At 73.5% G+C, this 57,671-nt stretch carries 49 protein-coding genes and 1 riboswitch (1 of these 50 running past the window's edge); of the genes, 42 read left to right on the top strand and 7 right to left on the bottom strand.

Translation table 11 applies throughout. From position 1 onward, the window contains the following. The 13 genes from SCWH03_RS23090 to SCWH03_RS23030 all read left to right on the top strand — a co-directional run. Nucleotides 1–486: the end of an aspartate carbamoyltransferase catalytic subunit gene (locus SCWH03_RS23090; RefSeq protein WP_173266279.1), read on the top strand. It extends 495 nt beyond the left edge of the window; only the last 486 of its 981 coding nucleotides appear in the window; the start codon falls outside the window, past its left edge; its stop codon occupies nt 484–486. 2 nt (nt 487–488) lie between these two features. Then, the gene (locus SCWH03_RS23085) at nt 489–1,784 is read left to right on the top strand and encodes a dihydroorotase (protein WP_173266219.1); all 1,296 of its coding nucleotides are present in this window, start codon (nt 489–491) and stop codon (nt 1,782–1,784) included. Next, nucleotides 1,781–2,407, top strand: a complete 627-nt coding sequence (locus SCWH03_RS23080; protein WP_173266218.1) for a PH-like domain-containing protein — start codon at nt 1,781–1,783, stop codon at nt 2,405–2,407. Before SCWH03_RS23085 ends, SCWH03_RS23080 begins: the two co-directional genes overlap by 4 nt. Continuing rightward, a complete protein-coding gene (carA, locus tag SCWH03_RS23075) occupies nt 2,404–3,570 on the top strand; it encodes a glutamine-hydrolyzing carbamoyl-phosphate synthase small subunit (RefSeq protein ID WP_173266217.1) in 1,167 nt (388 codons plus the stop codon). The genes SCWH03_RS23080 and carA overlap by 4 nt, the downstream gene beginning before the upstream one ends. Next, complete coding sequence (carB, locus tag SCWH03_RS23070; RefSeq protein ID WP_173266216.1) at nt 3,563–6,880, top strand: carbamoyl-phosphate synthase large subunit; 3,318 nt, start codon at nt 3,563–3,565, stop codon at nt 6,878–6,880. The genes carA and carB overlap by 8 nt, the downstream gene beginning before the upstream one ends. Nucleotides 6,881–7,168: 288 nt before the next feature. Further along, entirely contained in the window at nt 7,169–8,281 is a 1,113-nt protein-coding gene (locus SCWH03_RS23065) for a quinone-dependent dihydroorotate dehydrogenase (RefSeq protein WP_173266215.1), read from the top strand. Then, nucleotides 8,278–9,120: an orotidine-5'-phosphate decarboxylase gene (gene pyrF, locus SCWH03_RS23060; RefSeq protein WP_173266214.1), complete on the top strand. Its 843-nt coding sequence runs from the start codon at nt 8,278–8,280 to the stop codon at nt 9,118–9,120. The genes SCWH03_RS23065 and pyrF overlap by 4 nt, the downstream gene beginning before the upstream one ends. 436 nt (nt 9,121–9,556) lie before the next feature. Continuing rightward, nucleotides 9,557–9,880 (top strand): integration host factor, encoded by a 324-nt coding sequence (locus tag SCWH03_RS23055; RefSeq protein WP_017945586.1) that lies wholly within the window; start codon nt 9,557–9,559, stop codon nt 9,878–9,880. Between the two features lie 38 nt (nt 9,881–9,918). Further along, complete coding sequence (gmk, locus tag SCWH03_RS23050) at nt 9,919–10,482, top strand: guanylate kinase (protein ID WP_173266213.1); 564 nt, start codon at nt 9,919–9,921, stop codon at nt 10,480–10,482. A gap of 40 nt (nt 10,483–10,522) precedes the next feature. Next, nucleotides 10,523–10,795, top strand: a complete 273-nt coding sequence (rpoZ, locus tag SCWH03_RS23045) for a DNA-directed RNA polymerase subunit omega (protein WP_003982715.1) — start codon at nt 10,523–10,525, stop codon at nt 10,793–10,795. A 140-nt stretch (nt 10,796–10,935) separates the two neighbouring features. After that, on the top strand, nt 10,936–12,138 hold the full coding sequence (coaBC, locus tag SCWH03_RS23040; protein ID WP_173266277.1) for a bifunctional phosphopantothenoylcysteine decarboxylase/phosphopantothenate--cysteine ligase CoaBC: 1,203 nt from the start codon (nt 10,936–10,938) through the stop codon (nt 12,136–12,138). 453 nt (nt 12,139–12,591) lie between these two features. After that, nucleotides 12,592–13,800, top strand: coding sequence for a methionine adenosyltransferase (gene metK / locus SCWH03_RS23035; protein WP_173266212.1), 1,209 nt, complete (start codon nt 12,592–12,594; stop codon nt 13,798–13,800). Nucleotides 13,801–14,074: 274 nt separating this feature from the next. Further along, entirely contained in the window at nt 14,075–16,240 is a 2,166-nt protein-coding gene (locus tag SCWH03_RS23030; protein ID WP_173266211.1) for a primosomal protein N', read from the top strand. Between the two features lie 194 nt (nt 16,241–16,434). On the opposite strand, the gene SCWH03_RS23025 is transcribed toward SCWH03_RS23030, so the two are convergent. Beyond that, a complete protein-coding gene (locus tag SCWH03_RS23025) occupies nt 16,435–16,974 on the bottom strand; it encodes a hypothetical protein (RefSeq protein WP_173266210.1) in 540 nt (179 codons plus the stop codon). Between the two features lie 223 nt (nt 16,975–17,197). Here SCWH03_RS23025 and fmt point away from each other — a divergent pair, with 223 nt between their 5' ends. The 7 genes from fmt to SCWH03_RS22990 all read left to right on the top strand — a co-directional run bounded on the left by fmt (nt 17,198) and on the right by SCWH03_RS22990 (nt 24,566). Further along, a complete protein-coding gene (gene fmt / locus SCWH03_RS23020) occupies nt 17,198–18,130 on the top strand; it encodes a methionyl-tRNA formyltransferase (RefSeq protein ID WP_173266209.1) in 933 nt (310 codons plus the stop codon). 194 nt (nt 18,131–18,324) lie between these two features. Beyond that, the gene (locus tag SCWH03_RS23015; protein ID WP_173266208.1) at nt 18,325–19,770 is read left to right on the top strand and encodes an RsmB/NOP family class I SAM-dependent RNA methyltransferase; all 1,446 of its coding nucleotides are present in this window, start codon (nt 18,325–18,327) and stop codon (nt 19,768–19,770) included. Nucleotides 19,771–20,063: 293 nt separating this feature from the next. Next, entirely contained in the window at nt 20,064–20,762 is a 699-nt protein-coding gene (gene rpe, locus SCWH03_RS23010; RefSeq protein WP_173266207.1) for a ribulose-phosphate 3-epimerase, read from the top strand. Nucleotides 20,763–20,822: 60 nt separating this feature from the next. After that, a complete protein-coding gene (locus SCWH03_RS23005) occupies nt 20,823–21,869 on the top strand; it encodes a sugar-binding transcriptional regulator (RefSeq protein ID WP_173266206.1) in 1,047 nt (348 codons plus the stop codon). Between the two features lie 391 nt (nt 21,870–22,260). After that, on the top strand, nt 22,261–22,659 hold the full coding sequence (locus tag SCWH03_RS23000) for a guanyl-specific ribonuclease (RefSeq protein WP_173266205.1): 399 nt from the start codon (nt 22,261–22,263) through the stop codon (nt 22,657–22,659). Then, nucleotides 22,656–23,018 carry a barstar family protein gene (locus SCWH03_RS22995; protein ID WP_173266204.1) on the top strand — a complete coding sequence of 121 codons (363 nt, stop codon included), beginning with the start codon at nt 22,656–22,658 and terminating at the stop codon, nt 23,016–23,018. The genes SCWH03_RS23000 and SCWH03_RS22995 overlap by 4 nt, the downstream gene beginning before the upstream one ends. Nucleotides 23,019–23,054: 36 nt before the next feature. Then, the gene (locus tag SCWH03_RS22990) at nt 23,055–24,566 is read left to right on the top strand and encodes a GuaB1 family IMP dehydrogenase-related protein (protein WP_173266203.1); all 1,512 of its coding nucleotides are present in this window, start codon (nt 23,055–23,057) and stop codon (nt 24,564–24,566) included. A 337-nt stretch (nt 24,567–24,903) separates the two neighbouring features. Here SCWH03_RS22990 and SCWH03_RS22985 read toward each other — a convergent pair whose 3' ends face one another. Next, complete coding sequence (locus SCWH03_RS22985) at nt 24,904–25,968, bottom strand: GDSL-type esterase/lipase family protein (protein WP_173266202.1); 1,065 nt, start codon at nt 25,966–25,968, stop codon at nt 24,904–24,906. 485 nt (nt 25,969–26,453) lie between these two features. On the opposite strand from SCWH03_RS22985, the gene SCWH03_RS22980 reads away from it, so the two are divergent. The 7 genes from SCWH03_RS22980 (at nt 26,454) to SCWH03_RS22950 (ending at nt 35,203) form a co-directional block, all read left to right on the top strand. Beyond that, nucleotides 26,454–29,126, top strand: a complete 2,673-nt coding sequence (locus SCWH03_RS22980) for a sensor histidine kinase (RefSeq protein WP_254076966.1) — start codon at nt 26,454–26,456, stop codon at nt 29,124–29,126. Continuing rightward, nucleotides 29,119–29,556 (top strand): roadblock/LC7 domain-containing protein, encoded by a 438-nt coding sequence (locus tag SCWH03_RS22975; protein ID WP_173266201.1) that lies wholly within the window; start codon nt 29,119–29,121, stop codon nt 29,554–29,556. The genes SCWH03_RS22980 and SCWH03_RS22975 overlap by 8 nt, the downstream gene beginning before the upstream one ends. 4 nt (nt 29,557–29,560) lie before the next feature. Then, nucleotides 29,561–29,929, top strand: a complete 369-nt coding sequence (locus tag SCWH03_RS22970; protein WP_173266200.1) for a DUF742 domain-containing protein — start codon at nt 29,561–29,563, stop codon at nt 29,927–29,929. A gap of 356 nt (nt 29,930–30,285) precedes the next feature. Further along, nucleotides 30,286–31,758 carry an amino acid permease gene (locus tag SCWH03_RS22965; RefSeq protein WP_173266199.1) on the top strand — a complete coding sequence of 491 codons (1,473 nt, stop codon included), beginning with the start codon at nt 30,286–30,288 and terminating at the stop codon, nt 31,756–31,758. Between the two features lie 10 nt (nt 31,759–31,768). Further along, nucleotides 31,769–32,224: an Lrp/AsnC family transcriptional regulator gene (locus SCWH03_RS22960; RefSeq protein ID WP_173266198.1), complete on the top strand. Its 456-nt coding sequence runs from the start codon at nt 31,769–31,771 to the stop codon at nt 32,222–32,224. 434 nt (nt 32,225–32,658) lie between these two features. Further along, complete coding sequence (locus SCWH03_RS22955; RefSeq protein WP_173266197.1) at nt 32,659–33,471, top strand: carbon-nitrogen hydrolase family protein; 813 nt, start codon at nt 32,659–32,661, stop codon at nt 33,469–33,471. Nucleotides 33,472–33,508: 37 nt separating this feature from the next. Further along, complete coding sequence (locus tag SCWH03_RS22950; RefSeq protein WP_173266196.1) at nt 33,509–35,203, top strand: flavin monoamine oxidase family protein; 1,695 nt, start codon at nt 33,509–33,511, stop codon at nt 35,201–35,203. 267 nt (nt 35,204–35,470) lie between these two features. Here SCWH03_RS22950 and SCWH03_RS22945 read toward each other — a convergent pair whose 3' ends face one another. After that, the gene (locus tag SCWH03_RS22945; RefSeq protein ID WP_173266195.1) at nt 35,471–36,175 is read right to left on the bottom strand and encodes a DUF5995 family protein; all 705 of its coding nucleotides are present in this window, start codon (nt 36,173–36,175) and stop codon (nt 35,471–35,473) included. 109 nt (nt 36,176–36,284) lie between these two features. Between SCWH03_RS22945 and SCWH03_RS22940 the strand changes: the two genes are divergently transcribed. Next, nucleotides 36,285–37,499: a glycoside hydrolase family 6 protein gene (locus SCWH03_RS22940; protein ID WP_173266194.1), complete on the top strand. Its 1,215-nt coding sequence runs from the start codon at nt 36,285–36,287 to the stop codon at nt 37,497–37,499. Nucleotides 37,500–37,665: 166 nt separating this feature from the next. Here the strand turns inward: SCWH03_RS22940 and SCWH03_RS22935 are convergent, their stop codons facing one another. Beyond that, nucleotides 37,666–38,910 carry an MFS transporter gene (locus tag SCWH03_RS22935; protein ID WP_254076965.1) on the bottom strand — a complete coding sequence of 415 codons (1,245 nt, stop codon included), beginning with the start codon at nt 38,908–38,910 and terminating at the stop codon, nt 37,666–37,668. Nucleotides 38,911–39,118: 208 nt separating this feature from the next. Beyond that, a riboswitch (FMN riboswitch) is annotated at nt 39,119–39,249 on the top strand. A 161-nt stretch (nt 39,250–39,410) separates the two neighbouring features. Here SCWH03_RS22935 and ribD point away from each other — a divergent pair. The 10 genes from ribD to SCWH03_RS22885 all read left to right on the top strand — a co-directional run bounded on the left by ribD (nt 39,411) and on the right by SCWH03_RS22885 (nt 48,067). Next, on the top strand, nt 39,411–40,487 hold the full coding sequence (gene ribD / locus SCWH03_RS22930) for a bifunctional diaminohydroxyphosphoribosylaminopyrimidine deaminase/5-amino-6-(5-phosphoribosylamino)uracil reductase RibD (RefSeq protein ID WP_173266193.1): 1,077 nt from the start codon (nt 39,411–39,413) through the stop codon (nt 40,485–40,487). A 2-nt stretch (nt 40,488–40,489) separates the two neighbouring features. Next, the gene (locus SCWH03_RS22925) at nt 40,490–41,107 is read left to right on the top strand and encodes a riboflavin synthase (protein WP_173266192.1); all 618 of its coding nucleotides are present in this window, start codon (nt 40,490–40,492) and stop codon (nt 41,105–41,107) included. Then, nucleotides 41,104–41,748: a nicotinamide mononucleotide transporter family protein gene (locus SCWH03_RS22920; protein ID WP_173266191.1), complete on the top strand. Its 645-nt coding sequence runs from the start codon at nt 41,104–41,106 to the stop codon at nt 41,746–41,748. The genes SCWH03_RS22925 and SCWH03_RS22920 overlap by 4 nt, the downstream gene beginning before the upstream one ends. Continuing rightward, nucleotides 41,745–43,085 (top strand): bifunctional 3,4-dihydroxy-2-butanone-4-phosphate synthase/GTP cyclohydrolase II, encoded by a 1,341-nt coding sequence (locus SCWH03_RS22915; protein ID WP_254076964.1) that lies wholly within the window; start codon nt 41,745–41,747, stop codon nt 43,083–43,085. Before SCWH03_RS22920 ends, SCWH03_RS22915 begins: the two co-directional genes overlap by 4 nt. 80 nt (nt 43,086–43,165) lie before the next feature. Beyond that, nucleotides 43,166–43,651, top strand: a complete 486-nt coding sequence (ribH, locus tag SCWH03_RS22910) for a 6,7-dimethyl-8-ribityllumazine synthase (protein WP_173266190.1) — start codon at nt 43,166–43,168, stop codon at nt 43,649–43,651. 33 nt (nt 43,652–43,684) lie between these two features. Then, a complete protein-coding gene (locus tag SCWH03_RS22905; protein ID WP_173266189.1) occupies nt 43,685–43,957 on the top strand; it encodes a phosphoribosyl-ATP diphosphatase in 273 nt (90 codons plus the stop codon). A 98-nt stretch (nt 43,958–44,055) separates the two neighbouring features. Continuing rightward, nucleotides 44,056–44,904, top strand: coding sequence for an ATP phosphoribosyltransferase (gene hisG / locus SCWH03_RS22900; protein WP_173266188.1), 849 nt, complete (start codon nt 44,056–44,058; stop codon nt 44,902–44,904). A gap of 25 nt (nt 44,905–44,929) precedes the next feature. Further along, nucleotides 44,930–45,382, top strand: coding sequence for a PH domain-containing protein (locus tag SCWH03_RS22895; protein WP_173266187.1), 453 nt, complete (start codon nt 44,930–44,932; stop codon nt 45,380–45,382). Nucleotides 45,383–45,569: 187 nt separating this feature from the next. Next, nucleotides 45,570–46,913 carry a hemolysin family protein gene (locus SCWH03_RS22890; RefSeq protein ID WP_173266186.1) on the top strand — a complete coding sequence of 448 codons (1,344 nt, stop codon included), beginning with the start codon at nt 45,570–45,572 and terminating at the stop codon, nt 46,911–46,913. Beyond that, a complete protein-coding gene (locus tag SCWH03_RS22885) occupies nt 46,910–48,067 on the top strand; it encodes a hemolysin family protein (protein ID WP_173266185.1) in 1,158 nt (385 codons plus the stop codon). Before SCWH03_RS22890 ends, SCWH03_RS22885 begins: the two co-directional genes overlap by 4 nt. A 198-nt stretch (nt 48,068–48,265) precedes the next feature. On the opposite strand, the gene SCWH03_RS22880 is transcribed toward SCWH03_RS22885, so the two are convergent. Beyond that, the gene (locus SCWH03_RS22880) at nt 48,266–50,197 is read right to left on the bottom strand and encodes an AAA family ATPase (RefSeq protein WP_173266184.1); all 1,932 of its coding nucleotides are present in this window, start codon (nt 50,195–50,197) and stop codon (nt 48,266–48,268) included. A gap of 379 nt (nt 50,198–50,576) precedes the next feature. Continuing rightward, complete coding sequence (locus tag SCWH03_RS22875; RefSeq protein WP_173266183.1) at nt 50,577–51,203, bottom strand: nucleoside/nucleotide kinase family protein; 627 nt, start codon at nt 51,201–51,203, stop codon at nt 50,577–50,579. 391 nt (nt 51,204–51,594) lie between these two features. On the opposite strand from SCWH03_RS22875, the gene SCWH03_RS22870 reads away from it, so the two are divergent. Beyond that, the gene (locus SCWH03_RS22870) at nt 51,595–52,767 is read left to right on the top strand and encodes an acyl-CoA dehydrogenase family protein (RefSeq protein WP_173266182.1); all 1,173 of its coding nucleotides are present in this window, start codon (nt 51,595–51,597) and stop codon (nt 52,765–52,767) included. A 482-nt stretch (nt 52,768–53,249) separates the two neighbouring features. Here the strand turns inward: SCWH03_RS22870 and SCWH03_RS22865 are convergent, their stop codons facing one another. Continuing rightward, entirely contained in the window at nt 53,250–53,654 is a 405-nt protein-coding gene (locus SCWH03_RS22865) for a hypothetical protein (protein WP_173266181.1), read from the bottom strand. Between the two features lie 204 nt (nt 53,655–53,858). On the opposite strand from SCWH03_RS22865, the gene SCWH03_RS22860 reads away from it, so the two are divergent. From SCWH03_RS22860 to SCWH03_RS22850, 3 genes are all read left to right on the top strand, one after another. Beyond that, a complete protein-coding gene (locus SCWH03_RS22860; protein WP_173266180.1) occupies nt 53,859–54,299 on the top strand; it encodes an Lrp/AsnC family transcriptional regulator in 441 nt (146 codons plus the stop codon). 9 nt (nt 54,300–54,308) lie between these two features. Continuing rightward, nucleotides 54,309–55,931 (top strand): amidohydrolase, encoded by a 1,623-nt coding sequence (locus SCWH03_RS22855; RefSeq protein ID WP_173266179.1) that lies wholly within the window; start codon nt 54,309–54,311, stop codon nt 55,929–55,931. Between the two features lie 509 nt (nt 55,932–56,440). Next, nucleotides 56,441–57,223, top strand: coding sequence for a polyprenol monophosphomannose synthase (locus SCWH03_RS22850; protein WP_173266178.1), 783 nt, complete (start codon nt 56,441–56,443; stop codon nt 57,221–57,223). The last annotated feature ends 448 nt before the right edge of the window (nt 57,224–57,671 follow it).

The following is a 57,671-nucleotide window of genomic DNA, read 5'->3' as shown; positions in this document are numbered from 1 at the left end:
GTCACGATCGTCGGGGACATCCTGCACAGCCGCGTGGCCCGCTCGAACGTGGACCTGCTGCACACCCTCGGCGCCGAAGTGACCCTGGTCGCGCCGCCCACGCTGCTGCCGGTCGGGGTGGGGAACTGGCCCTGCGAGGTCTCCTACGACCTCGACGCCGCGCTGCCCAAGAGCGATGCGGTGATGATGCTGCGGGTGCAGCGCGAGCGGATGAACGCGGCCTTCTTCCCGACCGAGCGCGAGTACGCACGGCGCTACGGCCTCGACGGCGACCGCATGGCGAAGATGCCCGAGCACGCCATCGTGATGCACCCCGGCCCCATGGTCCGCGGCATGGAGATCACCGCAGAGGTCGCCGACTCCGCCCGCTGCACCGCCGTCGAACAGGTCGCAGGCGGTGTGCACACCCGCATGGCGGTCCTCTATCTGCTTCTCGGCGGCAACGAGCCCGCCGTCAGCCACGCTCGTACCGAGGAGACGAAGTGACCATGAGCGAGACCGGCAAGACACTGATCCGCGGCGCGAAGGTGCTGGGCGGCGAGGTGCGGGACGTACTGATCGACGGCGAGACCGTCGTCGAGGTCGGTACCGGAATCGAGGCCGGCGGCGCCACCGTCGTCGAGGCCGCGGGCCGGATCCTGCTGCCCGGCCTGGTCGACCTGCACACCCACCTGCGGGAGCCCGGCCGCGAGGACTCCGAGACCGTCCTCACCGGCACCCGCGCGGCCGCGAGCGGCGGCTACACCGCCGTGTTCGCCATGGCCAACACCTTCCCCGTGGCCGACACCGCCGGCGTCGTCGAGCAGGTGTGGCGGCTCGGCAGGGAGCACGGCTACTGCGACGTCCGGCCGATCGGCGCCGTCACCGTCGGCCTGGAGGGCAGGAAGCTCGCCGAACTCGGCGCCATGCACGACTCCGCCGCGGCCGTCACCGTCTTCTCCGACGACGGCAAGTGCGTCGACGACGCCGTGATCATGCGCCGGGCGCTGGAGTATGTGAAGGCGTTCGGCGGCGTCGTCGCGCAGCATGCGCAGGAGCCCCGGCTCACCGAGGGCGCCCAGATGAACGAGGGCGTCGTCTCCGCAGAACTGGGTCTCGGCGGCTGGCCCGCCGTCGCCGAGGAGTCGATCATCGCCCGCGACGTGCTGCTTGCCGAGCACGTCGGCTCACGCGTCCACATCTGCCATCTGTCGACCGCCGGCTCCGTCGAGATCGTCCGATGGGCCAAGTCCCGCGGCATCGACGTCACCGCCGAGGTCACGCCGCACCATCTGCTGCTCACCGACGAACTGGTCCGCACATACGACCCGGTCTACAAGGTCAACCCGCCGCTGCGCACCGAGCGCGACGTGACGGCGCTCCGCGAGGCCCTGGCCGACGGCACGATCGACATCGTCGCCACCGACCACGCCCCGCACCCGCACGAGGACAAGGACTGCGAGTGGGCCGCTGCCGCGATGGGCATGGTCGGCCTGGAGACCGCGCTGTCCGTCGTCCAGCACACGATGGTCGACACCGGGCTGCTGACCTGGGAGGGCGTCGCCGACCGGATGTCCTTCGCACCGGCCCGGATCGGCCGCGCAGAGGGCCATGGGCGGCCCGTCTCGTCAGGTGAGCCCGCCAACCTCACCCTGCTCGATCCGGCATACCGTGGAACCGTGGACCCCGCGGGCTTCGCCTCCCGCAGCCGCAACACCCCCTACGGGGGCCGCGAGCTGCCGGGGCGCGTCACCCACACGTTCCTGCGGGGCCGCGCGACGCTCATGGACGGGAAGCTGGCGTGACGACACCACTGATCATTCAGGCGGCCGAAGAGGCCGAGCGGCAGTCGGCGGAGGTGACCGACTGGGCCGCCCGGCTCGGCTGGGTCGCCGGACTCCTGCTCTTCATCGCCCTCGTCTACTGGCTGATGCGCCAGGGCTGGAAGTGGCGGGGCGCACTCCAGTCCGGGCTGCCCGAACTCCCCACCCGCCCCGACGCAGGAGGCGACCCGCGACCCGCCGGTACGCACGGCGGCGGCAGCGGCGGCGCCGCGGCGGGGCTCCGGCTCAGCGGCCGCTACCACGGCTCCACGACCGCCGGGCAGTGGCTCGACCGGATCGTCGCCCGTGGCCTGGGCAGCCGCAGCCGTGCCGAGCTGACGCTCACCGATGCCGGGATCGACGTCGTACGCCCCGGGGCAGCCGACTTCTTCATCCCGGCCGGGGCCCTGCGCGGGGCCCGCCTCGACAAGGGCATCGCCGGGAAGGTCCTCGCCGAGGGCGGTCTGCTGATCGTCACCTGGGAGCACGGCGACCGGATGATCGACTCCGGTTTCCGCTCCGACCGGGCGGCCGAGCACACCGCCTGGGTCGAGGCGGTCGACTCCATCACCAAGAACGACATGACGGAAGGCGCCGCACGATGACGACCTCCACCAGGGGAACCCGCGTTCCCGCCGTACTCGTCCTGGAGGACGGCCGGACCTTCCGCGGCTGTGCCTACGGGGCCGTGGGGCAGACCTTCGGCGAGGCCGTGTTCTCCACCGGGATGACCGGCTACCAGGAGACCCTCACCGACCCCTCGTACCACCGCCAGGTCGTGGTGATGACCGCCCCGCACGTCGGCAACACCGGTGTCAACGACGAGGATTCCGAGTCCCGGCGCATCTGGGTGTCCGGCTACGTCGTGCGCGACCCCGCCCGGGTCCCCTCCAACTGGCGCTCCCGCCGCTCCCTCGACGAGGAGCTCGCGGCCCAGGGGGTCGTCGGCATCAGCGGTGTCGACACCCGCGCCCTCACCCGCCATCTGCGCGAGCGCGGCGCGATGCGCGTCGGGATCTTCTCCGGCAACGCGCTGCCCGACGAGGGCACGATGCTCGCCGAGGTCCGCCAGGCGCCCGAGATGAAGGGCGCCGACCTGGCGGCGGAGGTGGCCACGGAGGAGGCGTACGTCGTCCCCGCGATCGGGCCCGGCGGTGCGGCGGTACCCGTCGGCGAGGCGAGGTTCACCGTCGCCGCGGTCGACCTCGGCATCAAGGGCATGACCCCGCACCGGATGGCCGAACGCGGCATCGAGGTGCACGTCCTGCCCGCCACCGCGACGGTCGACGAGGTGTACGCGGTCGGTCCCGACGGGGTGTTCTTCTCCAACGGCCCCGGTGACCCGGCGACCGCCGACCACGCAGTCTCGGTGATGCGCGGCGTGCTGGAGCGCGGGACGCCGCTGTTCGGGATCTGTTTCGGCAACCAGATCCTGGGCCGGGCGCTGGGCTTCGGCACCTACAAGCTCACGTACGGCCACCGGGGCATCAACCAGCCCGTGCAGGACCGTACGACCGGCAAGGTCGAGGTCACCGCGCACAACCACGGCTTCGCCGTGGACGCCCCGCTCGACCGGGTCTGCGACACCCCCTACGGCCGCGCCGAGGTCTCCCACGTCTGCCTCAACGACGACGTGGTGGAGGGCCTCCGGCTGCTCGACCGGCCGGCCTTCAGCGTCCAGTACCACCCCGAGGCGGCCGCGGGCCCGCATGACGCCGCGTACCTGTTCGACCGTTTCGTCTCCCTGATGGAGGGGCAGCGTGCCTAAGCGCACCGATATCCAGTCCGTCCTGGTCATCGGCTCCGGCCCGATCGTCATCGGTCAGGCGGCCGAGTTCGACTACTCCGGCACCCAGGCCTGCCGGGTCCTCAAGTCCGAGGGCCTGCGGGTCGTCCTGGTGAACTCCAACCCGGCGACGATCATGACCGATCCCGAGATCGCCGACGCCACCTACGTGGAGCCGATCACCCCCGAGTACGTCGAGAAGATCATCGCCAAGGAGCGCCCCGATGCGCTCCTGCCCACCCTCGGCGGCCAGACCGCGCTCAACACCGCGATCTCCCTCCACGAGGCCGGGACGCTGGAGAAGTACGGCGTCGAGCTGATCGGCGCCAACGTCGAGGCGATCAACAAGGGCGAGGACCGCGACCTGTTCAAGGAGGTCGTCGCGGCCGTCAACCGCAAGATCGGCCACGGTGAGTCGGCCCGCTCGGTGATCTGCCACTCCATGGACGACGTCCTCCAGGGCGTCGGGACCCTCGGCGGCTACCCCGTGGTCGTCCGCCCCTCCTTCACCATGGGCGGCGCCGGCTCCGGCTTCGCCCACGACGAGGAGGAGCTGCGGCGCATCGCGGGCCAGGGCCTGACCCTGTCGCCCACCACCGAGGTGCTCCTGGAGGAGTCCATCCTCGGCTGGAAGGAGTACGAGCTGGAGCTGATGCGCGACAAGAACGACAACGTCGTGGTCGTCTGCTCCATCGAGAACGTCGACCCCATGGGCGTGCACACCGGCGACTCGATCACGGTCGCACCCGCGATGACGCTGACCGACCGCGAGTACCAGGTCCTGCGCGACATCGGTATCGCCGTCATCCGCGAGGTGGGCGTCGACACCGGCGGCTGCAACATCCAGTTCGCCGTCGACCCCGAGGACGGCCGGGTCATCGTCATCGAGATGAACCCGAGGGTGTCCCGCTCCTCCGCCCTGGCGTCCAAGGCCACCGGATTCCCGATCGCGAAGATCGCGGCACGGCTCGCCGTGGGCTACACCCTCGACGAGATCCCCAACGACATCACGGAGCAGACGCCGGCCTCCTTCGAGCCGACGCTCGACTATGTGGTCGTCAAGGCCCCGCGCTTCGCCTTCGAGAAGTTCCCCTCCGCGGACAGTACGCTCACCACGACCATGAAGTCCGTGGGCGAGGCCATGGCCATCGGCCGCAACTTCACCGAGGCCCTGCAGAAGGCGCTGCGCTCGCTGGAGAAGAAGGGCAGCCAGTTCGACTTCACCGGCGAGCCCGGCGAGCCCGGCGACAAGGACGGGCTGCTGCGCGAGGCGGGCCGGCCGACCGACGGACGGATCAACACCGTGATGGCGGCCATCCGCGCCGGAGCCACCCGGCGGGAGGTCTTCGAGGCGTCGAGGATCGACCCGTGGTTCGTGGACCAGCTCTTCCTGATCAAGGAGATCGCCGACGACCTGGCCGGCGCGGAGAAGCTCGACCCCGATCTGCTGGCCGAGGCCAAGCGCCACGGCTTCTCGGACGCCCAGATCGCCGGAATCCGCGGTCTGCGCGAGGAGGTCGTCCGCGAGGTGCGCCACAGCCTGGGCATCCGACCGGTCTACAAGACGGTCGACACCTGCGCCGCCGAGTTCGCCGCGAGGACCCCGTACTTCTACTCGTCCTACGACGAGGAGTCCGAGGTCGCCCCTCGGGAGAAGCCCGCGGTGATCATCCTGGGCTCCGGCCCGAACCGCATCGGCCAGGGGATCGAGTTCGACTACTCCTGCGTCCACGCGTCCTTCGCGCTGAGCGACGCCGGCTACGAGACCGTCATGGTCAACTGCAACCCCGAGACGGTCTCCACCGACTACGACACCTCCGACCGGCTGTACTTCGAGCCGCTCACCCTCGAGGACGTCCTGGAGATCGTGCACGCCGAGCAGCAGGCCGGCCCGGTGGCCGGTGTCGTCGTCCAACTCGGTGGCCAGACCCCGCTGGGCCTCTCCCAGGCGCTGAAGGACAACGGCGTCCCGATCGTCGGCACGCCCCCCGAGGCCATCCACGCCGCCGAGGACCGGGGTGCCTTCGGCCGGGTGCTCGCCGACGCCGGGCTCCCGGCGCCCAAGCACGGCACCGCGACCACCTTCGCCGAGGCCAAGGCCATCGCCGACGAGATCGGCTACCCCGTGCTGGTGCGCCCCTCGTATGTGCTCGGCGGCCGCGGCATGGAGATCGTCTACGACGAGGCCAGGCTCCAGGCGTACATCTGCGAGTCCACCGAGATCGGCCCCGACCGGCCGGTCCTGGTCGACCGCTTCCTCGACGACGCCATCGAGATCGACGTGGACGCCCTCTACGACGGCTCCGAGCTCTACCTCGGCGGAGTGATGGAGCACATCGAGGAGGCCGGCATCCACTCCGGCGACTCCGCCTGCGCCCTGCCCCCGATCACCCTCGGCGGCTTCGACGTCAAACGGCTGCGGGCGTCGACCGAGGCCATCGCCGACGGTGTCGGGGTGCGCGGACTGATCAACATCCAGTTCGCGATGGCCGGCGACATCCTCTACGTGCTCGAGGCCAACCCGCGCGCCTCCCGCACCGTGCCGTTCACCTCCAAGGCGACCGCCGTGCCGCTGGCCAAGGCCGCCGCGCGGATCTCGCTGGGCGCCACCATCGCGGAACTGCGCGAGGAGGGCCTGCTGCCCGCCCGGGGCGACGGGGGCACCCTCCCGCTGGACGCCCCGATCTCCGTCAAGGAGGCCGTGATGCCGTGGAGCCGCTTCCGCGACATCCACGGGCGCGGCGTCGACACGGTCCTCGGCCCGGAGATGCGCTCCACCGGCGAGGTCATGGGCATCGACAGCGCCTTCGGCACGGCGTACGCCAAGTCGCAGGCCGGGGCGTACGGTCCGCTGCCCACCAAGGGACGTGCCTTCATCTCCGTCGCCAACCGCGACAAGCGCTCGATGATCTTCCCGGCCCGGGAGCTGGTCGCGCACGGCTTCGAACTGCTCGCCACCTCCGGCACCGCCGAGGTGCTCAGGCGCAACGGCATCCACGCCACCGTCGTCCGCAAGCAGTCCGAGGGCGAGGGCCCCGGCGGTGAGAAGACCATCGTCCAGCTCATCCACGACGGCCAGGTCGACCTCATCGTCAACACCCCGTACGGTACCGGCGGACGTCTCGACGGCTACGAGATCCGCACCGCGGCCGTCGCCCGCGGCGTGCCCTGCCTGACCACCGTCCAGGCGCTCGCCGCCGCCGTCCAGGGCATCGACGCGCTGAACCTCGGCGGGGTCGGCGTCCGCTCCCTCCAGGAGCACGCGCAACAGCTGATCGCGGCCCGCGACTAGGGCGTGCTGCGAAGGCAGCTCCGCCCGCAGGGCGGGGCCCCGGCGTCCGCTGCGTGCGCTCGCACGGCGGAGGAGCGTCCTCGCAGGGGACGTACCCGGACGACTCCGGCAGCGCGGCACGGGGCACCTGCCGTGCCCGAAGGGCGACGGGGGAGCGCGTGCCGGGCGTCGCGCGCCGGGAGGGGCTTTCGCCACACGCCCCGGCAGCCCACGAGGGGGGCACCGAACCGGTGTCCCCCTCTTCCTGAGGACACCCGTCCTCGTGAGGACACACAGGACACCGCTGAGATGTACAAACTCTTCTTCAACCTGGTCTTCCGGCGCATGGACCCGGAGGAGGCCCACCACCTCGCCCTCCGGTGGATCCGGCTCGCCGTCCGCGTCCCGGTGCTGCGGACGCTCGCCGCCGCCGTGCTCGCGCCCCGCCACGCGGAACTGCGCACCGAGGCCCTCGGCCTGCGGATGCACGGCCCCTTCGGCCTCGCGGCCGGCTTCGACAAGAACGCCGTCGCCATCGACGGCATGTCCATGCTCGGCTTCGACCATGTCGAGATCGGCACCGTCACGGCGCAGCCCCAGCCGGGCAATCCCCGCAAGCGGCTCTTCCGCCTGGTGCCGGACCGGGCACTGATCAACCGCATGGGCTTCAACAACGACGGCTCCGCCGCCGTCGCCGCCCGGCTCGCCGCCCGCCGGGAGGTCTTCCGCACGGTCGTCGGCGTCAACATCGGCAAGACCAAGACCGCCCCCGAGGAGGAGGCCGTCGCCGACTATGTGACCTCCACCGAGCGGCTTGCCGCGCATGCGGACTACCTCGTGGTCAACGTCAGCTCGCCGAACACCCCCGGCCTGCGGAACCTCCAGGCCACCCGGGCGCTGCGCCCCCTGCTCCGCGCGGTGCGCGAGGCCGCCGACCGCACGGTCACCGGGCGCCGCGTCCCGCTCCTGGTCAAGATCGCCCCGGACCTCGCCGACGAGGACGTGGACGCCGTCGCCGACCTCGCCGTCGAACTGGGCCTGGACGGCATCATCGCCACCAACACCACCCTCGCCCGCGACGGCCTCGGCCTGAGGTCCGACCCGGCGCTGGCCGCGGAGACCGGAGGACTGTCCGGCGCACCCGTCAAGGAGCGCGCCCTGGAAGTGCTGCGCCGACTCTACGCGCGCGTCGGCGACCGGGTCACGCTCGTGGGCGTCGGCGGCATCGAGGACGCCGAGGACGCCTGGCGGCGCATCCTGGCCGGCGCCACCCTCGTCCAGGGCTACAGCGCCTTCGTCTACGAGGGCCCGTTCTACGCCAGGGCCGTCCACAAGGGCCTGGCCGCACGCCTCGCCGCCAGCCCCTACGCCACCCTCGCCGAGGCCGTCGGCGCCGAGACCCGAAAGGCGGCCACCGCATGAGTTCCCCGGAACCGTTCGGAGCCCGACTGCGCCAGGCCATGGACACCCGCGGCCCGCTCTGCGTCGGTATCGACCCGCACGCCTCGCTGCTGACCGCCTGGGGGCTCGACGACGACGTCAACGGCCTGGAGCGGTTCACCCGTACCGTGGTCGAGGCGCTCGCCGACCGGGTCGCCGTCCTCAAGCCGCAGTCCGCGTTCTTCGAGCGCTTCGGCTCGCGGGGCGTCGCAGTGCTGGAGCGGGCCGTGGCGGAGGCCCGGGCCGCCGGGGCGCTGGTCCTGATGGACGCCAAACGCGGCGACATCGGCTCCACCATGGGCGCCTACGCGGAGGCGTTCCTGGACAGGGGCTCGCCGCTGTTCTCCGACGCCGTGACGGTTTCGCCGTACCTCGGCTTCGGTTCGCTGCGTCCTGCGCTCGACCAGGCCGTCCTCAGCGGCTGCGGGGTCTTCGTCCTGGCCCTCACCTCCAATCCGGAGGGCGCCGAGGTCCAGCGTGCCACGGCGTCCGGCGGGAGCTCGCTCGCCCAGCTCATGCTGGACCACATGGCCGGCGAGAACGCGGGGGCCGACCCGATGGGCCCGGTCGGCGCGGTGGTCGGCGCCACGCTCGGCGCCGCGGGAGTGGACCTGGACATCAACGGCCCGCTCCTCGCGCCGGGTATCGGCGCCCAGGGTGCGACGCCCGCCGACCTGCCGGGTGTTTTCGGCGGCGCCGTGCGCAACGTCGTGCCGAGCGTGAGCCGCGGAGTTCTGCGGTACGGCCCGGACGCGGTGGCCCTGCGCACGGCCGCGGAGCGCTTCGCCGAGGAGATCCGGGTGGCGGTCGGCGAGGCGTAGCCGCGGCGCTGTCCGGGCGCATCACAGGCCGGGGCGAGCCGTCGCGGGCCCGCCCCGGGGCCCCGACAGGCCCCGTCGCCGGTCGCCGCGGGCCGCCGGCCTCGCCGCCGGGGCCGTCTCGGCGCTGCGGGGGCCGCCGGGGCGGAGCCCGGTCCTCCGGGGGTGCCGCCGGGTCGCTCGGCAGGGCGCTCATCTGCGCCTTCGACCGACGCTTTCTTGACAGATGGAGGGTTGGTATGTCTGGAATATCCAAGTCGGCCGATGCTGACCAGGACTTTTCCGCTGTTCTCGCTGACTGGAGCGGTCCAGACCGCTAGTCTCCGTCGAGAGTCAGCGATGCAACGGCCACTGCGTTGTTCGTTGCTCGCCTGGTGTGGGCCGACTAGGTTCCTCACCGGTCCGTATCCGACAGTTCGACATCCGAGGTGACGTAGGCGTGGCTCTTCCGCCCCTTACCCCTGAACAGCGCGCAGCCGCGCTCGAAAAGGCCGCCGCGGCTCGCCGGGAGCGGGCCGAGGTCAAGAATCGACTCAAGCACTCCGGCGCCTCCCTCCACGAGGTCATCAAGCAGGGCCAGGAGAACAACGTCATCGGCAAGATGAAGGTCTCCGCCCTGCTCGAGTCGCTCCCCGGCGTCGGCAAGGTCCGTGCCAAGCAGATCATGGAGCGACTGGGCATCTCCGAGAGCCGCCGTGTGCGGGGTCTCGGGTCGAACCAGATCGCGTCGCTCGAGCGCGAGTTCGGCGGCGGCCCCGCCTGACGTTCCCGGGCACCGCCGGGAAGCTGGATAATCGCTGCATGGCAGCAGAGGTACGTCCGCGGCTGACCGTGCTCTCCGGCCCCTCCGGGGTCGGCAAGAGCACGGTCGTCGCCCATATGCGCAAGGTCCATCCCGAGGTCTGGCTCTCGGTGTCGGCCACCACCCGCAAGCCGCGCCCCGGAGAGCGCCACGGTGTCCAGTACTTCTTCGTCGGCGACGAGGAGTTCGACAAGCTGGTCGCCAACGGCGAACTCCTGGAATGGGCCGAGTTCGCGGGCAACCGCTACGGCACTCCGCGCCGGGCGGTCCAGGAGCGCCTGGAGGCCGGGGAACCGGTCCTCCTGGAGATCGACCTCCAGGGGGCGCGCCAGGTCAAGGAGTCCATGCCGGACTCCCAGCTGGTCTTCCTGGCCCCGCCGAGCTGGGACGAACTGGTCCGCCGCCTCACCGGCCGCGGCACCGAGGCCCCCGACGTCATCGAGCGGCGCCTGGCGGCCGCCAAGGTCGAGCTGGCCGCGGAGCGGGAGTTCGACACCACCCTGGTGAACACCTCCGTCGAGGACGTCGCGCGTGAGCTGCTAGCCTTGATGGAAGTTGTCTGAATTTCTGTGATCTCCCCGTAGTTTCTTCGGAAGGCTAAGCGTGTCCTCCTCCATCACCGCGCCCGAGGGCATCATCAACCCGCCGATCGACGAGCTGCTCGAGGCGACCGACTCGAAGTACAGCCTGGTGATCTACGCGGCCAAGCGCGCGCGCCAGATCAACGCGTACTACTCGCAGCTCGGTGAGGGGCTCCTCGAGTACGTCGGTCCGCTGGTGGACACCCACGTGCACGAGAAGCCCCTGTCGATCGCCCTGCGCGAGATCAACGCGGGCCTGCTGACCTCCGAGGCCGTCGAGGGCCCGGCCCAGTAGCACCCGTCCCCCGGGCGCTGCGCGAGCGGCCCCGGGCAGCACGCGGCACTGTCACCACAGGCCCGGCGGAGCACCCGCCGGGCCTGTGGTGTGTCATGGAGGCGAAGGACGTCGTGATCGTTGGGGTGGCGGGAGACGCAGTGGACAAGCCGAGGGTCGTTCTGGGTGTCAGCGGCGGTATCGCCGCCTACAAGGCGTGCGAGCTGCTGCGCCGGCTGGCCGAGTCCGGACACGACGTCCGGGTCGTGCCCACCGCGTCCGCGCTGAGGTTCGTCGGAGCCGCGACCTGGTCCGCCCTGTCCGGCAACCCGGTCTCCCCCGAGGTCTGGACGGACGTCCACGAGGTCCCGCACGTGCGGATCGGGCAGGGCGCCGACCTCGTCGTCGTCGCCCCGGCCACCGCCGACACGCTCGCCAGGGCCGCCCACGGCCTCGCCGACGACCTGCTGACCAACACCCTGCTCACCGCGCGCTGCCCGGTCGTCTTCGCGCCCGCCATGCACACCGAGATGTGGGAGCACCCCGCGACCCGGGAGAACGTGGCGACGCTGCGCCGCCGCGGTGCCGTGGTCATCGACCCGGCCGTCGGCCGGCTCACCGGCGCCGACACCGGCAAGGGCCGGCTGCCCGACCCCGGCGAGATCTTCGAGGTCTGCCGCCGGGTGCTGGCCCGCGGTGCGGCGGTGCCCGACCTCGCCGGCCGCCATGTCGTGATCAGTGCCGGCGGCACCCGGGAGCCCCTCGACCCCGTCCGGTATCTGGGGAACCGCTCCTCCGGCAAACAGGGCTATGCGCTGGCCCGTACCGCAGCGGCCCGCGGGGCCCGGGTGACGCTGATCGAGGCCAACACCGGCATGGCCGACCCGGCCGGCGCCGACGTCGTCCACGTGGGCAGCGCGCGGCAACTGCGCGAGGCCGTGCTGAAGGCCGCTCCCGGCGCCGACGTGGTCGTGATGGCCGCCGCGGTGGCGGACTTCCGTCCTGCGGTATACGCCGAGGGGAAGATCAAGAAAAAGGACGGGCAGGAGCAGGCGCCGATCGCCCTGGTCCGCAACCCCGACATCCTCGCCGAGATCTCCGCGGCGCGGCCCCGCCCCGGGCAGCTGGTGGTGGGTTTCGCGGCCGAGACCGACGAGGTGCTCGCCAACGGCCGCCAGAAGCTCCGCCGCAAGGGCTGCGATCTGCTCGTGGTCAACGAGGTGGGTGAGCACAGGACGTTCGGTTCCGAGGAGAACGAGGCCGTGGTCCTGTCCGCGGACGGGGGAGAGACACCGGTTCCCCGGGGCCCCAAGGAAGGGCTCGCGGACACGGTCTGGGACCTCGTCGTCGCCCGGCTGGGGTGAGGCCCTCGGCGGGGTCGGGCCCTGCCCGGCCGGGGTGAGGTTTCCTGCGGGGTCGCGCCCTGCCCGGCCCGGGTGCCGCCTCCGGTGAGGTCGCCCGCCGTCAGAGGGCGGCATCCCGGAACGGAGTGTGACGCGACGCACGCCGTACGGCTCGGCGGGTGGACACGCCGGGCCAGGGGGGATCCGGGAGGAATTTCCCCACCGTGCGAAACCCGCGCCGAATCCGGCGAAAGCCGGCCTTAGGGCCGTTTTCCGGCCGCTTCCGGCCGTGCCCGGCCGCCGTCGGCGGCCAGGTGGCGGGTGATTCGGCCCACGGTTGGCCGACCGGGGGGCGAGACGCTGGTCCGGTCGGGGGGACTGCCCGATAAACTGTGCCCCGGAACGACGTGGGGCGGGGCCCCCGGCCGCTCCACCAATGATCAGCCAGCAGCCGCTGCAACCACAGGGAGCGTTGTGTCCCGTCGCCTGTTCACCTCGGAGTCCGTGACCGAGGGTCACCCCGACAAGATCGCTGACCAGATCAGCGACACCATCCTCGACGCACTGCTGCGGGAGGACCCGTCCTCCCGGGTCGCGGTCGAGACGCTGATCACCACCGGCCTGGTGCACGTCGCAGGCGAGGTGACGACGAAGGCCTACGCGGACATCCCCAACCTGGTACGCAACACGGTCCTCGGGATCGGCTACGACTCCTCGAAGAAGGGCTTCGACGGCGCTTCGTGCGGTGTGTCGGTGTCCATCGGCGCGCAGTCGCCGGACATCGCGCAGGGCGTGGACACCGCGTATGAGAACCGGGTCGAGGGTGACGACGACGAACTCGATCGGCAGGGCGCGGGGGATCAGGGCCTGATGTTCGGGTACGCGTGCGACGAGACGCCGGAGCTGATGCCGCTGCCGATCCACCTGGCGCACCGGTTGTCCCACCGGCTGTCCGAGGTGCGCAAGAACGGGACCATCCCGTATCTGCGTCCCGACGGCAAGACCCAGGTCACGATCGAGTACGACGGTGACAAGGCCGTCCGGCTCGACACGGTGGTGGTGTCCTCGCAGCATGCCTCGGACATCGACCTGGACTCGCTGCTGGCGCCGGACATCCGTGAGTTCGTCGTGGAGCATGTGCTCGGGCAGTTGGTGGAGGACGGGATCAAGCTGGACACCGAGGGCTACCGCCTGCTGGTCAACCCGACGGGGCGGTTCGAGATCGGCGGCCCGATGGGGGACGCCGGCCTCACCGGCCGGAAGATCATCATCGATACCTACGGTGGTATGGCGCGCCATGGCGGCGGGGCGTTCTCGGGGAAGGACCCGTCCAAGGTGGACCGCTCGGCCGCCTACGCGATGCGCTGGGTCGCGAAGAACGTCGTGGCGGCGGGCCTGGCCTCGCGCTGCGAGGTCCAGGTGGCCTACGCGATCGGCAAGGCCGAGCCGGTGGGCCTGTTCGTCGAGACCTTCGGCACCGCGGCGGTCGACGTGGACAAGATCGAGAACGCCATCGGCGAGGTCTTCGACCTCCGCCCCGCCGCGATCATCCGCGACCTCCATCTGCTGCGCCCGATCTACGCCCAGACCGCCGCCTACGGCCACTTCGGCCGCCGGCTCCCCGACTTCACCTGGGAGCGCACCGACCGCGTCGACGCCCTGCGTGCTGCGGCGGGCCTCTGACGGCCACCGCTCGGCGCGAGGGCCCCGGCCGCCCGGGAGCGGTGCCCGGGAGGCACCGCGAGACGCGGTCGTGCCGATCGGCCCGTGAGCGGTTGACGCGGAACGCCCGGCCGGATTTCCCGGCCGGGCGTTCCGCGTGGTCGGCCGCCGGACGGAAGCCGGCCCCGCGCCCCGCGCCCCGTGCGCCGCGGACCGCCCGTCGCCGGCCGCCAGGGATCGGGACGCCGTTCGGCGGGCCCGGGCGCTGTCGGTGGCGTCTGGTAGGAATGCTGCTGTGAGCAGCGCCGACGAAGCCTCCGAGCGGCCCGGGGACGGTCCGCCGGAGCAGCTTGCGCTCATCCGGGAGACCGTACGCAAGTCCGCGAAGCCGCGGGCCAGGCCGCGCACCTGGCGGGGGGCAGCCCTCGCCGGGGAGCGGCCGGTCGCCCGCGTCGTGGTCAACAAGGGCGTTCTCCACCTCGACCAGTACTTCGACTACGCGGTGCCCGAGGAGCTGGACGAGGAAGCACAGCCCGGGGTGCGGGTCCGCGTGCGTTTCGGCGCCGGGTCCCACCAGGTCCGGGAGGGCCGCCGGGAAGGCGGCCGGCTGATCGACGGCTTCATCGTCGAGCGGCGGGCCGACTCCGACTACTCGGGCCCGCTCGCCGCCCTCGCCGCAGTGGTCTCGCCCGAGCCCGTACTCAGCCCCGGACTGCTCGGCCTGGCCAGAGCGGTCGCGGACCGGTATGCGGGCAGCCTCGCCGACGTGCTCCAGCTCGCCGTGCCGCCCAGGAGCGCACGTGCCGAGTCCCGGCCGTCGCCCGCACCGCTGCCTCCCCCGGCGCCCCCGGAGCCGCGTACCTGGACCCGGTACGAGCAGGGTCCGGCTTTTCTGAACGCCCTGGCGGGCGGCGGAGTGCCGAGAGCCGTGTGGACGGCGCTGCCGGGACCGCACTGGGCAGGCGAACTCGCGGGGGCCGTCGCCGCGACCCTCGCGTCCGGCAGGGGGGCCCTGGTGGTCGTCCCTGACGGGCGTGCCGTGGCCCGGGTGGACGCCGCCCTGACCGAACTCATCGGCGCCGGACACCATGCCGTCCTCACCGCGGAAGCCGGACCCGAGAAGCGGTACGGGCAGTGGCTGTCCGTACGGCGCGGCTCGGTGCGTGCGGCGGTCGGGACGCGCGCGGCGATGTTCGCACCCGTTCGGGACCTGGGGCTGGTCGCGATATGGGACGACGGGGACTCCAGCCACAGCGAGCAGCACGCGCCGCTGCCGCACGCGCGGGAAGTGCTACTGCTGCGCGCCGCGCACGAGCACTGCGGATTCCTGCTGGGCGGTGTGAGTTGCACGGTGGAGGCCGCCCAGCTCGTCGAGACCGGCTGGGCGCGGCCACTGGCCGCTGACCGGGAGCAGGTGCGCCGCGCCGCGCCGCTGGTCCGCACGGTCGGCGACGGCGATCTCGCCCGCGACGAGGCGGCCCGCGCCGCCCGGCTGCCGACGCTCGCCTGGGGGGCCGTGCGGACGGGGCTGCGGACGGGGCCGGTGCTGGTCCAGGTGCCCCGTCGCGGCTACGTACCGAGGCTGGCCTGCGAGCGCTGCCGGGCGCCCGCGCGCTGCGGCCACTGCTCGGGTCCGCTGGAGGCCCCGCGGCAGCAGGATCTCGGGTGCGGCTGGTGCGGACGGGACGCGGCCGGCTGGCACTGCACCGAGTGCGGCGGATCGCGTCTGCGCGCCCGGATCGTGGGGGCCCGGCGCACGGCGGAGGAGCTGGGGCGGGCGTTTCCCACGGTGCCCGTGCGGACATCGGGGCGGGACCACGTACTGGACTCCGTACCCGGCCGTCCCGCGCTGGTGGTCAGCACACCGGGCGCCGAGCCGGTTGCCGAGGGCGGCTACGCGGCGGCGCTGCTGCTCGACGGCTGGGCGATGCTCGGGCGTCCCGACCTGCGGGCGGGGGAGGAGGCGCTGCGGCGGTGGACGGGTGCCGCCTCGCTGGTGCGCGGCCAGGCGGAGGGCGGCACGGTCGTCGTGGTCGCCGAACCCACGCTCCGTCCGGTCCAGGCCCTGGTGCGGTGGGATCCGGTCGGCCATGCCCGGCGCGAGCTGGCGGAGCGCGCCGAGCTGGGGTTCCCGCCGGTGTCGCGGATGGCCTCGGTGACCGGGCGCGCGGAGTCGGTGGCGGAGTTCCTCGCCGCGGTGTCCCTGCCCGACGACGCCGAGGTGCTCGGGCCGGTGCCCCTTCCGCCACCCCCTCCGGGGCGACCGCGCCGGCCGGGTGACCCTCCGCAGGTTCCCCGCGGCGGAGGCGGGCAGGGGGAACCGTGGGAGCGCGTGCTGCTGCGCGTACCGCCCGGCAGCGGCGCCGCACTCGCCGCCGCGTTGAAGTCGGCCCAGGCCGCGAGGCTCGCACGGGGCGGCGATGCGGTGCGGATCCGGGTGGATCCGCCGGACATCGGGTGATGTGCGGCCGGGTGACCTGGTGAGGCGCCGCAGCCGGGCCCGGCCGACCACGCAGCGCGGCATCGCACCGCCGGAGAAGCGGGGGACGGCACCGCCGGGGATGCCGGCTCCCCACACCACCGCCGGGGCCCCCGCGCCGCACGGCACCGCCCCGGCACACCGCGAGGAGGTGCCGGGGCGGCCGGGGGGAGGGGTCAGCCGTTGCGCGGGCCGGGGAAGGCGCTGTGGCGGACCTCGTCACGCAGCGGGTGGCCGCCGTGCCCCGGCTGCGGCGGCATGGAGCGTGCGGCCGGCACCGCGGGGGCGGCCGGCATCGCGGGGGCGGCCGGCATCGCACGGGTCGCAGCCGGCTCCGGTTCAGGAGGCAGGGCGGGGGGCTGCGGCGCCGCCCGCCGTGATCCGTAACGGCGGTGCACCGCCTGCTTGGTGACGCCCAGTGCCGAACCCACCGCGTCCCACGAGAAGCCCAGCGAGCGGTCGAAGTCGACGGCGGCGGTCACCAAGGTCTCGACGCTGTCCCGTAGTTCCTGGGCCAGGCGGACGGTCGGGGCGGGCGCGCGGCCGTAGACGACGAAGCCCGTGGACGGGCCCGAGCGGCGCGGACGGTAGACGTTCCCCAGCTGGGCCGTGAGCGTGCGCAGAGCGTCCACCTGCCGGCGGACCCGCTCGATGTCCCGCACCAACAGATGCAGACTTGCCCGGGCTTGGGCGTCGTGTGTGGCGTGGTCGGCCATGAACAAGCCTCTCGAACCGGCGGCGTGGAAAGGGGTCGGGCCGCATCGGCGGCCCGCTTCGGTCAATCTCCCTTGACAACGCGCCACCAGGCGGTCTGGTCACGCTCCGCAGGTGCGTGCGCACATGCGCAGGGCGCGCGACAGCCCGCGCGCCCCCCGGCAACCCGCCCCATAGACTGGTGCGTCGCGCGATCACCCCGGTACACAGAGCGAGGTATTACCAGTGAAACTTGTCTTCGCGGGCACCCCCGAGGTCGCCGTACCCGCCCTGGACGCCCTGATCGCCTCCGGCCGGCACGAGGTGGCCGCGGTCGTCACCCGCCCCGACGCCCCCGCGGGCCGCGGCCGCCGCCTGGTGGCCAGCCCGGTCGCCCAGCGGGCGCACGAGGCGGGGATCGAGGTACTGAAGCCCCCGCGGCCGCGGGATGCGGAGTTCCTCGCCCGGCTGCGCGAGATCGCACCGGACTGCTGCCCCGTGGTCGCCTACGGCGCGCTGCTCCCCGGGGAGGCGCTGGACATCCCGGCCCGCGGCTGGGTCAATCTGCACTTCTCGCTGCTGCCCGCCTGGCGGGGTGCCGCGCCGGTGCAGCACGCGATCCTCTCGGGCGACGAGATGACCGGAGCCTCCACCTTCCGGATCGAGGAGGGGCTGGACTCCGGCCCGGTGTACGGCGTGATCACCGAGCGGGTGCGGCCGACGGACACCAGCGGCGACCTGCTCACCCGGCTCGCCTTCGCGGGAGCCGGGCTGCTGTCCGCGACCATGGACGGCATCGAGGACGGCTCCCTTCAGGCCGTGCCGCAGCCCTCCGGCGGGGTCACCCTGGCGCCGAAGATCACCGTCGAGGACGCCCGCGTGGACTGGCGTACCCCGGCCCTGCGCATCGACCGCCTGGTCCGCGGTTGCACTCCCGCTCCCGGCGCGTGGACGCTGTTCCGCGGCGAGCGCCTGAAGCTGATCAACGTCCAGCCGCTGCCGGACCGCGCCGAACTGGCGCCGGGGGAGCTCTCGGCGGGCAAGAGCCACGTGCACGCCGGGACCGGCTCGCACGCCGTCGAACTGCACTGGGTCCAGCCGCAGGGCAAGAAGCCGATGCGAGCCGCCGACTGGGCCCGCGGTGTGCGGATCGGCCCCGGGGAGACGCTCGGGTCCTGAGCTGGGCGGCGGCCGCACCGCCGGGGGCCCCGGTGCCGTGCCGCGGGCGCGCTCGGGAGGCCGGGCTCGTGCCCGCACCGCCGTCGGGGCCGTGGGCCGCGCCCTCGGGCCGTGGTGGCGGGGACGGGTCGGGGGACGCCCGGCCGGCCGTCGTAGGCTGAGGGGGTGAGACCTTTTCGGAACGCGGAGCACCTTTGAGCCAGCAGAGCCGTCGCCGTCCCTCCCAGTCCTACCGTCCCCCGAAGAAGGATCCCGTGCGGATCCTCGCCTTCGACGCGCTGCGGGCCGTGGACGAGCGCGACGCCTACGCCAACCTCGTCCTGCCCCCGCTGCTGCGCAGGGCCCGTGAGCAGGGCGACTTCGACAGCCGCGACGCGGCGCTCGCCACGGAGCTGGTGTACGGCACGCTGCGCCGGCAGGGCACCTACGACGCGATCATCGCCGAGTGCGTCGACCGGCCGCTGCGCGAGGTCGACCCGCCGGTCCTCGACGTGCTGTCACTCGGCACGCACCAGCTGCTGGGCACGCGGATCCCGACCCACGCCGCGGTGTCCGCGACCGTCGAGTTGGCCCGCGTGGTCCTCGGCGACGGCCGGGCCAAGTTCGTGAACGCCGTGCTGCGCCGGATCTCGCGGAACGGCCTCGACGGCTGGCTGGAGCGAGTCGCGCCGCCCTACGACGAGGACCCCGAGGAACACCTCGCCGTCGTCCACTCGCACCCCCGCTGGGTCGTCTCGGCCCTGTGGGACGCACTGGGCGGCGGTCGGGCCGGGATCGAGGACCTGCTGGAGGCCGACAACGAACGGCCCGAGGTGACGCTGGTCGCCAGGCCGGGCCGGTCGACCACGGGTGAGCTGCTCGCCGTGCTCGGTGCGGACGGCGGGCTGCCCGGACGCTGGTCTCCGTACGCCGTACGGCTTGCCGAGGGCGGTGAGCCGGGCGCCCTCGCCCCTGTGCGGGAAGGCCGCGCCGGAGTGCAGGACGAGGGCAGCCAGCTCGTGGCGCTCGCCCTCGCGGCAGCGCCGCTCGACGGCCCGGACGAGCGCTGGCTGGACGGGTGCGCGGGGCCCGGCGGAAAGGCGGCCCTGCTGGGCGCGCTGGCCGCCGAGCGCGGTGCCGCCCTGGTCGCGGCCGAGAAGCAGCCGCACCGGGCCCGTCTCGTCGAGCGGGCGCTGGCGGGCAATCCCGGTCCGTACCAGGTGGTGACCGCGGACGGCACCCGCCCGGCCTGGCGGCAGGGCGCCTTCGACCGGGCCCTCGTCGACGTGCCGTGCACGGGCCTCGGCGCGCTCCGCCGCCGGCCCGAGGCGCGCTGGCGCCGCCGCCCCGAGGACCTCGACGGATTCGTGCCGCTCCAGCGGGCCCTGCTCCGGGAGGCGCTGCAGTCGGTCCGGGTCGGCGGAGTGGTCGGCTACGCCACGTGCTCGCCGCATCCCGCCGAGACCCGCGCGGTTGTCGACGACGTGCTCGGCAAGGGCGGTGCGCTCGGGGAACAGGGGCCGATCCGGGCCGAGTGGATCGACGCCCGCCCCCTGATGCCGGGGGTACCGGCCCTGGGCGACGGCCCGGACGTCCAGCTGTGGCCGCACCTCCACGGCACGGACGCCATGTATCTGGCACTGCTGCGCCGCACGGCCTGACGGTGCGGCCCCGCCGGGGTTCCGGCCGGGGAATCTCGTGCCTGCCGAGCGCGCGGGCAGACCGTGCGGCCTGCGCCGGCCAGCGGAGGCCGCACGGTCCGCCGGCCGGGGCCGGGAACCACCGGGCGGCCGGTCGGGAACCCCGGCCTCGGGCCGGGCCGGGGCCCCTCGGGCGACGGAATGCCGGATTCGTGGTGACCGGGGTGCCCGGAGGGGCGGGCCGGGCCGCAGAAAGGGCGGCTTCCTCCGGTTCCGGGGCCGAGAAGTGCGCGGGAGCATGGCAGTCTTGGCACATGGCCCAGATCAACCCCAGCATCCTGTCCGCCGACTTCGCCCGGCTCGCCGAGGAGGCGAGGGCCGTCGAAGGCGCCGACTGGCTCCATGTCGATGTCATGGACAACCACTTCGTGCCCAATCTGACGCTGGGCGTTCCGGTCGTCGAGTCGCTGAGCAGGGCGACGGACACCCCGCTGGACTGCCATCTCATGATGGAGGACCCGGACCGCTGGGCCCCGCAGTACGTCGAAGCAGGTGCCGGCTCCGTCACCTTCCACGCCGAGGCCGCCGGGGCCCCGGTGCGGCTGGCGCGGGAGATCCGGGCCAAGGGTGCGCGCGCCGCCATGGCGCTCAAGCCCGCCACCCCGGTCGAGCCGTACGAGGACCTGCTCCCCGAACTCGACATGCTGCTGGTCATGACGGTGGAGCCGGGCTTCGGCGGCCAGGCGTTCCTGGACATCATGCTCCCCAAGATCCGCCGTACCAGGGAGCTCATCAACAAGCACGGACTGGAGCTGTGGCTCCAGGTCGACGGCGGTGTCTCGGAGTCCACGATCGAGCGATGCGCCGAGGCGGGCGCCGACGTCTTCGTGGCCGGATCCGCGGTCTACGGAGCCGAGGACCCGGCGCAGGCCGTGCGGACCCTGCGCGAGCGGGCCGACCGGACGATCGCGTCGGCGCCCTGGGCGTGCGACCACGGAGCCACGGCCCGGTGAACGGGGCCCTACCGGGCTGATCGACGGCACCCGGATCTGTCAGGATGGCGGTTCCGGAGTGTGAACAGCAGTGAGGAGAACGCGGTGTCTGCTATGTCGGCGGGACGGTCGGCCCTGCGGATGGGACCCGCGGAGCTGGTGCAGGCGGCGGCGATGGCCCGGCGCTTCTATCTCGAGGGCAAGTCCAAGATCCAGATCGCGGAGGAGTTCGGCGTCAGCCGCTTCAAGGTGGCCCGGGTCCTGGAGACCGCGCTCGAGCGCGACCTGGTGCGGATCGAGATCCGCGTGCCCGCCGAGCTGGACGCGGAGCGCTCCGACGCGCTCCGCGCCCGATACGGACTGCGGCACGCGGTGGTCGTGGAGTCCCCGTCCGAGGGTGCGGACGAGTCGCCCGACCCGGAGAACCTCGGAGAGGTCGCGGCGGACCTCCTCGGTGAGCTGGTCACCGAGGGGGATGTGCTGGGGCTGGCCTGGGGCCGCTCCACGATCCACATGGCGGCCGCGCTCGACCGGCTGCCGCCCTGCACGGTCGTCCAGCTCACGGGGGTGTACGACGCCGGGACCGCGGAACGCGGCTCGGTGGAGGCGGTGCGGCGCGCCGCCCAGGTGTCCGGCGGCGAGGCGCACCCGATCTACGCGCCGATGCTGCTCCCGGACCCGGCCACGGCCGCAGCGCTGCGCCACCAGACGGGTATCGCCCGGGCCTTCGACTACTTCGACAAGGTCACGGTCGCCTGCGTCTCGATCGGCTCGTGGGAGCCCGGCATCTCGACGGTGCACGACATGCTCAGCGACGAGGAGCGGGCGCACTACGCCTCGCTCGGTGTCGCGGCCGAGATGTCCGCCCACCTGTTCGACGCCGACGGCAGACGTGTGGGGCGCGACCTCGGCGAGCGCTGCATCACCGTCGAGGCCGACCGGCTCCGCCGTATTCCCGAGGTGGTCGCCATCGCGGGGGGCCAGCGCAAGGCGGCGGCGATCGGGGCGGTGCTGCGGTCCGGTCTGGTGACCAGTCTGGTGACGGACACGGCGGCGGCCGACTACCTCCTCACGGGGTCCCGCCCCGCCCCGCACCCGGCGCTTGAGCGGTCCGACCCGGACCACTGACCGCGGAAGCCGGACGGGGTTCCGGGGCGCCGGCCATCGGGCACAGAGCCGGCCCCCTGACCCGGCTCCGGACCCCTGACCCGGCTCCGGTCCTCGACCCGGTCCGGTTCGCCGGCCGCCGGCCGAGGCCGCTCACCGTCCGGAGAGCGCCCTCCGTACGGAGGATGGCTCCGCACGGAGAGCGGCCCTCGCGTCGAGTCGGGGCCGCCCCGGACCCGGAGGGGCCGCCCGCGGAGGACGCCGCACCTGCCCGTGCGCCGGGCGCCTGACGGGGTCCTGCGCCTTGCCCATGCCACCGAGCCGCCGACGTCACCGCGCTGCACGGGCGTTCCCTGCCCGCGCCGGGCGTTCCTCACCGTCTTCGCCGCCCTTGCGTGACAGCATCGGCGGCATGCTGAACCGGTCCTCGCGGCTCCTGCTCGTGCTGCTCTCGGCCCTCGCCGCCCTGCTGCTGACCGGCTGCCAGGGCGGCGCCGGCGCCGGGCACCGCCCCGCCGCCTCGACGCCCGCCGCCCTCGCCACCGTCCGCACCTTCGACCTGCCGCGGGAGGCACGCGAGACCCTGCGGCGGATCGACGGCGGCGGCCCCTTCCCGTACCGGAAGGACGGCAGCGCCTTCGGCAACATCGAGGGGATGCTGCCCGAGCGGGAGCGGGGCTACTACCGGGAGTACACCGTGCCCACGCCGGGCGAGCGCGACCGCGGCGCCCGCCGTATCGTCACGGGCCGGGAGGGGGAGGTCTACTACACCGACGACCACTACCAGACGTTCAGGGTGGTACTGCGATGAGAAACGACCCCCTCGCCGCACTGTTCGGCGCCACCCCGGGGCGGAACACCACCGTGCTCGACCTGCACGGCGTCATCGACAAGCGGACCTTCATGGAGCGCTGCGCCACCGGCCTCGGGCTCCCGCCCTGGTTCGGCCGCAACTGGGACGCCCTGGCCGACTGCCTCACCGATCTCCCCGGTCAGGAGGGCACCCTCGTCCTCGTCACCCGCTGGCAGGAGTACGCCGCCGCCAGGCCCGGGGAATGGCGGCTGGCTCAGGACGTCTTCGGCCGCGCGGTCGACACCATGCCCGGGCGGCTTGCCGTACTGCTCGCCCTCGGAGGATCCGACGAGAGGGCGTCCTGCGGTCCTGGATGATCGCCCCGGGCGGATCACGGTCCCGCCCATGGGACAATGAAGTACGTGCGATTTCCCCCGGACGAGTGTCCGGGACCCCTCCGAGCCGACTGGGATGTTCAGCACGTGCGTTTCCTCAACGACATCAAGCCGCCGTACGACCTGACGTACGACGACGTGTTCATGGTGCCGAGCCGCTCGGCCGTGGGCTCCCGACAGGGCGTCGACCTCGCCTCCCCCGACGGCACGGGCACCACCATCCCGCTGGTCGTCGCCAATATGACCGCCATCGCGGGGCGCCGCATGGCCGAGACCGTGGCCCGCCGCGGCGGGCTGGTCGTCATCCCGCAGGACATCCCGATCGACGTCGTCACCGACGTCATCACCTGGGTGAAGACGCGCCACCTCGTCCTCGACACGCCCATCGTGCTCACCCCGCACCAGACCGTCGCCGACGCGCTGTCGCTGCTGCACAAGCGCGCCCACGGGGCGGGCGTCGTCGTCGACGAGGAGCAGCGCCCCGTCGGCGTGGTCACCGAGCACGACCTGTCCGGCGTGGACCGCTTCACCCAGCTTGCCGAGGTGATGTCGAAGGATCTGCTGCTCGTCGACGCTGACATCGACCCGCGCGAGGCATTCACCAGGCTCGACGGCGCCAACCGCAAGCTCGCCCCCGCCGTGGACGCCGACGGCAGGCTCGCCGGCATCCTGACCCGCAAGGCGGCGCTGCGCGCCACCCTGTACACGCCGGCCACCGACGCTAAGGGCAGGCTGCGCATCGCCGCCGCCGTCGGAATCAACGGCGATGTGGCGGGCAAGGCCAAGCAACTCCTCGACGCCGGCGTGGACACGCTCGTCGTCGACACCGCGCACGGCCACCAGGAGTCGATGATCGCGGCGATCAGGGCGGTCCGCGCGCTGGACCCGGTGGTACCGGTCGCCGCGGGCAACATCGTCGCCGCAGAGGGCGTCCGGGACCTCGTCGAGGCCGGCGCGGACATCGTCAAGGTGGGGGTGGGCCCCGGCGCCATGTGCACCACCCGCATGATGACCGGTGTGGGCAGGCCGCAGTTCTCCGCCGTCCTGGAGTGCGCCGCGGAGGCCGGGAAGTACGGCAAGCACGTGTGGGCCGACGGCGGGGTCCGCCACCCGCGCGATGTCGCCATGGCGCTCGCCGCCGGTGCCTCCAACGTGATGGTGGGGTCCTGGTTCGCCGGCACCTACGAGTCCCCGGGTGATCTTCAGCAGACCGCCGACGGCCGGCTCTACAAGGAGTCCTTCGGCATGGCCTCCGCTCGTGCCGTCCGCAACCGGACAAGCGAGGAGTCGGCGTACGACAGGGCCCGCAAGGCGCTGTTCGAGGAGGGCATCTCCACCTCGCGCATGTTCCTCGACCCGGCCAGGCCCGGCGTCGAGGACCTGATCGACTCGATCATCGCGGGCGTCCGGTCCTCCTGCACCTATGCGGGCGCGGGCTCCCTGGCGGAGTTCGCCGAGAAGGCGATCGTCGGTATCCAGAGCGCTGCCGGCTACGCGGAGGGCCAGCCGCTGCACGCCAGCTGGAACTGACGCACGCGGTCCGCACGGCCAAGCCGGTCGCGCCTCCCACACCTTCCGGCCGCGGCCCCGGGGACCCTTCCCCGGGGCCGCGGCTGCTTCTCCCGCAGTGGGCGGAGCGGCTCCGGAGCGCGTCCCGCCGGGCCGCGCGGTCCCCTTGGCGGGCGGGCGGGCGGCCCGGCTTCCCGGCGCGGGGGCAGGCCGCGACAGGGCCCGCCCGCGGCTCGCGGGGCCCGGCGCGGGGAAGCCGGGTGCGCGAGGTCGGCGCGGGCGCTCGCCCTTCCCGGTGCGCCCGCCCCACCGTGCACGGTGGGTCCGTGGTGCGTGCGGTGTCCGTGGTGCGTGCCGTTCACGGTGGGTCCGCGGTGCGCGCCGTTTGCTGTGCGGCCGTGGCGCCCGCGGCTGCCGGAGCGGCGGCGAAACCGCACCCGCCCACGGCCCCGGCCACCGCCGCGGCGATCCGTGCGTGCCCCCGGTCGTTCGGGTGCAGCCCGTCCGCCAGGTCGTCCGCCGTGAGCAGATCCCCACCCGGCAGCAGGGCCATCCGGGTGTCACCGGCCGCGATGAGGTCGCGGACCGCCTCCTCCATCGCGGTGCGGAGGTCCCCCAGCGTCGCGCCCAGCGCGTTGCGCGTCGTCTCCGCGTCCGGGCGCAGGAGGGGCGAGAGCACCAGCAGGGGTACGTCCGGATGCCCCTGCCGGACGAGGCGGACGAAGGCACGGGCCGTCTCGTACAGCAGGGGAGCCGAGCAGGGCACGCCCGACCAGCAGTTGGTGCCGAAGGCCAGGGTCAGCAGGTCGGCGGGGAGCGAGGCGAGCTGCTGCGCGGTCGCGAGGTCGCCCCGGGCCGAGCCGGCGTAGCCGAGGTTGACGCAGTCGAGGCCGAGGGCCCGGCCGGCGGCCGCCGGCCAGGCGTGCGCCGGCCTGGTGGACCACCAGCCCTCGGTGATCGAGTCGCCGTGCACCAGCCAGCGGGGACGCGGCGGCGCGGGGACCATCCGGCCGCCCACCGCGCGCACCCCCAGGACCACCGGTGCCCGGGACACCGGAGGATGGACGGTGAACGGCCCCGGCCCGGGAGGCAGGGGGATGGCGACCACCGCCTCTTCCGCCGGCGCGGTGAACGACTCGGCCGCACAGCGGTCGCCGTGCCACAGCGCGAAGCAGTGGGCCGGGCCGCGCGGTGCTCCGGTGCGGCCCGGCACCGCGGCCCGGTAGCGCAGTTCGACCGCCCGGGCGCCGCCGGGGACCGTGAACTCCAGCCGTACGCCGATGGGCAGCGCGGCGCGTTCCCTGGTGTCCCACGGCAGCCGGGCCAGATCGCGGGGGTCGGCCCGCACCGGGCGCCCGCGGTCCAGCCAGGCCACGCCGCGCAGGAACGGTCCGGGGTCGAGCCACTTCGGGTCCGGCGTCATGGGGTCTCCATCCGGTCGGGTGCGCGATCGTGTGCGGGACCCGATCCCTACCCGCGGGGAGGCGGAGGGTGCGCCGCCCGGGCACCGCCGGCGCCGTCCGTGTGCGCTGGGTGTGGGGGTCGGGCGTGGAGGTCGGAGGCGCTGGCGGGGTGCGGGCGCGCGATGGCCCGGGAGGCGTTCCCGGCCGGACCGGGGCCCGCCGGCATGTGCAGCCGCCCCTTCGGCCCGAGGCCCGCAGCCCGTTTGCCGTCCGCGCAGGGCTTCGTATCCGCCCGCCGGTCATGCGTGTCATGGGCGCCTCATACCGGTCGGACGGTTGCGGCCTCGCGCAGGCCCGACGGTTGCGGCCGCCTCGCGCAGGCCCGGCGGCCGCTGCAGTACGGGCGGGAAGCATTGCGCGGCCAGTCGGTGATCGCGTAGCTTCTGCCCCTACCCGGCGGCAGTACCCCCGCTGGCCGTACGTCCCGAACGTCCGGGGGGAGCCCATGCGCCGGCGACTGCGCCCTCCCACGATCCGCGGCAGGATCGTGGCCCTCACCCTGGTGCCCGCCGTGGCGCTGCTGGCGCTCTGGAGCTTCGCCGTGGTGTCCGCGACCGGGGATCTGCGGGCGCTGATCCGGCTGCAGAGCGTGTACGAGGCGTTCGGCACCCCGGTCGACACGGCAGTCGGGCAGATCCAGATCGAACGCCGGCTCGCGGCCGCCTATCTGGGCACGCCCCGGCGCAACGCCGGTGCGGCCGACGCCGCCGCGCTGCTGGCCCAGCAGCGCTCGACCGACCGGGCCGTGCAGGCCATGCGCGACGCCCTCGGGGACCGGGACCGCCGCGAGGACCTCACCGGCCGGCAGCGGGAGTCCCTGGACGCGATGGTCAGGGCCGCCTCGGGGCTCGAGGACCTGCGGGACCGGGTGGTCGAGCGCCGGATGTCCTGGGGCGAGGCGGTGCAGGCCTACACGGTGATCGTCGAGCCGACCTTCGACGTCCAGTCCCAGCTCACCGCGCTGCAGGCCGGACAGCTCGCTCGCGAGGCGCAGGTCGTGGTGGAGCTGGTACGGGTCAGGGAGTTCGTCTCCCGAGAGGACGCACTCGTCGCCGGGGCACGGGCCGCCGGAGTCGTCACCGACGCCCAGTACGACGCACTCACCGCGGCCATCGAGGACCGGCGCGTCTTCCACCGCACCTACGTCCCCGCTCTGCCCCCCGACTCCCGCAAGCTCTTCACGGACTTCGAGCGGGGCCCCGAGTACCGGGCGCTGATCGCGGGAGAGGACGCGCTGCTGCGGGCCGGTGCGGCGAAGGCGGGCCGGGCCGTCGCGGACGCGTCATGGCGGACCACCACGGACCGCGCGGTGCGGCGCTACATGCTGCTGTGCACCGAGTCGGCGCTGAACGCGGCCGGGCGCGGACGCGCCTTCGCCTACCGGGAGATGACCGAGGCGGCCGTCGTCGGAGTGGCCGGCCTCGCCGCCGCAGGTCTCTCCGTGTGGCTCTCGGCGAGCGCCGGCCGGCGGATCGCGGGACGGCTCGAGGAACTGCGGGACGCGGCGGACGTCCTCGCCACCCGGCGGCTGCCCGAGGTGATGGAACGGCTCGGTGCGGGTGAGGACGTCGACCCGGCCGCCGCCGCGCCGCCGCTCGACTTCGCCGACGGGGGCGGTGAACCCGACGAGATCACCCAGGTCGGAACGGCCCTCAACGCGGCGCGCCGGGCGGCCGTCGAGGCCGCGGTCAAGCAGGCGACCCTGCGGCGCGGCGTCTTCGCCGTACTGCTGAACATCGCACGGCGGAACCAGGTGCTGATACACCGGCAGGCGAAGCTCGTCGACACCCTGGAGCGGCGGACGACGGACCCCGACACACTCGGGGAACTCTTCCGTATCGACCATCTGACGACCCGGATGCGGCGCCATGCCGAGGGCCTGATCATCCTCTCGGGCGCGGCGCCCGGACGGCGGTGGCGCGAACCGGTGCCGCTCGTGGACGTGGTGGCTGCCGCGACCGGCGAGATCGAGGACTACACCCGGGTCGTGGTGCCCCCGATGCCCGCGGTGCGCGTCGGCGCGGATGCCGTTGCGGACATGGTGCATCTCCTCGCCGAGCTGGTCGAGAACGCCACGGTCTTCTCCCCACCGCACACCCGGGTGACCATGCGCACGGGCGAGGCCCGCAACGGCTTCGTCCTGGAGATCGACGACCGCGGCCTCGGCCTGGACGGCGACGAACTCGCCCGGGCCCACCGCACCCTGTCGCGGCCGGGTGCCTTCGACCCGGTGCAGGACGAGCGCCTCGGCCTGTACATCGTGGGCCGTCTCGCCGCCCGGCACGGCATCACCGTCACCCTCACCCGCTCCCCTTACGGGGGGACCACCGCGGTGGTGCTGCTGCCGAACGCGATCATCAGTCCGGCCGATCCGGACTCGCGGCGCCCGCCTGCGGCTTCCCGGGCTGCTTCGGAGGCGGACTCGGAGGCGGACTCGGAAACGGACGCGCCGGCGAATCCGGATTCGGTCCCGGCCGCACAGCCGGTTCCGGTCCCGGTCCCGGAGCCGCAGCCGGATGTGCGGCCGCCCCCTGAGCCGCTCGTGATCCCCGTCCCGGGCGGAGGACGGGACGAGGATCACGAGGAGGCGGCAGCGGGCGAGTCGGTGCTCCCCCCGGCTGAGCGGCGGAGCACCGTCCGCGACAACGCCCCCGGAGCGGGGGCCCCCGCGGGCCCGGCACCGCGCTCCGGTCCGCTGCCGGGGGAAGGCCCGGAGCAGCCGGTGACCGGCGCGGGCCCCGCCCCCCGGCCCGGTGCTGCCCGGCCGCTCCGCGGTATCGCAGCGCCCGGGCCGCTGCCGAGGCGGATCCGGCAGGCGTCCCTCGCCGCGCCGCTGGGCGAGCCGCCTCCCGGGCCGGGCCGGGACGGGTCCGGCCCGGGAGAACGGGAGGTCGGCGCGGAGGAGATGCGGGCTGTCTTCGGGGCCTTCCAGCGAGGGCTCGAACGGGGGCGCGGCGGGGAGCCGGCCGGGTACGGGAGCGGCGGCGCGTCCGGCGGTGGCGGTCGGCGTGAGGACGGGCGGAGCGGGAGCCGAAGGGCCGGGGCCCGCCCGCCCGGTAGCGTGCCGGGGGACGGGTCGAGGAACCAGGACGACGAAGGGACACGAGACGATGGCTGAGCCATATGACGGAGAGGCCGGACAGATAACCGCGAGCGGACTCGGCTGGCTGCTCGACGACCTGCTGGAGCGGACCGACCACGTCCGGCAGGCCGTCCTGCTCAGCGCGGACGGCCTGGTCAGCTGCGCGTCCCGGGGCATGCCGCGGCGGGACGCGGAGCACCTTGCCGCCGTGTCCGCCGGCTTCCAGGGCCTCGCCGGCGAGACCGGTTCCCGATTCGCTGCCGGGAAGGTCCGCCAGACGATGGTCATGTGGGACGGCGCCTATCTCTTCATCGCCCCGGCCGGCGGCGGCAGCCGTCTGGCGGTGCTCAGCGGCGCCGAGACCGATGTCGGGCAGCTCGCCCACGAGATGGCGCTGCTCGTCAAGCGCGTGGGCCGGCATATGACGGTTCCCGCGAGATCGGCGGACGAGGCACCCGACGCGTAGGCCCGTGAACGATCACTGGTACGAGGACGAGACCGGCTCGATGGTGCGGCCGTACACCGTCACCCGTGGCCGGACCCGTCCCGCTGCCGGGCGTCACATCGACCTGATGTCGCAGGTCAAGGCCGTTGAACGGGACGAGCAGGACCCGTGGCTCGACCATGCCCGCACCGCACTGCTGGAGCTGGTGCGTCGGGCCCCCCGGTCGGTTGCCGAGATCGCGGCGGACGCCGACATGCCTCTCGCGGTCGTCCGGGTCCTCCTCGCCGACCTCGCCGAGTCGGGTCTGGTGCGGGTCTTCGAGCCGCCCGCTCCCCGGGGTGCGCACGATCCGTCCCGTCTGAGGGAGATTGCCGACCGGCTGCGTGAGATCTGAACACCTTTGCACGGCGATGCAACGTTCTTCTGCTTTCGCTCCCAGCGCGCAACGATCATTCGCGGGTGCGCAAAGCTCATGCATTACGGTCGGGAACGTCGACCTCGTAGGGTCGACGCCTGTACGTGGAGTGGCGGGGACCGCCTGCTCGGCGATTCCCCGCGCTCCGGGCTGTGCTCAGCCGTGCCCGCGCCGGGTCGCCGCCTCACCACTGGCAGCAGCAGGCAGCAAGAGCCAGTAGCAGCCAGCTCTAGGCAGTCCTAGGCAGTTCTAGGCAACTCTAGGCAGCAGTAGGCAACTCTAGGCAGCAGTAGGCAGCGATAGGCAGCGATAGGCAGCGATAAGGAGCCTTCCCGGTGTTGGACCACGGCGCAGCGCCCCCCGTCACTCCCCAGAGGGACCCCGGGGGCCCCGCTCAGAGCCTCGGCAGCCGTCTGATGCGGCGCAAGCCCGTCGAGCAGCTGGTCGCCGAGGGAGGCCAGGGCGAAGGCGGTACGCTCCGCCGCTCGCTCACCATGTGGCAGCTGACCATGATCAGCATCGGCGCCACGCTGGGTACCGGCATCTTCGTCGTGCTCGGGGAGGCCACGCCGCTGGCCGGCCCCGCCGTCGCGATCTCCTTCGTCCTCGCCGGTCTCACCGCCCTGTTCTCGGCCCTGTCGTACGCCGAACTCGCCGGCACCGTGCCGGTGTCCGGCTCGTCGTACTCGTACTCGTACGCCACGATGGGCGAACTGGTCGCCTGGGTCTGCGGCTGGTGCCTGGTGCTGGAGTACGGCGTCTCCGTCGCGGCCGTCGCCGTCGGCTGGGGCGAGTACCTCAACGAACTGCTCGACGGCACGATCGGGGTGACGATCCCCGGCGCCGTCGCCGCCCCGGTGGGGGAGGGCGGGTTCATCAACCTCCCCGCGCTCCTCGTCGTGCTGCTCGCCATGGTCTTCCTGATGCGCGGCGCCAAGGAGAGCGCGCGGATCAACGCGATCATGGTCGCCGTCAAGATCGTCACGCTGGTGCTCTTCATCGGCATCGGCTTCATGGGCATCAAGGCCGGCAACTACGCCCCGCTCGCCCCGCTCGGCGTCACCGGCATCAGCGCCGCCGCTGCCATGCTCTTCTTCTCCTACATCGGCTTCGACGCCGCCTCCACCGCGGGTGAGGAGGCGAAGAACCCGAAGAAGGACCTCCCGCGGGCGATCATGCTGTCGCTGCTGATCGTCACCGTGCTCTACTGCCTCGTCGCCCTGGTCGCGGTCGGCGCCATGCCCTGGCAGGACTTCGAGGGCACCGAGGCGGCACTCGCCCAGATCATGAAGGACGTCACGGGCCAGAGCTTCTGGGGTGTGGTGCTCGCCGCCGGCGCCGTCGTCGCGATCGCCAGCGTCGTCTTCGCTGTGCTGTACGGCCAGACCCGCATCCTGTTCGCGATGTCCCGTGACGGCCTGGTCCCCAAGGTCTTCGCCAAGGTGAACGAGAGGACGGGCGCGCCGCGGGCCAACACGGTGATCGTCTCGCTGTTCTGCGGTGTGCTCGCGGCCTTCATCCCGCTCGGTGAACTGGCGAACGCCACGAGCATCGGCACCCTCTTCGCCTTCGCCCTGGTCAACGTGGCCGTGGTCATCCTGCGGTGGAAGCGCCCGGACATGAACCGCACCTTCACGGTGATGCTCTTCCCCGTCACGCCGGTCCTCGGCTTCCTCTGCTGCGCCTACATGCTGCTCAGCCTCCCGGGCGTCACCTGGGCGTGGTTCGCTGGCTGGATGGCCGTCGGGCTCGTGTTCTACTTCCTCTACGGCCTTCGCCGCTCCCGGATGGCAACCGCAGAGAAGTGATCCACCCCCCGTGCGACTGAACGATCTCGACGAACGCATCGTCCACGCCCTCGCCGAGGACGCCCGCCGTTCCTACGCAGACATCGGCTCGCTCGTCGGCCTGTCGGCGCCCGCCGTCAAACGGCGCGTGGACAGGCTCAGGGCGGATGGGGTCATCACCGGCTTCACCGTCCGTGTCGACCCGGGCGCGATGGGCTGGGAGACCGAGGGGTTCATCGAGATCCACGCACGCAGCAACACCTCGCCCGAGACCATCAAGCGCGGCCTCGCGCGGTATCCGGAAGTCGCATCCGCTTCCACCGTCACCGGTGAGGCGGACGCGATCGTCCAGGTCTTCGCATCCGATATGCGCCACTTCGAGCGTGTCCTGGAGCGGATCGCAGGCGAGCCCTTCGTGGAGCGGACCAAATCGGTCCTGGTGCTGTCGCCCCTGCTCAGGCGGTTCTCCTCGGGGGCACCGGCCTGATCCCCTCGGGGCACAGCCCCGCCCCGGCGGGCGGCAGGCCGGCCCCTGCCGCACCTCGCCCCGGGAGGCATGCACTCCCGGATGCCGCACACCGCACCGTGAGCCGGACGCCGTGCCGCACACCGCGTGGTGTGCCGGGCGCCGAGGCTCAGGGGCGCCGAACTCCCCGGCGCAACGAATCGCCGATGCACTCCCGATGCACGCAACAGATCGAGACTCCCCTTGCAACGGTCCCGTCTTGTCCCGGCGGTTGGCCGGAACATACGGTTTTCGACGTCTCCCCGTCTCCCCGTCTCCCCGTCTCCCCGGCACCGCACCCCCGCATCCCCCGCATCCCCTGCCTCAAGCACCCCGTCCCCATCCCGTCCGCACCCCGTCCCCCTGCCTTCCCGCCTTCCTGCTCACCCTTCACCCACTCCTTCCGAGGTAGGTCCATGCCGCCGCTGCGCACCGCCCTGCTCCAGAGCTCCGGGGTCCCCGGCGACATCGCGAAGAACCTCGAGATCCTCGACGCCCACGCGGCCCGGGCCGCCGCCGAGGGGGCCGGCCTCCTCGCCGCGCCGGAGATGTTCCTCACCGGGTACGCGATCGGCGCCGATGTGCACCGCCTCGCCGAGGCCGCCGACGGCGCCTCCGCTCGCGCCATCGCCGCGATCGCCGCCCGGCACGGGATCGCCGTCGCCTACGGCTACCCGGAGCGCGGCACCGGCGACGACGCGGAGGCGGTCTACAACGCCGCGCAGCTGATCGGTCCCGGCGGCGCGCGCCTCGCGAACTACCGCAAGACCCACCTCTTCGGCTGCTTCGAGCGGGAGTGGTTCACCCCCGGCGACGAGCCGGTCGTCCAGGCCGAGCTGGGCGGCCTCCGGGTCGGGCTGCTGATCTGCTATGACGTCGAGTTCCCGGAGAACGTCCGCGCCCACGCCCTGGCGGGCACGGACCTGCTGGTGGTGCCGACCGCACTGATGAACCCGTTCCGGTTCGTCGCCGAGAAGCTCCTCCCGGTCCGCGCCTTCGAGAGCCAGATGTATGTGGCGTACGCCAACCGCACGGGCCCCGAGGGCGAGTTCGACTTCGCCGGGCTGAGCTGCCTCGCGGGTCCCGACGGCATCGTCCGGGCCCGCGGGGGCCTCGGAGAGGACCTGGTGACCGGCGACGCCGACCCGGACCTGCTGGCAGCCTCCCGCGCCGGCAACCCCTATCTGCGCGACCGCAGACCCGGCCTGTACGGGCCGCTCGCCCGCTGAGACCTTCCCCCCGCCCCGCCCACCAGGAGCAACACCCATGACGTCCACGGTGCCCACGTCCGTCCCGCACACCGGCGCGCAGCCGCCCATCACCATGTTCGGGCCGGACTTCCCCTACGCCTACGACGACTTCCTGGCGCACCCGGCGGGCCTGGGCCAGATACCCGCGACCGAGCACGGCACCGAGGTCGCGGTCATCGGCGGTGGACTCTCCGGCATCGTCGCCGCGTACGAGCTGATGAAGATGGGGCTCAAGCCGGTCGTCTACGAGGCGGACCGGATCGGCGGCCGACTGCGCACGGTGGGCTTCGAGGGCTGCGACCCGTCGCTCACCGCCGAGATGGGCGCCATGCGCTTCCCGCCCTCCTCGACGGCGCTGCAGCACTACATCGACCTGGTGGGGCTGGAGACCCGGCCCTTCCCCAACCCGCTCGCCGAGGCCACCCCCTCGACCGTCGTCGACCTCAAGGGCGAGTCGCACTACGCGCAGACCATCGACGACCTCCCGCAGGTCTACCGCGACGTCGCGAAGGCCTGGAACGACTGCCTGGAGGAGGGCGCGGACTTCTCCGACATGAACCGCGCCCTGCGCGAGCGGGACGTGCCGCGGATCCGCGAGATCTGGGCGAAGCTCGTCGAGAGGCTCGACGACCAGACCTTCTACGGCTTCCTCTGCGCCTCCGAGGCCTTCAGGTCCTTCCGGCACCGGGAGATCTTCGGCCAGGTCGGCTTCGGCACCGGCGGCTGGGACACCGACTTCCCCAACTCCATCCTGGAGATCCTCCGCGTCGTCTACACCGAGGCCGACGACCACCACCGCGGCATCGTCGGCGGCTCCCAGCAGCTGCCGCTGCGCCTCTGGGAGCGCATGCCGGAGAAGATCACGCACTGGACGTACGGCACCTCGCTCGCCACGCTGCACACGGACGGGGAGCCCCGGCCCGCCGTGATGCGGCTGCACCGCACCGCGGGCAACCGCATCACCGTCACGGATGCCTCCGGCGACATCCGCACCTACCAGGCGGCGGTCTTCACCGCGCAGTCCTGGATGCTGCTCTCCAAGATCGCCTGTGACGACTCGCTGTTCCCCATCGACCACTGGACGGCGATCGAGCGCACCCACTACATGGAGTCGTCCAAGCTGTTCGTGCCGGTGGACCGGCCGTTCTGGCTGGACAAGGACGAGCAGACCGGCCGCGACGTGATGTCGATGACGCTCACCGACCGGATGACGCGCGGCACCTACCTGCTGGACGACGGCCCGGACAAGCCCGCCGTCATCTGCCTCTCCTACACCTGGTGCGACGACAGCCTGAAGTGGCTCCCGCTGTCGGCGAGCGAGCGCATGGAGGTCATGCTGAAGTCGCTCGGCGAGATCTACCCGAAGGTCGACATCCGCAAGCACATCATCGGCAACCCGGTGACCGTGTCCTGGGAGGGCGAGCCCTACTTCATGGGCGCGTTCAAGGCCAACCTGCCGGGCCACTACCGCTACCAGCGGCGGCTGTTCACCCACTTCATGCAGGACCGGCTGCCCGACGACAAGCGCGGCATCTTCCTCGCCGGCGACGACATCTCGTGGACGGCGGGCTGGGCCGAGGGCGCGGTGCAGACGGCGCTCAACGCCGTGTGGGGCGTGATGCACCACCTCGGCGGCGCCACCGACGCCACCAACCCCGGCCCGGGTGACCTCTTCGAGGAGATCGCCCCGGTGGAGCTTCCCGAGGACTGAGGGCGTGCCGGGAGAGCGCCTTCGGCCGGTCGGCGCGGGGGGAACCCGCGGTGGCCGGCGGCGAGGACGCGACGCGGCTTCCACCGGGACGCCATGACACGCACTCCGGTGCGCCGGCTCTCCCGGTCCCGCCCCGCCCCGGGAGGTCACCCCAGCCGTCGGCCGGGCCGGGAACCCCCGCCGGCGCCGGCCCCGTCCGCGCCCCGGGACGGGGCCGGCCTGCACCGCCACGACCACCCGGCGGGACGCCGTCCCGGGGCCTCCCGCTCAGCGCAGCGGAGTGAGCAGGCAGCGTCCGACCAGGCCCACCCCGGCGTCCAGCCGCTGGGTGAACTCCGCCGCGAGTGCCGGGAGTCCGCGCAGCCCCCAGAGCAGCCGCGCTGCCGACCAGGCGCCGTCGTGGGCCCGCTCCAGGCTCCAGGAGCCGATCAGATGGGTGAGCGGATCGGTGATCTCCAGCAGATCGGGGCCGGGCATCAGATCTTCGCGGATGCGTTCCTCCAGCATCGTGAGGATCTCGCCCACACGGGAGAAGTCCCCCTCGAGGTCCGCCGGCCGGCAGCCGAGCGTACGGCAGGTGTCCACCACGGCCAGCCCGAGGTCGTGCCCGACATGCGCATTGATCCCGGCCAGTGCGAACTGCATCGGGCGTACCCCGGGATGGCGGCGGAACTGGAACAGCGGACGCCAGCAGGCCGGTGCCCGGCCGCCCGCGGCCACCGTGTCCACTGCCGCCAGATAGCGCTCGGCGAAGAGAACCCGCAGGGTGGCGGCCGATCCGCGGTCGGGGAACTCGCCCTGGCCGACGCGCCGGCCGAGTTCCTCGGTGACGGCCAGATACACGCGGTTGAACACCGCGACCCCGTCGTCCACCCGCCAGCCGGAACGCAGCGCCCGCATCCGGGCTTGCACCGTGCCGACCGGCGCGCCGTGTGCCTCGCCGCCGGCCGCGTACTGTGCGATCTCCGCCATGGGGGCAGCGTCCCAGGCATAGGCTCGGACACGCACCGCCCGGCGGCAGGTGTCCCCGGATCGGGGGAACGCCACGGACGCGGCGGTCAGGGGGAGGGGAGCACAGCGCATGCCAGGCGCACCCGATCGGCGGGAACGGAACAGGCGGCGCCTCGCGGCCGGCCGCGGCGTCATGACCACGGCGGCCTCCGCGGTGGTGGCACTGGGAGCCGTCGCAGGACTGATATCGGCCGCCGGGCACGGCGGCGAGGACGACACGGCAGGGCCCGAGGTGAGGAGTTCGCCGGTGACCGTCCCCCTGCCCGCCCGCCCGAGCCACCCGCCGCCGTCCGCGTCCGCGTCCGCGCACCCGCCGGGGCCGCCGGAACCGTCGGGGCAGCCGCCATCGCCCGAGCGGTCTGCGGCTCCCGTCGCCGCGTCGCCGGCGGGCCGCCCGGCACCGGGCGCCGGGCCGCCGGCCGCCGCCGGCCGGCTGCACCGCCACCCGCGCTCCCAGGTCCTGGACTGGATACGCGCGCACCGGGATGATCCCCGCAGGCCGCTCATCGAGTCGCGGATCGCCGCGCACCCCGCCGCGGTCTGGTTTCCGGAGCACGAGACCGGTCGCATCGCGGGCGAGGTACGGGCCGTGACGGCGGGCGCGGCCGCGGCGGGCCGGGTGCCGGTGCTGGTGCCGTACGCGATCCCGGACCGGGACTGCGGCGGTGCCTCCCAGGGCGGCGCGCCGGACCTGGCCGCCTACGACGCCTGGACGCGGGAGTTCGCCGCCGGCCTCGGTGACCAGCCGGTGATCGTGATCCTCGAACCCGACTCGATCGCGCTCTCGGGCTGCCTGTCCGACGGCCTCCGGGCGGCCCGCTACGCCTCGCTGGCCCGGGCCGCGCGCGCCATGAAGGCCGCCAACCCGCGGGCGAGGGTGTACTTCGACGCAGGCCACTCGGGGTGGCACCCGGCGGCGAGGCAGGCGGCGGAGCTGCGCGCGGCGGGCGCCGCCACGAGTGGCGACGGCATCTTCACCAATGTCTCCAACTTCCACCGCACCGGCGACGAGGTGCGGTACGCGCGCCGGGTGCTGGAGGCCCTCGGCGGGCCCCCGGGACAGGGAGCCGTCATCGACACCAGCCGCAACGGCAACGGCGCTCCGGAGCAGGGCGCCTGGTGCGACCCGCCCGGTCGTGCCCTCGGGCGGACCCCGACCACCGAGACGGGGGAGGCCCGGATCGACGCCTACCTGTGGGTCAAGCTGCCGGGCGAGTCGGACGGATGCAGGGGCGCCGCCGGCACCTTCACACCGGACTACGCCTTCGAGCTGGCGACCGGCTGACCGTCGCCCCCGCCCCGCCCGACGCGGAGGTGCCCGCGTCCGGCAGCGGCTCCTGCGGCGCTCGCTGGGCGGGGCCGGGTCAGGGCCGGGTCGGGGTCAGGGGCGGGGCCGGGGCCGTCGGGCGGGCGTGGAACTCCGCTTCCGACGCCCGTGGCGGCGCCCCCGGCTACGTCCGCAGATCAGGCGCGGGCGCAGCCGCCCGACGCTGCTCCCCGGGCTCCCCGGGCTCCCCGGGGCCCCCGGGGGCCGCTGTCCGGCCGCTGCCGCGCAGCACTCCGGCCCCCAGCACCAGCCCGGACACGAGTACCGTCACGAGCCCGAACGACACCACCAGCGAGGTCAGATCGGCGATCCCGCCGATCGCGGACGGGGCGAGCAGCCCGGAGGTGTACGTGATCGTCGCCACCCCCGCGATCGACTGGCTCGGGTTCGTCCCGCTGCGTCCGGCCGCCGAGAACGCCAGCGGCACCACCGCGGCGACACCGAGGCCGATGCAGCCGAATCCCGCCATCGCGGCCGCCGGGTGGGACGCCGTCACCACCAGCACCCCGCCGGCCGTCGCCAGCATCCCGCCGGCCCGGACCGTGCGGACCGGGCCGAACCTGTCCACGACGCGGTCGCCGGCCAGCCGTGCGACCGCCATCGTCAGCGCGAACGCCGTGGTGGACGCGGCGGCCAGGCCCGCGGATGTGCCCAGTACGTCCCGCAGGTACACCGCCGACCAGTCCAGGCTCGCGCCCTCGGCGAACACCCCGCAGAAACCGATCGCGCCGATGGCCAACGCGGACCTCGGGGGCAGCGCGAACCCCGGCGGTTTCCCGTCCGCGGAGCCGCGCAGGTCGAGCACCCCCTGGCAGGCCAGCAGCCCGACGGCCGTCAGCACGGCGGACGCGAGCAGATGGTGGAGCCGCGCATCCGTGCCGAGATGCGCGGCGACCGTGCCGGCCGCCGAGCCCAGGAGCGCGCCCACACTCCACATCCCGTGCAGGCCGGACATGATCGAGCGGTCCAGCCGGTTCTCCACCTCGACGCCGAGGGCGTTCATGGCGACGTCGGACATCCCCGCGGTGGCGCCGTACACGAACAGCGCGGCGCACAGCGTGTACACGTTGGCGGCGAGTGCCGGGAGGACCAGGGACAGCGTCCACAGCGAGAGCAGCCCCCGCAGGGCGGCGCGCGCCCCGTACCGGTGGCTGACCGCTCCGGCGAGGGGCATCGCGAGCGAGGCGCCGACGGCGGGGAAGGCGAGGGCCAGCCCCAACTGGCCCGCACTGACGCCTGCGTGGTCCTGGATCCAGGGGATCCTGGTGGCGAAGCTGCCGGTCACGGCGCCGTGCACACCGAAGACGGCGGCGACGGCCCAGCGCGCCCCGCCCAGCCGTCGCCTGTCGTAGGCCGTCTGCATCGGCATCGAGCCGCCCTCCCCGGGAGCCGTGGTGTCGGCGTACATCATCGATCACCCGGCCCCGTCCGGTGAACGGCGCCGGCCGGCCGTGCCGTCGATGCGGTCCGGCCGCGCGGGTCCGCCGGCTCGCGTCCGGTCCGCTGTGAGCCAGCACACATGGGTTCATCCGTATGGCCCACGGGCGCTCATGGCACACTTGGGCCTGTATCAGCAGCAGCGCACTCCGGGGTCGGTGCAATTCCGAACCGGCGGTTACAGTCCGCGACCCGTCCGCAGCCAGCGGCCGGTTGACCAGGTGAAACTCCTGGACCGACGGTGAAAGTCCGGATGGGAGGCAGTGCGCGGCGGACGGCTCTTGCGGTCCGCCGGCCACAGCGGCTGACCGTTGCCGGAGGTATCCCCGGGGCGGTCCGAACCGTGGACGCCGGCGTTCCCGCGGTGCTGCCCCGCTTCCCTGTCGACATCGACAGCCCCGGAGTCCGTGCCCGAAGAGGCAGGAGGACCCGGTGGCCACCGCAGCCGACACGGACGCCATGCGCCGAGCCGTCGGGCTCGCCGCCCGCGGTCTCGGCTCCACCAGCCCCAACCCGGTCGTCGGTTGCGTCATCACCGACGCGTCCGGACGCCGGGCGGGCGAGGGCTTCCACCAGCGGGCCGGGGGACCCCATGCGGAGATCCACGCCCTCCGGGAAGCGGGCGAACGCGCCCGGGGCGGCACCGCGTACGTCACCCTCGAACCCTGCAACCACACCGGTCGCACCGGCCCCTGCGCCCTGGCCCTGACCGAGGCCGGGATCGCCCGGGTCGTGTACGCAGTCGCCGACCCGAACCCGCAGGCCACCGGAGGAGGCGACACCCTGCGCGCGGCCGGCGTCCGGGTCGAGCAGGGCCTTCTCGAGGCGGAGGCGGCGGCGGGGAACACCGCCTGGCTCACCGCCGTGCGCCTGGGCCGCCCCCATGTCGTGTGGAAGTACGCAGCCACCCTCGACGGCCGGATCGCCGCCGCCGACGGGACCAGCCGGTGGATCAGCTCCCCGGAGTCCCGAGCCGACGTCCACCGGCTGCGCGCCGAGGTCGACGCGGTGATCGTCGGCTCGGGTACCGCCCGTACCGACGACCCCCACCTCGCAGTCCGCGGGGTCGACGGCGCCACCCAGCCGCTGCGGGTGGTGCTCGACACGGACGCCCGGGCCGTGCGTTCGGGCGCACGCGTCCTGGACGGCGCCGCCCCCACCCTCGTCGCCGTCGCCGAGGATGCCGAGACCGGCCTCCCCGACGTGCTCCGGCTCCCCCGCACCGGACGCGGCCTGTCCGTCCCCGCCCTCCTCGAGGCGCTGTACACGCGCGGAGTCCGGTCCGCGCTCCTCGAGGGCGGCCCCACCCTCGCCGGGTCCTTCGTCGCCGCGGGCGCCGTCGACCGCGTCGTCGGCTACCTCGCTCCCGTACTCCTCGGCGCGGGGCCCACGGCCCTCGCCGAGGCCGGGATCGCCACCATCACCGAGGCGCTGCGGCTCGACGTAACCGAGTCGGTGCGTCTCGGGCCCGATCTGCGCATCACCGCCACCGTCCCCAAGGGAGCCTGACAGTGTTCACCGGAATCGTCGAAGAACTGGGGGAGGTCACCGCTGTGGAGAACCTCGGCGACGCCTCCCGCTTCCGGCTGCGCGGCCCCGTCGTCACCGAGGGGGCACGGCACGGCGACTCCATCGCCGTCAACGGCGTCTGCCTCACCGTCGTGGCGGCCGCCGGCGGCGAGTTCACCGCCGATGTGATGGCCGAGACCCTGAAGCGCTCCGGTCTCGGCGCGCTCGCTCCTGGCTCCCCGGTCAACCTGGAGCGTCCGATGGCCGCCGACGGGCGCTTCGGAGGGCACCTCGTCCAGGGGCACGTGGACGGCACGGGCACGATCGTCGAGCGGATCCCCTCCGAGCACTGGGAGGTGGTCAGGGTCTCCCTCCCGGCGGAACTCTCCCGGTACGTCGTGGAGAAGGGCTCCATCACGGTCGACGGAGTCAGCCTCACCGTCGTCGACGCGGGCCGCGACCACTTCACCGTCAGCCTGATCCCCACCACGCTCGCGCTGACCACGCTCGGCAGGAAGCAGCCGGGCGACCCGGTCAACCTCGAGGTCGACGTCATCGCCAAGTACGTCGAGCGGATGCTCGGCGAGCGCCCCGGCCGTGCGGGGGAGACGGCCGGGTGAGCGCCGTCGACTGGCTGAACTCCGAGGCGTTCACCGCCTTCGGCCAGCACATCAAGTGGTCCGACATGATCGGCAACGTGATCGGGCTGACCGCCCTCGCCCTCGGCTGGCGCCGCTCCATCTGGACCTGGCCGGCCCAGTTCCTCTCCGGCCTCGTCCTCTTCGCCGCGTTCGCCCCCCATCTCACCGGCAGCGCAGGCAAGCAGGTGGTCGTGATGACCGTGGCGGTCTGGGGCTGGTGGCAGTGGACCCGGGGCCGGAGGCAGACGCAGGACGGCTCCATCGCCGTCCGCTTCGCCACCTGGCCCGAGCGCGGCCTCATGCTCGCAGCGGCCGCGCTCGGCACCGTCGCCGTCGCGCTGCTCTTCACCGCCTACCCCACGCTGTCATGGGACCCCTGGCCGGACGCGTACATCTTCGTCGGCACGCTCGTCGCCATGTACGCCCAGGCCCGCGGCATGGTCGAGTTCTGGCTCGCCTGGCTGCTGGTCGACATCGTCGGCGTGCCGCTGAACTTCGCCAACGGCTACGCGTTCTCCGGCTTCGTCTACGTCATCTACGGCGCGCTCGTCCTGTGGGGCCTGCGCGACTGGTGGCTCCGGTCCCGCAAGACCCCTGCTCTGGAAGGAGCGGCAGCATGAGCGCCCGTACGTCTCCCACGAACGTCCTGCCGGACCCGGCGGGTCCGCTCGCCCCGTCGCCGTGGCTCCCGGCCGACGGCGGCGGGGAGGACCTCCGCCTCGATCCCGTCGAGCAGGCCGTCCGCGATATCGCCGCCGGCCTGCCGGTCGTGGTCGTCGACGACGAGAACCGCGAGAACGAGGGCGACCTCGTCATCGCCGCCGAGAAGGCCACGCCCGAGATCGTCGCGTTCATGATGAGCGAGTGCCGCGGACTGATCTGCGCGCCCATGGAGGGCGAGGAACTGGAGCGCCTCGAGCTGCCGCAGATGGTGGCCCACAACACCGAGTCGATGAGCACGGCCTTCACCGTCTCCGTCGACGCCGGGCCCGCGCACGGCGTGACCACCGGCATCGCGGCCGCCGACCGCGCCACCACCCTGCGGCTGCTGGCGGGCGGCACGGCCGACGCGGCCGACTTCGTCCGCCCCGGCCATGTCTTCCCGCTGCGCGCACGGCCCGGCGGCGTCCTGGTGCGCCCCGGCCACACCGAGGCCGCCGTGGACCTCGCCCGGCTCGCCGGACTGCGCCCCGCCGGGGCGATCGTCGAGATCGCCGGCGAGGACGGCGTGATGCTGCGGCTGCCCGAACTGGTCCCGTTCGCCCGCAAGCACGGACTCACGATCATCTCCATCGAGGACCTGATCGCCTACCGCCGCCGAACGGAGCCGGCCGTCCGCCGCGAGGCCGAGGTCGCCCTGCCCACCGCGCACGGCGCGTTCACGGCCTACGGCTACCGCTCCGCCACGGACGGCGTCGAGCACGTCGCACTCGTCCACGGCGACCTCGGCGACGGCGAGGACGTCCTGGTGCGCGTCCACTCCGAGTGCCTGACCGGCGACATCTTCCACTCCCTGCGCTGCGACTGCGGCCCCCAGCTGCGGGAGTCCATGCAGCGCGTCACCGAGGAAGGGCGGGGCGTCGTCGTCTACCTCCGCGGCCACGAGGGCCGGGGCATCGGGCTGCTCTCCAAGCTCCGCGCGTACGAGCTGCAGGAACGCGGCCGTGACACGCTGGACGCCAACCTCGAGCTGGGACTGCCCGCCGACTCCCGCGACTACGCCGCGGGTGCCCGGATCCTGGACGACCTCGGGGTACGCAGCCTCCGTCTGATGACCAACAACCCCGACAAGACCGCCGCCCTGATGCGGCACGGCCTGAAGGTCCTCGACCGCGTGGCCGTGCCCGTGCGAGCGGGCGAGCACAACCTGACCTATCTGCGCACCAAGCGCGACCGCATGGGGCACGACCTGCCCTGGCTCGACGCCGTCCCGGCGTCGGCCTGCGGCAACCAGTAGGCGACCGGCGACCGGCGGCCAGTGGCGACCGGCCGGCGCACACCTGCGGCGACCAGCAGCAACCAGGAACGAGGAGACACGTGAGCGGCAAGGGCGCACCCGAACTGTCCGTACGCAACTGCGGAGACCTCCGCGTGGCCGTCATCGCGGCCCAGTGGCACGAGAAGATCATGGACGGACTCGTCGACGGCTCCCTGCGCGCCCTGCACGAGCTGGGCATCGACGAGCCGACCCTGCTGCGGGTCCCCGGCAGCTTCGAGCTCCCCGTCGTCGCCAAGGTGCTGGCGGGGCGCGGCTACGACGCCATCGTGGCACTCGGCGTCGTCATCCGGGGCGGCACACCCCACTTCGACTATGTGTGCCAGGGCGTCACCCAGGGCCTGACCCGGGTCTCCGTCGACACCGGCGTCCCCGTCGGCTTCGGCGTACTCACCTGCGACACCGAGGAGCAGGCGCTGGACCGGGCCGGCCTGGAGGGTTCGAGCGAGGACAAGGGGCACGAGGCGGTCACCGCCGCCGTGGCCACCGCGGCGACGCTGCGTTCGGTATCCGAACCCTGGCGCTGAGGAGTGCCCGCTTCCGCGTAGGGTGGGACCACCATGTCCAAGAAGACGTTCGAGGAGCTCTTCGCCGAGCTCCAGCACAAGGCCGCCAACGGCGACCCCGCGACCTCCCGCACCGCCGAGCTGGTCGGCGAGGGCGTCCATGCCATCGGCAAGAAGATCGTCGAGGAGGCGGCCGAAGTGTGGATGGCCGCCGAGTACGAGGGCGGGGAAGCCGCCGCCGAGGAGATCTCGCAGCTGCTGTACCACGTCCAGGTGATGATGGTCGCACGAGGGATCAGCCTCGACGACGTCTACGCCCATCTCTGAGCACACTCGTCCCGCAGAACCCGCAGAACCCGCAGAACCCGCAGAACCCGCAGAACCAACCCACGCAAGCACCCACGCACCCGAAGGAAGCCCGTCTCATGCTGCGCATCGCCGTCCCCAACAAGGGTTCACTCTCCGGACCTGCGGGGGAGATGCTCCATGAGGCGGGCTATCTCCAGCGCAAGGACTCCAAGGAGCTCGTGCTCGTCGACCCCGAGAACGAGGTCGAGTTCTTCTACCTGCGTCCCCGCGATATCGCCGTCTACGTCAGCTCGGGCCGCCTCGACATCGGCATCACCGGACGGGACCTGCTCCTCGACTCCGGGGCCAGCGCCGAGGAGATCCTCCAGCTCGGCTTCGCCCGCTCCACCTTCCGCTACGCCACCAAGCCCGGCACGGCCTCCGGCGTCGAGGACTTCGGCGGGCTGACGGTCGCCACCTCGTACGAGGGCATCGTCGCCAAGCATCTCGCCGACAAGGGCATCGACGCCTCCGTCGTCCACCTGGACGGGGCCGTCGAGACCGCGATCGAGCTGGGCGTCGCCCAGGTCATCGCCGATGTGGTGCAGACGGGAACCAGTCTGCGCAACGCCGGTCTCTCCGTCGTCGGCGAGCCGATCATCACCTCCGAGGCCGTCGTCATCCGCCGGACCGGCGCCGATCGGGACGACCCCGGGGTGCAGCGGTTCCTCCGCCGCCTCCAGGGCGTCCTGGTCGCCCGCTCCTACGTGATGATGGACTACGACTGCCGGGTCGAGCACCTGGAGCAGGCCGCCGCCCTCACCCCGGGCCTGGAGTCCCCGACCGTCTCCCCCCTCCACCACGAGGGATGGGTCGCCGTCCGGGCGATGGTCCCGGCCGTCGAGGCGCAGCGGATCATGGACGACCTCTACCACCTCGGCGCCCGCGCGATCCTGACGACGGCGATCCACGCCTGCCGCCTCTGAGGACCGGACGGCACGGAGCGTGTACATGGACCAGCAGGAACCGCCCGCCCTCCCGGTGACCTTCAGGCCCACCCGCACCCGGGCGGTCCTGCTGTCGGTCGGGACGGCGATGTTCGCGGTGATCACCGCCGTCGCCGTCGCGCTGGAGCGGCTCAGCCCGGCGGAGCGGGCCAGCTTCGTCCTCACCGCGGTGCTGTTCTTCGCGGTGCTGGCGCTGCTCAGCCGCCCCAAGGTCGTCGCCGACGAACGAGGCGTCACGGTCGTCAACCTGACCCGGACGCGGCGGCTGGAGTGGGCGGAGATCGTTCGCGTGAACCTCCGTCCGGGTGACCCCTGGGTGTTCCTCGATCTGAGTGACGGCACCAGCCTTCCGGCTCTCGGGATCCAGCCGGGAATCGCCCGCCACCAAGCCCTCCGCGACGCCCGCGCCCTGCGCCTGCTCGCCGAATCACGAGGCACCGGCACGGGCGACCGCTGAGTCCCCTGCCCCTCGGGGCGAACTCGTGATTACTCTTGCCCCCGGAGGCGCCGGGCGCGCCTCCGCCTCACCCCGATGGGCCGGCCACGGCCCGTGAGGCACCCCAGCGACCCGAGGAGTGACCCTCTCCGGCAATGGACGGATCGTCCGGTAGTACCTGCGCCGCCCCCTCCCCGGAGGCGGCGGCATGATCATCCCGCTACTGCTGCTGCTCGCGGCATTCCTGCTCATCCTCGCCAACGGATTCTTCGTGGCCGCCGAGTTCGGCCTGGTCACCGTGGAACGCGCGGACGCGGAGCGCGCGGCCGCCGGGGGCGACCGCCGTGCCGGGGCCGTCGTCCGGGCCCTTCGCGAGCTGTCGTTCCAGCTCTCCGGCACCCAGCTCGGCATCACCCTCACCTCCCTCGTCGTCGGTATGCTGGCCGAGCCCGCCCTCGCCCGGCTGCTCGGCGGGCCGCTCACCGCCGCGGGGATTCCCGGCGCGGCCGTCCCGGGCGTCGCCGTCGTGATCGGCATGCTGCTCGCGTCCTCCGTCCAGATGGTGGTCGGTGAACTCGTCCCGAAGAACTGGGCCGTGTCGAGGCCGCTGCAGGTAGCCCGGTTCGTGGCCGGCCCGCAGTACCGCTTCTCGGCGGTGTTCCGGCCCGTGATCGCCCTCCTCAACGCCGTGGCCAACCATCTCGTACGCGCGTTCGGTGTGGAGCCCGCCGAGGAGCTGGCCTCCGCCCGAACCCCCGGCGAACTGGTCTCCCTGGCCCGCCACTCGGCGCGGGCCGGTGCCCTGGAGGAGGACACGGCGGATCTGTTCGTCAGGACCCTGTCGCTCGGCGGGCTCACCACCCAGCATGTGATGACCCCCCGGGTGAAGATGAGCGCCCTGCACTCCGACGCGACCGCGGCGGACGTCCTCAACCTCACCCGCGGCACCGGTCTCTCCCGGTTCCCGGTCTACCGGGACCGCATCGACGAGATCGTCGGAATGGTCTATCTGAAGAACGCGCTCGCCGTGCCGGCCCATGAGCGGCCGCGTACCCCGGTCGGCCGTATCGCCGTGCCCCCGCTGCTGGTCCCCGGGACCCTGCCGGTACGGCGGCTGCTCCGGCACCTGCGCAGCGAGCAGCCGATCGCCGTCGTCGTCGACGAGTACGGAGGTACCGCCGGGGTCGTCACCCTGGAGGACATCGTCGAGGAGATCGTCGGCGAGGTCCTCGACGAGCACGACGCCGAGGCCGACGGCAGGCCCGAGCTGGCCCCGGCGCCGCCCGAGGACGGCAGGCCGGCCTGGGAGGCGGACGGCAGCTGCCGCGTCCTCACCCTGCGGCGGATAGGCCTGGACGTACCCGACGGCCCGTACGAGACCGTCGCCGGCCTCGTCGCCGACCTGCTCGGCCGGATCCCGGCGCCCGGCGACCGCGCGGAGCTGCCGGGCTGGCGGCTCTCGGTCCGCCGGGTCGACCGCTACCGCGCCGAACGGGTCAGGCTGGTCCGAACGGCGGGTGCCTCCCCGGCTGTGGCGGAGGCCGTCCGGTGAGCCTCCTCCACCTGCTGTTCGCACTGCTCCTGGTACTCGCCAACGGCTTCTTCGTCGGCGCGGAGTTCGCGCTCGTGTCGGTACGCCGCAGCCAGGTGGAGCCGCTCGCCGCCCAGGGCTCTTCCCGGGCCCGGCAGGTCCTGCACGGGTTGGAGAACCTGCCGCAGATGATGGCCGCCGCCCAGTTCGGCATCACCGTCTGCTCGCTGACCCTGGGAGCCGTCGCCGAACCGACCGTGGCGCGACTGCTGGAGCCGGTGTTCCACGCCCTGCGCCTGCCCGAGGGGCTGGTCCACCCGCTCGGTTATGTGATCGCCCTGGCCGCCGTCGTCTTCCTCCACCTCGTGGTCGGCGAGATGCTGCCGAAGAACCTGGCGATGGCCGCCCCGGAGAAGACCGCGCTCTGGCTCAGCCCCGCGCTGGTCGGCTTCGCCCGGCTGTGCCGCCCGGTGACCGTGGCCCTCGGCGCCTGCTCCCGGCTGGTACTCGGGCTCTTCAGGGTCGAACCGAAGGACGAGGTCGAGGCCGTCTTCACCAGCGACCAGCTGGGCCGGCTGGTCGAGGACGCCGGCCAGGCCGGACTCCTCGACGCGGACGAGCAGGAGCGCCTCGAGGACGCCCTCGAGCTGGGCAGCCGCCCCGTGACGGACGTCCTGATCGCGCGCTCCTGCCTGGTCACGGTGCCGCCGTCGGTGACGCCGAGGGAGATCGAGGGGCTGACCGTCCGCACCGGATACTCCCGGTTCCCCGTGCGCGGTGAGGGAGGCGACCGGTTCATGGGCTACCTCCACGTCAAGGACGTGCTGGAACTGGACGACGGCGAGCGGGCCGTGCCGCAGCACATCTGGCGCCCCATGGCCACGCTGAGGCCGGAGCTGCCGCTCGACGACGCGCTCACCGTGATGCGCCGCGCGGCCACCCATCTGGCCCAGGTCGCCGACGCCTCCGGGCGGGTCCTCGGACTGGTGGCCCTCGAGGACGTCCTGGAGAAGCTCGTGGGCGAGGTGCGCGACCCGGCCCACCCTCCGGTGCCGCCGGCCGAGGTGCCCGTACGGGGCCCCTCCCGCACGGCTGCCCACCCGGGCGGTCTGATGACCGATCCGCCGCACCAGCAGGACGTCCGCTCCCAGCAGCCCAGCCCGAGCGGGGTCTGAGGCCGCGCCCGCGCTCCCGGGCACGGGCGGGCCAGGGGGCAGGGCGGGGCGGACGCGGGCAAGGGAACGCGGGTGTGCCCGCGCGCCCCCGCACCGCCCCGCCCCGCGGTGCGGGGCGGGGCCGCTTCCTCCCGGCGGGGCCCGGCTGCGTGGCGGCCGGGCCCGCTGCGGTCCGCGGCCTCCACGCGCCCGCGGGGCTCACGGGCCGCCGAAGTCCTGCGGGCCGCGCTCCCGCGGGCCCCGGCCCGACAGCACCTCGCCGTACGCCTGCATCAGATCGGGCAGCCGGAGCGTCGCCAGGTCCTCCCGCGTCGGCGTGCCCGGCCACCCCGAGAGCCGCAGGTCCCGGTAGGCGCAGCTCTTCTCGTAGAGCGTGCGCAGAAAGCGGCCGTTGCCCAGCTCGTCGATCCAGCCCTGGTCCACCACATGGCCGCTGATCGACCGCAGCTCGTCCAGCGCCTCGCCGTCCCATCCGTCGCCGTTCGCCGCCGCCAGCACCTCGCCGATCGCGGTCAGCTCCAGCGGCCGGTACGAGGGGAAGTCGACCCGGGTGGTGAACCGCGAGGACAGCCCCGGGTTGGTGGCGAGCAGCCGGTCCATGCCCTCCGGATAGCCGGCGAGGATGACCACCAGATGGTCCCGGTTGTCCTCCGCCCGCTTCAGCAGCACCTGCAGGGCCTCGTCGCCGTAGGCGTCGCCCTTGCTGTAGCCGCTGTTGGAGAGCGCGTACGCCTCGTCCACGAACAGCACACCGCCGAGTGCCGAGTCGATCAGCTCGTTGGCCTTCACCGCGGTCTGCCCCAGGAACTCCCCGACCAGATCGGAGCGCTGCGCCTCGACCAGATGGTCGCCGCCCAGCAGGCCGAGGGCGTAGAAGACCCGGCCGAGGATGCGGGCCACGGTCGTCTTGCCCGTGCCGGAGGGGCCGGAGAAGACGAAGTGCCGCTTCGGGGGATGGACGGGCAGGCCCTCCCCGGCCCGCAGCCTGGCCATGTTCAGCTGCGCGGAGAGCGCCTTCACCTGCCGCTTCACCGGCTCCAGGCCCACCATCCGCTCCAGCTCCGCGAGCGCTTCGGCGAGCAGCACGGGATCGGTGGGCCCGGACGGGAACCGGGGCGCCGTGCGGGAAGGGCTTCCGGCCTTCTCGCGCGCCCGGTCGGGCGGGCCGGCCGCGGCCGGCGCCGGCGCCCCGAACGGCGGCTGGGGCTCGCCGGCGTAGCGCGGTTCGGGGACGAGGGGAGGGTCCCCTTCCGACGGCGTGGTCTCCGCCGCTTCCTGGCCCGCGCCCGCTCCCGCGCCCGCCAGCGAGACCGCGGCCAGCCCCGCGGCCTCGTCCGTGCCGTCGATGCCGTCGATGCCGTCGACGTATTCGTAGTCGTCGATCGCGGCGAGCCGCGCCGAGGTGTCCATGAACGCGGGATCCACCCGGTGCACGGCCCGGTACAGCGGCAGGGCGGCCGCGCTGCGGCCGGTGCCCTCATGGGCCCGGGCCAGCCAGTAGCGCAGTTCCTTGCGCTGGGGCTGCTCGCTGCGGCAGCGCATCAGCGCGGCGGCCAGCATCGGCTCCGCCTGCCCGTACATCTCCAGCCGCACCCGGGCCATACCGGCGAACAGGCCGGCCTCGATACCGAGCAGCGGATCGTCGACGAGCGGCCCGGTGTGCCGCACCAGCTGATCCCAGTCCTTGACCAGATAGGCCCGGCACGCGTGCAGAAACCTGACCTGCGGATCGGCGTCGACCGGCGGCAGCCCGGCCAGCGCCTGGTCCAGCTCCGGCACATGACGGCCGTCGAGCCAGTGCGAGGCGTGCGCGAGCAGGAGGTCGCGCGGGCTCTCCAGTACGGGCTGCACCCACCAGCCGAGCCAGTACCAGGAGTTCAGCGTGCGGCGGTGCCGGGACCGCTGCTCGCCGAAGCGCTCCCGGCTCCGGTGCATCCGCAGCAGCGCGGTAGTGGTGTCCGCACGCAGGGCGTGCAGGCCGAGCCAGCCGTCGGCCATCCCCGGGTCGATCCGCACCGCGGTCCTGAACTCCTCCTCCGCCTGCGGGTAGGCCCCCATGGTGTAGGCGTCCACGCCGCGCACCCAGGCGAGGTCGGCCGGGGCGGGTGAGCCCTGCGTGCCGATGTCCATCCGGTCCCCCACCTGCCTGCCCCCGTGCTGTCCCCCGGGCGGATGCCCGGCGGAGCGTGCCGAACCACCGTGTGGTGGACGGGAATTGACCGCACCGGAGTGCATGGTACCCGGGCGCGGGGCGGCTGATTAAGGGCGCGTGGGCAGGGGGCGGCCGGTGACCCTCGGTGAGCGCGGGGTGTCGAGACGGTGCCGCGAAGGGGCCGGGAGTAGGCGCCGGGGCAGAACGAAGCCCCCGGTCACGGGGGAACAACCGGGGGCTTCGCGTCCTGGCGGCTCCGAGGAGCCGCACAGTGAGAACGTAGGACCTGTAAGGGCCCTGGGTCAAGCAGAGTTGGCGCACCCGGCAGCCGGGATCCCCGACCGCCCGGTATGCCCCTCAGACCTGGTCACGTTGCGTGAGGAAGGGGCTCGCCCCTGCGGTCGCGCCGGGCCCCGGCAGCCACTCGTACCCCTCGGGTGACTCGCGTATCAGAGTGTCGGCGAAAGGCCGCGAGGGATCGCCCGCGAAGTGCCGGGTCTCGGCCGCCGTCCAGGCGTCCCAGAATCCTGCGAGCTCCGGCCCGTCGCGGCGCCGGCCCCGCGACCACGACCCCTGAGGGTCCCGCTCCATCCACAGCAGCCCCGCCAGATGGGGCCGCAGCGCGCGGCGGCCCGCGCCCACGCCCTCGAGGAGGACGAGCGGCGCGGGCGGCAGGCTGAGCGGAGGGCCGAGGCGGCCAAGTTCCCAGTCGTACGGCCGGTAGACCGCGCTGTCGCCCCGGGACCAGGGGCCGATCACCTGCTGGAGCAGGCGGCCGGTCCAGGAGAAGAGCTCGTCGTGGGTCGCGAGGTCGTCGAGGCGGAGCACCGGCGCCCCGCCGGCGGCCCCGGCGAGCAGGCCGGCGAAGGTGCTCTTGCCGGAGCCCGCGTGGCCGTCCACGGCGACCAGCCGGACCGGACCGCAGGACGGCGGCAGCGCGCGCAGTCCGGTGGCGGCGCGCTCCGGTGGCGGGAGGCGGCTCATGGGGCTCACCCTAACGGGGAGGCGGGCCGGGCCCTCGGGCCGTCGCGGGCCGTGCCGCCGGCAGAGGCCGGTGCCCGTGGCGCCGAAGCGCCGCGCGGCGGAGGTGCGGAAGGTCCAAGGCCGGGGACAGCCGCCCCGGCGACGCGCGCCCCCCCCCGGACGGCCCGTCGGCCCCCGCAGGCCCCGTGGTGCGCCCGGAGCGGCTGAGGGGCGCGGCTTCGGCCCGTGACGGACGCCGCCCGATGGGGCATACTCAACCCGCTACACAGCCGCTGGTCAGCCACTTCCGTGATCCGGGAGGGCAGCATCGGCATACCAGTGACGTCCGGCGGCGCCGCTCAACCCTTGGCGTGCGGCCGCCGCAGCGCCCGACAGGGAGGAGAGCGCCGCCATGCCCGACCGCGCCCCGCAGCCGGTGGACCGCACACTGCCCACCGAGGAGGCCAGGGATCTGATCGCGCTGGTCCGAGAGATCGTCCAGCGGGAGATCGCTCCACGCGCGGCCGAGGAGGAGGAAGCGGGCCGCTTCCCGCGCGAGTTGTTCTCCCTGCTCTCCGAATCGGGACTGCTCGGTCTCCCCTACGGCTCCGAGTACGGCGGGGGCGACCAGCCCTACGAGGTCTATCTGCAGGTCCTCGAGGAACTGGCCGGCGCCCGCCTCACCGTGGGCCTCGGCGTCAGTGTCCACTCCCTCGCCTGCCACGCGCTGGCCGGCTACGGGACCGAGGAGCAGCGCGCCGAGCACCTGGGCGCGATGCTCGGCGGGGGCCTGCTCGGCGCGTACTGCCTCTCCGAGCCGTCCTCCGGCTCGGACGCGGCCTCCCTGCGCACCAGGGCCGAGCGCGAGGGCGACGGCTGGGTCGTCACCGGGACCAAGGCATGGATCACCCACGGCGGGGTCGCCGACTTCTACACCGTGCTCGCCCGGACCGGGGGCGAGGGCGCCCGCGGTATCTCGGCGTTCCTGGTGCCGGGTGACGCGGAGGGACTGAGCGCGGCCGCGCCCGAGAAGAAGATGGGTATGAAGGGTTCGCCCACCGCGCAGCTTCACTTCGACGGTGTGCGCGTTCCCGAGTCCCGCCGGATCGGCGACGAGGGGCAGGGCTTCGCGATCGCGCTCTCCGCCCTCGACTCGGGGCGCCTCGGCATCGCCGCCTGTGCGATCGGCGTGGCCCAGGCCGCGCTCGACGAGTCCCTGTCCTATGCCGGCGGCAGACGGCAGTTCGGCCGCCCCATCGCCGACTTCCAGGGCCTGCGCTTCATGCTGGCCGACATGGCCACGAAGGTGGAGGCGGGCCGTGCGCTCTACCTCGCCGCCGCGCGGCTGCGCGACCGGGGCCTGCCGTTCTCGAAGGAGGCGGCGATGGCCAAACTGTTCTGCACCGACACGGCGATGCAGGTGGCGACGGACGCCGTGCAGATCCTCGGCGGCTACGGCTATACCTCGGACTTCCCCGTGGAGCGGCTGATGCGCGAGGCGAAGGTGCTGCAGATCGTCGAGGGCACCAACCAGATCCAGCGGATGGTCATCGCCCGTCACCTGGCCGGGCCCGAGTCCCGCTGACCCAGCCGGTGCTGCCGGCCCACGCAGGCGCCGCCGTGAGCCGGTTGAACTCGTGGTCGCGACGGCCCGGCAGGGTCCGTCCCGCACGGGCCCAACGGCCCAGCAGATCACGGGGGATCGGCGGATCCGGCGGATGCGCCGGATGCGGAACCGGCACCTTCCGACGTGATGTCATCAGCCGGCGGCGGCCCGGGCCGCCCTGGGGGCGCTGCGCGGTCATCCCCGTCCCAACGGCGCCCGGCCGCGCGGAGTCACCCCGCCGCCGCTCGCGCATCGCACCGGTTCGCCCTGTCACCGCGGGGCGCGGGCGCACGGTGCGTCGGCGGTGGCGTGTCCCGGACCCTTGCCGGCTGCGCACGGGTGCGCCGGGGGTCCCGCAGACCCGGGGCCCGCCCGCGGGCGACGGCCCGGCCGGGGCCGGTCCCGCACCGCGGCGGCGTTGCCGCCGCGGTATGCGGGATCCCGTTGAGAGGGCCGAGGGCTCAGGCGGCCCGCCGCATCGGGGGTACCTTCAGGGGGCGTGAGCCCGGGCCGCCGACGTGCGAGAAGGGCTGCGTCCGCCAGTCCAGGCCCTGGGGGAGCGTCAACAGCAGTGCGGTGTCCTGCTCCTGCACCTCGAGCGTGTCGTCGGCCGGGCGGGCGTCCGCCGCGGCCCGGCCCGTCCCCGCGCAGACCGCGAGCACGAACGGGTTCCACGGTGTCGGGCACAGCGCGTGCTCGGGGAGCGCGTGCTCGTCCGCGAGCAGCGCGATCGGCTGTGCGCAGTCCGGGCAGACGACCCGGTACATCTCGAAGGTGCTGGAGGAGTCGAACTCGTCGTCCTCGTCAGGAGCGACGGAATCGGCGAACTCCGGTTCGTGGCGTGCGGTGCGCTTCACACTCTGCATGGCGAATCTCCCCCTCGGATGGGCCGACCAGGCACCTGCGGCCTCGACCACACCAAGCACTTCCCGCCCGCCCCACCGGGTAACCGCGCGGCTCCACCGGACAGGGCCCCATGGCTGTGGCGTTCGTCACATGCTTGGCGCGGGTGCCTCGGCAAGGGGCGCTCGGCTGTGCCGGAGGGGTCCGAGGGCAATAGGTTGACCTGCATGGAGGAGCTGGATCGTCGGATCGTCGAGTTGCTCGTCAGGGACGGGCGCATGAGCTACACCGATCTGGGCAGGGCCACGGGCCTGTCCACCTCGGCGGTGCACCAGCGGGTGCGCCGCCTCGAGCAGCGGGGTGTCATCCGGGGGTACGCGGCCGTCGTCGACCCCGAGGAGGTCGGCCTGCCCCTCACCGCGTTCATCTCGGTGAAACCCTTCGACCCGAGCGCCCCCGACGACATCGCCCAGCGGCTGGCGGGCGTGCCCGAGATCGAGGCATGCCACAGCGTCGCCGGCGACGAGAACTACATCCTGAAGGTCCGCGTCGGGACCCCGCTGGAGCTCGAGGAACTGCTCGGCCAGATCCGCTCGCTGGCCGGCGTCTCCACCCGCACGACCGTGGTGCTCTCCACCCCGTACGAGGCACGGCCACCGCGAATCTAGGCTGTCCTCATGAGCGAGAGAGCGACCCCGGTCGAACACCGCACCCTGCTGCTGCGCGGCGGGGAGGTCCACAGCCCCGCCGACCCCTTCGCCACCGCGATGGTCGTCGAGCGCGGGCACGTCGCCTGGGTGGGTTCCGAGGGCGCAGCGGACGCCTTCGCCCCGGGCGTGGACGAGGTGGTCGACCTCGAAGGCGCCCTGGTCACCCCGGCCTTCGTGGACGCGCACGTCCACACCACCGCGACGGGTCTCGCACTCACCGGACTCGACCTCTCCACCGCCGCCTCGCTCGCCGAGGCGGCGGAGCGCATCCGGGCGTACGCCCGGGCGCGGCCCGCCGACCGCATCCTCATCGGACACGGCTGGGACGCCGCGCGCTGGCCCGAGCAGCGTCCGCTCGGCAGGGCGGAACTGGACGGGCTCACCGGAGGCCGCCCGCTCTACCTCACCCGGATCGATGTCCACTCCGCCCTGGTCACCACCGCGATGCTCGACCTCGTGCCCGCGGTCCGCGACATGACCGGCTTCCGCGACGGCGAGCCGCTCAGCGGCGCGGCGCACCACGCCGTGCGCTCCGTCGCGCACTCCTCGGTCTCGCCCGGGCAGCGGACCGAGGCCCAGCGGGCCGCACTGCGGCACGCCGCTTCGCTCGGCATCGGCACCGTCCACGAGTGCGGCGGGCCCGACATCTCCTCCGAGGACGACTTCACCGGGCTGCTCAGGACGGCGGCGGACGAACCGGGGCCCCGGGTCGTGGGGTACTGGGCCGGCACGGACGTGGAGCAGGCCCGCGCCCTCGGAGCCGCCGGCGCGGCCGGAGACCTCTTCGCCGACGGCTCGCTGGGCTCGCACACCGCCTGCCTGAACGAGCCCTACGCCGACGCCGCGCACGCCGGTGCCGCCCGTCTCGACGCGGCCGCCGTGGCCGCGCATGTCACCGCGTGCACCGAGGCCGGGCTCCAGGCCGGCTTCCACGCCATCGGCGACCACGCGATCGGCAACGTCGTCTCGGGCATGGAGGCCGCCGCCAGTGCCCTCGGCACGGCCCGGATCCGCGCAGCCCGCCACCGGGTCGAGCACGCCGAGATGCTCACCCCGGAAACCGTCGCCGCGTTCGCCGCGTTCGGCCTGACCGCTTCGGTGCAGCCCGCGTTCGACGCGGCCTGGGGCGGTGACACCGGGATGTACGCCCAGCGCCTGGGCATCGAGCGGGCCCGCACCCTCAATCCGTACGCCGCCCTGCTGCGCGCCGGTGTCCCGCTCGCCTTCGGCTCGGACAGCCCGGTCACCCCGGTGGACCCGTGGGGCACGGTCAGGGCCGCCGCCTTCCACCGCACCCCCGAGCACCGGATCTCCGTGCGCGCCGCCTTCACCGCGCACACCCGGGGCGGCTGGCGTGCCGTCGGCCGCGACGACGGGGGCGCGCTGGTGCCCGGCGCGCCCGCGGACTACGCGGTCTGGCGCACCGGCGACCTCGTGGTCCAGGCACCGGACGACCGGGTCGCCCGATGGTCCACCGACCCCCGCTCGGGCACCCCCGGCCTGCCCGATCTCACTCCGGGAAACCCCCTTCCCGAGTGCCTGCGGACCGTGGTCCGCGGGCGAACGGTCTATGTGCGGCCGGGCGGGTGACATCGGCACGGGATGCGCCGGCGTGCGCCGCAGCGGAGGTTCCCCCACTACCTGCGGATCTTCTTCGCCCTTCGGTGGAACCGGCCAATCGCCGCAGATCTCGGAACTGTTGACAGACGGCGCCCGTCGGCCGGTAGGTTCGGCCGGGTCCACCGAAGGACCACCGACCGGTCGGCCGCCACGCAGTCGTCGAACGCCGCTGGGCCAGGGGGCGGGGCGCCGCACCGGCCCCGCCGCTGGGAGCCAGGTCCAGTGCCCGCGCCTCGGGGCGAGGGACGGCCGCAGCCGGCCGGGGTCCCCTTCTGCTCCGACGGAGCCCGGGGGAGGGTGCGACCAGGGTGGGGCCCGGCGTTCAGTAGACAACGGCTCTCGGCCGACCCGCAGCCAGCGGATCCCGGGCCGGCCCGAAGGACGCCGGGCCCGACCCTCAGGCCCCGAACCGTACCGTCGTCGTTCTGCCCGCGGTGCTCGCTATGGTGGGTCTCCGCGTACGGACGTAAAGGGGCAGCATGAACGACGGCGGTCAGCGGCGATACGGCCCGCTCGGCAGAGCCTTGGTGATCATTCCGACCTACGACGAGGCGGAGAACATCGAGCCGATCGTCTCCCGGGTGCGTGCCGCCGTACCGGAGGCCGACATCCTGGTCGCCGACGACAACAGCCCCGACGGGACGGGGAAGATCGCCGACGGGCTCTCGGCGGGGGACGGACAGGTCCACGTCCTGCACCGCAAGGGCAAGGAGGGGCTCGGCGCCGCCTACCTCGCGGGCTTCCGCTGGGGCATCGACCACGGTTACGGCGTCCTGGTCGAGATGGACGCCGACGGATCCCACCAGCCCGAGGAGCTGCCCAGGCTCCTCACCGCGCTCAAGGGCGCCGACCTCGTCCTCGGCTCCCGGTGGGTGCCCGGCGGGCGGGTCGTGAACTGGCCCAAGTCCCGTGAGTTCCTCTCGCGCGGCGGCAGCACCTACTCGCGACTGCTGCTCGGGGTGCCGATCCGCGATGTCACGGGCGGGTTCCGCGCCTTCCGCAAGGAGACCCTCGAAGGGCTGGGGTTGGACGGTGTGGCCTCGCAGGGCTACTGCTTCCAGGTAGACCTCGCCCGGCGGGCCGTGGAGGCCGGATTCCACGTGGTGGAGGTGCCGATCACCTTCGTGGAGCGCGAGCTGGGCGACTCGAAGATGAGCCGCGACATCGTCGTGGAGGCCCTGTGGCGGGTCACGGCCTGGGGAGTCGGCGCCCGGGCGGGCAAGGTCATCGGACGCAGGCCGCCTGACGCAGGCCGCCCGTAGCGGGTGCGTGCCCGCATCGGAGCGGGCGCCGCCGCCCGGTGTCCACGGGGCACCGGCGCCATGCGTGCGCCCGGAGGCCGGGCACCGGGGCGGGCGGGTACTCCGTGGCCGAGGCGCGACCGGATCCCGGGGGTGCGGTGGGGCGGTGCCGACGCCCGGGCCGTGCGGCGAGGCCGTCCCCGCCCGGCCGGTGCCCCGGCGCATGCGCCGATCCGGTCGGCGCCCCGTGCCCGCATCGGAGCGGGGACCGCCGCCCGGTGTCCACGGGGCACCGGCGCCATGCGTGCGCCCGGAGGCCGGGCACCGGGGCGGGCGGGTACCCCGTGGCCGAGGCGCGACCGGATCCCGGGGGTGCGGTGGGGCGGTGCCGACGCCCGGGCCGTGCGGCGAGGCCGTCCCCGCCCGGCCGGTGCCCCGGCGCATGCGCCGATCCGGTCGGCGCCCCGTG

The organism is Streptomyces pacificus (assembly GCF_011766325.1).
GTDB lineage: Bacteria > Actinomycetota > Actinomycetes > Streptomycetales > Streptomycetaceae > Streptomyces > Streptomyces pacificus.
This window is presented reverse-complemented; position numbering and strand designations above follow the sequence as displayed.

Excerpts from the sequence above, each read along its gene's own strand:
- SCWH03_RS23085 (WP_173266219.1), top strand. The coding sequence starts at position 489 with ATGAGCGAGACCGGCAAGACACTGATCCGCGGCGCGAAGGTGCTGGGC.
- carA (WP_173266217.1), top strand. The coding sequence starts at position 2,404 with ATGACGACCTCCACCAGGGGAACCCGCGTTCCCGCCGTACTCGTCCTG.
- SCWH03_RS23065 (WP_173266215.1), top strand. The coding sequence starts at position 7,169 with ATGTACAAACTCTTCTTCAACCTGGTCTTCCGGCGCATGGACCCGGAG.
- pyrF (WP_173266214.1), top strand. The coding sequence starts at position 8,278 with ATGAGTTCCCCGGAACCGTTCGGAGCCCGACTGCGCCAGGCCATGGAC.
- gmk (WP_173266213.1), top strand. The coding sequence starts at position 9,919 with ATGGCAGCAGAGGTACGTCCGCGGCTGACCGTGCTCTCCGGCCCCTCC.
- SCWH03_RS23025 (WP_173266210.1), bottom strand. The coding sequence starts at position 16,974 with ATGGCCGACCACGCCACACACGACGCCCAAGCCCGGGCAAGTCTGCAT.
- rpe (WP_173266207.1), top strand. The coding sequence starts at position 20,064 with ATGGCCCAGATCAACCCCAGCATCCTGTCCGCCGACTTCGCCCGGCTC.
- SCWH03_RS23000 (WP_173266205.1), top strand. The coding sequence starts at position 22,261 with ATGCTGAACCGGTCCTCGCGGCTCCTGCTCGTGCTGCTCTCGGCCCTC.
- SCWH03_RS22995 (WP_173266204.1), top strand. The coding sequence starts at position 22,656 with ATGAGAAACGACCCCCTCGCCGCACTGTTCGGCGCCACCCCGGGGCGG.
- SCWH03_RS22990 (WP_173266203.1), top strand. The coding sequence starts at position 23,055 with ATGAAGTACGTGCGATTTCCCCCGGACGAGTGTCCGGGACCCCTCCGA.
- SCWH03_RS22985 (WP_173266202.1), bottom strand. The coding sequence starts at position 25,968 with ATGACGCCGGACCCGAAGTGGCTCGACCCCGGACCGTTCCTGCGCGGC.
- SCWH03_RS22980 (WP_254076966.1), top strand. The coding sequence starts at position 26,454 with ATGCGCCGGCGACTGCGCCCTCCCACGATCCGCGGCAGGATCGTGGCC.
- SCWH03_RS22975 (WP_173266201.1), top strand. The coding sequence starts at position 29,119 with ATGGCTGAGCCATATGACGGAGAGGCCGGACAGATAACCGCGAGCGGA.
- SCWH03_RS22955 (WP_173266197.1), top strand. The coding sequence starts at position 32,659 with ATGCCGCCGCTGCGCACCGCCCTGCTCCAGAGCTCCGGGGTCCCCGGC.
- SCWH03_RS22950 (WP_173266196.1), top strand. The coding sequence starts at position 33,509 with ATGACGTCCACGGTGCCCACGTCCGTCCCGCACACCGGCGCGCAGCCG.
- SCWH03_RS22945 (WP_173266195.1), bottom strand. The coding sequence starts at position 36,175 with ATGGCGGAGATCGCACAGTACGCGGCCGGCGGCGAGGCACACGGCGCG.
- SCWH03_RS22940 (WP_173266194.1), top strand. The coding sequence starts at position 36,285 with ATGCCAGGCGCACCCGATCGGCGGGAACGGAACAGGCGGCGCCTCGCG.
- SCWH03_RS22935 (WP_254076965.1), bottom strand. The coding sequence starts at position 38,910 with ATGCCGATGCAGACGGCCTACGACAGGCGACGGCTGGGCGGGGCGCGC.
- SCWH03_RS22915 (WP_254076964.1), top strand. The coding sequence starts at position 41,745 with ATGAGCGCCCGTACGTCTCCCACGAACGTCCTGCCGGACCCGGCGGGT.
- SCWH03_RS22905 (WP_173266189.1), top strand. The coding sequence starts at position 43,685 with ATGTCCAAGAAGACGTTCGAGGAGCTCTTCGCCGAGCTCCAGCACAAG.
- hisG (WP_173266188.1), top strand. The coding sequence starts at position 44,056 with ATGCTGCGCATCGCCGTCCCCAACAAGGGTTCACTCTCCGGACCTGCG.
- SCWH03_RS22895 (WP_173266187.1), top strand. The coding sequence starts at position 44,930 with ATGGACCAGCAGGAACCGCCCGCCCTCCCGGTGACCTTCAGGCCCACC.
- SCWH03_RS22890 (WP_173266186.1), top strand. The coding sequence starts at position 45,570 with ATGATCATCCCGCTACTGCTGCTGCTCGCGGCATTCCTGCTCATCCTC.
- SCWH03_RS22880 (WP_173266184.1), bottom strand. The coding sequence starts at position 50,197 with ATGGACATCGGCACGCAGGGCTCACCCGCCCCGGCCGACCTCGCCTGG.
- SCWH03_RS22875 (WP_173266183.1), bottom strand. The coding sequence starts at position 51,203 with ATGAGCCGCCTCCCGCCACCGGAGCGCGCCGCCACCGGACTGCGCGCG.
- SCWH03_RS22870 (WP_173266182.1), top strand. The coding sequence starts at position 51,595 with ATGCCCGACCGCGCCCCGCAGCCGGTGGACCGCACACTGCCCACCGAG.
- SCWH03_RS22865 (WP_173266181.1), bottom strand. The coding sequence starts at position 53,654 with ATGCAGAGTGTGAAGCGCACCGCACGCCACGAACCGGAGTTCGCCGAT.
- SCWH03_RS22860 (WP_173266180.1), top strand. The coding sequence starts at position 53,859 with ATGGAGGAGCTGGATCGTCGGATCGTCGAGTTGCTCGTCAGGGACGGG.
- SCWH03_RS22855 (WP_173266179.1), top strand. The coding sequence starts at position 54,309 with ATGAGCGAGAGAGCGACCCCGGTCGAACACCGCACCCTGCTGCTGCGC.
- SCWH03_RS22850 (WP_173266178.1), top strand. The coding sequence starts at position 56,441 with ATGAACGACGGCGGTCAGCGGCGATACGGCCCGCTCGGCAGAGCCTTG.